This is a genomic window from Sphingomonas sp. BK235 (genome assembly GCF_004345855.1).
In the GTDB taxonomy this organism is placed as follows: domain Bacteria; phylum Pseudomonadota; class Alphaproteobacteria; order Sphingomonadales; family Sphingomonadaceae; genus Sphingomonas.
In genome coordinates this window covers 171,846-227,258 of record NZ_SLXN01000004.1, presented here as the reverse complement: position 1 = coordinate 227,258, position 55,413 = coordinate 171,846, and the positions used below count along the sequence as shown (strand labels likewise).

Below are 55,413 nucleotides of genomic sequence, written 5' to 3'. Positions count from 1 at the left end.
TACCGCCGCGCCTACTGGCAGCGGCCCGGGCTCGACCGGGTCGCGACGCGCGCGCCCGATCTCGCCGCCGAGCTGTTCGACACCGGCGTCAACATGGGGCCGGCGACCGCGGTGACCTTCCTCCAGCGCGCGCTCAACGCGCTCAACCGCGGCGCCAGCGACTATCCCGACGTGCCGCTCGACGGGCGCGTCGGCCCGGCGACGCTCGCCGCGCTCGATCGCTTCCTCGCCACCCGCGGCGCGGCGGCGCAGGCGGTGCTGGTCAAGGCGATCGACTCGCTCCAGGGCGAGCGCTACCTGTCGCTCGCCGAGAAGCGCCCCGCCGACGAGGCGTTCCTGTACGGCTGGCTCGCCCAGCGCGTCGGCTGAGGGAGGGCGACATGGCACTTCTCGACGGACTGATCGCGCCGGTCGCCGGCCTGCTCGACAAGCTGATCCCCGATCCGCGCGCGCGCGAGGCGGCCAAGCTGGAGCTGCTGCGGCTCCAGGGCTCGCAGGAGCTGGAGCAGGTCAAGGCGCAGCTCGCCGCGGTGGTGACCGAGGCGCAGTCGGCCGATCCCTGGACCAGCCGGGCGCGGCCGAGCTTCCTCTACGTGATGTACGCATTGCTGCTGTGGAGCATCCCGATGGGGCTGATCGCGGCGACCCGGCCCGAGATGGCGAGCGCGATCGCGCGCGGCATGAACGCCTATCTCGCCGGGCTGCCCGAGCCGCTCTACACGCTCTTCGCCACGGGCTATCTCGGCTACACCGTGGCGCGCGAATGGGGCAAGGCCAAGGGGCGGTAGATCCGCCCCTGCGACGATCCCGCGCCGAACGTCTTCCGTCATCCCGGCCCGGAGCCGGGATGACGGTCGTTGCCGGTGACCGCGATATCCTCCCAGAGACCCCCCCGGGCCGGCATCAGCGGCGGCCGCTGATCTCCGCCCCCGCGCTCGGGTCGAACCGGCGGTTGACGAACAGCGCCCCCAGCGAGATCGCGGTGACGCTCCAGAAGGCGACCGAGAAGTCCGGGAAATCGGGCCGCGTCCGCCCCGCCAGCGCCATCGAGACGTGGAGCGCGGTCGCCCCCGCGCAGATCCCCAGCGACAGCATCAATTGCTGGAAGGTGGAATAGAAACTGGTCGCCGCGCTCATCCGCTCCTTGGCGATCTCGTCATAGGCGATCGTGTTATAGGCGGTGAACTGGAAGGACATCAGGAAGCCCGACACCAGCATCACCGCGAACACCGCGGGCAGCGGCCAGTCCGGGCGGAACAGCCCGCACGCCGCATAGCCCGCGCTCGACGCCAGCCCGAGCCAGATCAGGCTGGTGCGGAAGCCGAAGCGGCGCAGCAGCCGCGGCGCCACCCCCTTCATCCCGAACGAGCCGATCGCGGTGGCCAGCGTCATCGCGCCGCTCTCCGCCGCGCTGAGCCCGAAGGCGAGCTGCATCATCAGTGGCAGCAGGAACGGCTGCGCCCCCTGCGTCACGCGCGTGAGCGATCCGCCCAGCACCGAGAGGCGGAAGGTTGGCACGCGCATCAGCGACAGGTCGAGGATCGGGTGCGCGCTGCGCCGCGCATGGCGCCAGTAGAGCAGCGCCGCGCCCGCGCCGACGACGATCAGCGTCGCCGCGACCGCCCCCTGTCCCGCGCGACTCGCCAGCTCGAAGCCGAACAACAGGCAGCCCAGCGCCACCGCGGAGAGGAGGAAGCCCGGCGCGTCGAAGCGGTGGACCGCGGGCTCGCGCACGTCGGCGATGAAGCGGCCCACCAGCAGGATGCCGATCACGCCGATCGGCAGGTTGAGCCAGAAGATCCAGCGCCAGTCGAGATAGGTGACGATGAAGCCGCCCACCGGCGGTCCGACGATCGGGCCGATCAGCGCGGGCATGATGAGCCAGGACATCGCCGACACCATGTCGCGCTTCGCCACCGAGCGCAGCAGCACCAGCCGCCCGACCGGCATCATCATCGCGCCGCCGATCCCCTGGACGAAGCGCGCCAGCGCCATGGTCGTCAGCGTCGGCGCCAGCCCGCACGCGAGCGAGCCGAGCACGAACACGCCGATCGCCGCGCGGAACACGTTCTTGGCGCCGTACCGGTCCGCCACCACGCCCGAGGCGGGGATGAACATCGCCAGCGCGACGAGGTAGGAGGTGAGCGCGACGCTCATCTCGGGCGCGCGCACCGCGAAGTCGCGCGCCATCGTCGGCAGCGCGGTGGCGAGCACGGTGGCGTCGAGATTCTCCATGAACATCGCGCAGGCGATGATCAGCGCGACGGTGCGATAGCGCGGGTTGTGCGGCTCGCCGCCATCGTGATCGGCGGTGGTCGCCACCGAGTCGCCCGCGGGGACGATGCCGTCGCGCACCTCCGAATTGACCGAGGCGATGCCGCGGCGGCGGGGGCGAAGCAGTGGGGGCAGCAGATTCATCGCGCCCGCTAGTGCGCCCGCGGCGCGGCGCGATCAACCGGATGGGCATGCGCATCAGGGGCACGACCGCGCTGGACGCGGCGGGCGCAACTCGGGCATGACCCGCGCGCAGGAGAGATCAGCGACAGGAGCGTGCCATCACCCGACGGCTCGAACATTTCCCGAATCTGGTGACGATGTTCTTCACCCGCGCGGCGGAGAAGGGCGAGGCGCCGTTCCTGTGGAGCAAGCGCGGCGGCGCGTGGCAGGCGATCAGCTGGCGCGAGGCGGCCGAGACGGTGGCGCGACTCGCCGCCGGGCTGCGCGCGGTCGGGCTGGCGCGCGGCGACCGCGTGATGCTGGTCAGCGAGAACCGCCCCGAATGGTGCCTCTCCGATCTCGCGATCATGGCGGCGGGCTGCGTCACCGTCCCCACCTACACCACCAATACCGAGCGCGATCACGCGCACATCATCGAGAATTCCGGCGCCAAGGCGGTGATCGTCTCCACCGACAAGCTGGCGCGCACGCTGATGCCCGCGATCCTGCGCTCGATCCGGCCGCAGATGCTGATCGGCATCGATCCGATGCGGCTGGGCCAGACCCCGGTCGAGGTGCATGACTGGCACGACCTGGTCGCGCGTCACCCCGCCGACGTCGCCGCCGCGGCCGACCGCGCCGCCGCCGAGATGGGGCGCGACGATCTCGCCTGCGTCATCTACACCTCGGGCACCGGCGGTGCGCCGCGTGGGGTGATGCAGCATCACGGCGCGATCCTGCACAACGTCAACGGCTGCATCGTCATCATCGCCGAGGATTTCGGCTGGGACGACGAGGTGTTCCTGTCCTTCCTCCCGCTCAGCCACGCCTATGAGCATACCGGGGGACAGCACCTGCCGATCGGGCTCGGCGGCCAGATCTATTATGCCGAGGGGCTGGAGAAGCTCGCCGCCAATATCGAGGAGGTGCGCCCCACGATCATGGTGGTGGTGCCGCGGCTGTTCGAGGTGCTGCGCACGCGCATCACCAAGGCGATCGAGAAGCAGGGCGGCACGCCGCGGCGGCTGCTGCGGCTCGCGCTCGACGTCGGCACCAAACGCTATGAGAACCGGCTCGGGCTGGTCGACCGCCCCGCCGCGCTGGTCGTCGACGCGCTGTTCAAGCGCAAGATCGCGAACAAGTTCGGCGGGCGGATCAAGGCGATGGTCTCGGGCGGCGCGCCGCTGACGCCCGAGGTGGGGGTGTTCTTCCAGTCGCTCGGCATCTGCTTCCTCCAGGGCTATGGCCAGACCGAGGCGGCGCCGGTGATCGCGTGCAACCGCCCCAAGGCGGGGCTGCGGATGGACTCGGTCGGTCCGCCGCTGGCCGAGACCGAGGTGCGGATCGCCGAGGACGGCGAGATCCTGGTGCGCGGCGAGCTGGTGATGCGCGGCTATTGGCGCAACGAGGCCGAGACCGCGCGCGTGCTCAAGCATGGCTGGCTCCACACCGGCGACATCGGCGAGCTGGACGAGCGCGGCCGCATCCGCATCACCGATCGCAAGAAGGATCTCATCATCAACGACAAGGGCGACAATGTCGCGCCCCAGAAGGTGGAGGGGATGCTGACCCTCCAGCCCGAGATCGGCCAGGCGATGATCTATGGCGATCGCCGCCCGCACATGGTGGCGGTGCTGGTGCCCGACCCCGAATGGGCGTTCGACTGGGCGCGCGCCGAGGGGCGTCGCGACCCGGTGCTGTCGGACGATCCCGCCTTCCGCGCCGCGATCCAGGCCGCGGTGGACCGCACCAACAAGGATCTGTCGGTGATCGAGCGTGTGCGCCGCTGGATCGTCGCCGACGCGCCTTTCACGATCGAGAACGAGCAGCTCACCCCCAGCCTGAAGATCCGCCGCCACGTGCTCCGCCAGGTCTATGCCGCGCGGCTCGACGCGCTCTATGGCGGCTGAGGCGGCGGCGCGGGCGCGGCGCAGCGATGCTGCGCGTCGCGAAACAAAGCCTTTCGCGGTCGCGCGCTTGATCCCCCCGCGGCGAGGCGCCACATGGCGGCCATGCTGATCGAGACCGAAGCCACGCCCAACCCCGCGACCGTGAAGTTCCTTCCCGGCCGTATCGTCATGGACGCGGGCACGCGCGACTTCGCGACGCCCGAGGAGGCGGAGGCCAGCCCGCTCGCGGTCGCGCTGTTCGACCTGGGCGACGTCACCGGCGTGTTCTTCGGGCGCGACTTCGTCTCGGTCACCGCCGCGCCAGGGGTGAGCTGGAGCGAGCTCAAGCCCGACGTGCTCGCGATCCTGATGGATCATTTCACCGCGCAGATGCCGCTGTTCCGCACCGGCGGCGCCGATTTCAGCGTACCCGCCGAGGACGAGAGCTTCACCGACGATCCCGCCGACGCCGACATCGTCGCGCAGATCCGCGAGCTGATCGACACGCGCGTCCGCCCCGCGGTGGCCAATGACGGCGGTGACATCGTCTATCGCGGCTTCGACAAGGGCAAGGTGTTCCTTCGCATGCAGGGTGCCTGCTCGGGCTGTCCGTCGTCGACCGCGACGCTCAAGAACGGCATCGAGCAGCTGCTGCGCCATTATGTCCCCGAAGTGACCGAGGTGCGCGCGGTCTGACGCGCGCGCCCGGTCGCTCTCCCTCACCAACCGACAGGATCGCCATGCCCGCGCTCGACCGCCCCCTCGACGATGCCGCGCTCGACCAGCTGTTCCGCACCGCGCGGACCTTCAACCATTATCGCGACGAGCCCGTGTCCGAGGCGACGCTGCGCGCGATCTGGGACCTGATGAAGATGGCGCCGACCTCGGCCAACCAGCTGCCCGCGCGGCTGGTGTGGTGCGTGTCGGACGAGGCCAAGGCGCGGCTCGCCGCCGCCTGCTCGGCGACCAACAAGGACAAGGTGCTCGCCGCGCCGGTCAGCGTGGTGATCGGCATGGACACCGAGTTCCACGAGCATCTCCCTACGCTCTTTCCGCACGTCGACGCCAAGAGCTGGTTCGACGGCAACCGCGAGCTGCGCGAGGCCTCGGCGTTCCGCAACTCGTCGCTGCAGGGCGGCTATCTGATCCTCGCGGCGCGCGCGCTGGGGCTCGGCGTCGGCCCGATGTCGGGCTTCGACGCCGGCGCGGTGGACAAGGCGTTCTTCGCCGACACGCCCAACGTCCGCACCAACTTCATCGCCACGCTCGGCTATGGCGACACCGCGACGCTGCACGAGCGGCTGCCGCGCCCCGCGTTCGAGACGTTCAACCGTATCGCCTGACGTGCGCGACCGGCTGCTCGTCATCGACACCGCCACCGCGGCCTGCTCGGTCGCGCTGTTCGAGCGCGAGCGGCTGATCGCGCGCGCGCACGAGGAGGTGGGGCGCGGCCATGCCGAGCGGCTGGTGCCGATGATCGCCGGCCTGCCCGACGGCGGCCGCGCCGCGCGCATCCTGGTCGATGTCGGTCCGGGCAGCTTCACCGGCATCCGCGTCGGCATCGCCGCGGCGCGCGCGCTCGCGCTCGGCTGGGGCGCGGCGGTGGCGGGGTATCAGGCGCTCGCGCTGGTCGCCGCCGCGGCGCTGGCGGAGCAGGACGCGGAGGGGGAGAGCGGGGCGGCTCTTGCGGTGATCGCCGAAGGCGGGCACGGTGAGGTCTTCATGCAGCGTTTCGCTCGCCCGTTCCGGCCGCTCGACGCACCGCGCTCGCTCACCCCCGCGGCGGCGCTGGCGGCGCTCGCCGGCGGCCCGGCGATCGGCACGGGAACACGCTGGCTCGCCGCGCTCGATCCCGCGATCCCCGACCGACCCGCGCTGCCCGACGCGGCGCACGCTTTGCTGCTGCCCGCCGCCGAGCGCGCGTTGCCGGCCGTGCCCTTCTACGGCCGCGCGCCCGACGCCAAGCTGCCCGCGGCGCGCGCCACGGCGACGTGAGCCGCGGCGTGCGGCTGATCGAGCTGGTCGCCGGGGGAGGCGCCGATGCCGAGGCGATCGACCGCGTCATGGCCGCCGCCTTCGACCCGCGCTACGGCGAGGCGTGGACGCGCGGCCAGGTGGTCGGCATCCTCGCGATGCCGGGGGTGTGGATGACGCTGGCGCGCGTCGATGAGCGTGTCGTCGGCTTCGCGCTGAGCCGCGCGATCATGGACGAGGCCGAGCTGCTGCTGATCGCGGTCGATCCCGCGGTGGCGCGCACCGGCGTGGGGGCGACGCTGTTGCGCAGCGTGATCGGCGAGTGCCGCGCGCGCGGCGTGCGCCGGCTCCACCTCGAGGTGCGCGCCAACAATCCGGCGGTGGCGCTCTATGCCGCGCACGGTTTCCGCCGCGAGGGCGTGCGCCGCCATTATTACCGCAGCCGCGCGGGCGAGACCTTCGACGCGCATACCTATGCGGTGGCGCTCGACTGAGCCGGGAACGCGCGGGCGGCGCGGCACGTAGCGTCCGTCATGGCGGGACGGGTCCGACGCAAGCAGGGACTGGCCGAGGCGGAGCGGCACGCGCGGTCGCGCGCCGAGGCGCCGCGCGACTGCGCGCTGTGCGGGCGCGCGCTCGGGCGGCGGGTCGAGTGGCACCATGTCGTGCCGCGCAGCGAGGGCGGGCGCGTGACGGTGCCGCTCCATCCGATCTGCCATCGCGCCATCCATGCCGCGGCGGACAATCAAGCGCTGGCGCGCGCCGGGACGATCGCGGCGATCCGTGACTGGCCCGCGATCGCGCGGTTCCTCTCCTGGGTCGCGGACAAGCCGCCCGACTTCCACGCGCCGACCCGGCGTGGCCGGGCGGGCTGAACCTTCGGCGCGGGCCAACGTTGCCGCCTGATCCATCGACCAGCAGAGAGGGCAGGCGAGATGAGCATCTTCGGCGCGATCAAGAAGGCGATCTTCGGCGACAAGGGGCCGCTCGGGGGTCAGTTCGGCGGGCACAAGGACGCGCCGGCGGCTTCGCCTTCGCCCGCCCCCGCGCCGGCACCGGGCGCACCGCCGCCCGCGCCCGCGGCGCCCGCCGCCCCGGCCGCGCCCGCCGCGCCGGTCGACGTCGAGCAGGTGCTCAGCGGCATCGCGCAGCAGAAGGGCAACCCCCAGCTCAACTGGCGCACCTCGATCGTCGATCTGATGAAGCTGCTCGACATCGACTCGAGCCTCGCCAACCGCAAGGAACTCGCCACCGAGCTGGGCTATACCGGCGCCACCGACGGCTCGGCCGAGATGAACATCTGGCTCCACAAGGCGGTGATGCGCGAGCTGGAGAAGAATGGCGGCACGGTGCCCGCCGCGCTCAAGGATTGAGCCGCGACGGCGCCGGCCAGCGCGGCGGGGTAAGCGAGTGCGTGGACACGGATCCACCTCGGTGGAACCGTGCTCCTGCGTTCGCAGGAGCACCCCGCCGGTTCACGCCAAAGGGAACACGCTACTCCGCGTCGAGCTCGGGATAATGGCGGAAGATGCCTTCCTCGCTGAACGGCAGCCGCCGCTCGCTGGCGAGATAGGCGCTGACGCCGGGCAGCGCCGCGACGGCGTCGTGCAGCGCCGCCAGCCCGGGATAGCGCGGTGCCAGCGCCGCCATCCGCCGCGGGAAGGCGTAGCGCAGCCCCGCCACCAGCTGGAACAGCGACGTATCAATGTAGCTCCACTGCGCCCCCGCGATCCAGTCGCCGCGGTGCACGCGGGTCGCCGCCTCGAAATGGTCGAGGAACTTGGGCATCCGCTCGGCGCGGAACGGCGCCGCGGCGCGCGCCGCCTCGGGCTTCTGGTCCTCGTAATAGTCCATCATCGCGACGGGATGGTGGACGTCATGCGCCTCGGTGACGATGTCGGCGACGGTGAGCTGGAGCTGATGCACCCAATAGCGCTCGGTGATGCTGGACGGCGCCAGCCCGTGGCGGTCGCCGAGATAGAGCAGGATGTCCGCCACCTGCGCCACCGCATGGCCGTCCACCGCGAGATAGGGCGGGGCGAAGGGCGCGCGCGGCGCACGCGACTCCATGTCGCGCATCATCGCCTCGACGCCCTCGTGCCGCGCACAATCCTCATAGGCGATGCCGCCCGCCTCCAGCGCGAGCCGGACGAACTCGCCGCGCCCCTGGATCGTCGGCCAGTACCAGAGCCGATAGCCGCTCATGCCGGCTCCCCCGGCGCGGTGGCGCGGATCGCGAGCGCGTGGACGTGATCGGCGAGCAGCTCGGCGAGCGCGTGGTTGACCAGCCGCTGGCGCGCGACGCGCGACTGGCCCGCGAAGGCGGGGCTCTCCACCACGACGCGGAAATGGCTCTCGCCGCTGCCGTCGTCGCCGGCGTGGCCGCGGTGGAGCGCGCTCTCGTTGATCACCTCGAGCCGCGACGGCTGGAGCGCCGCGGTGAGACGAGCGGTGATCTCGGCCGCGATCGGCCCGGTGGAAGCGTCGGTCATCCACCCCATATACAGCGCTTTGTCCGGGAAGCGACGGCAGTCCAGTGAAGCTCAACAAGGATAGACCGCACACGCGGTTCCACGGCCGCGTCGAGGGGGCGGCGCAGGAATGCGCGCATCCGGGCTGCGCCGAGCCGGGCGAGTTCCGCGCGCCCCCGCTGGAGGGGCCGGGCGGGGGGGAGGGGCCGCCGCGCTTCCGCTGGTTCTGCCTCGACCATATCCGCGCCTTCAACGCGGGCTATAATTATTTCGAGGGGATGACGGCGGAGGAGATCCACCACGCGCAGCGCCCGCTCGCCGGCTGGGAACGCGAGACGCGCGCCTTCGCGCGCGCGGGGAGCGGCGACCAGGGGCCGCGCTGGGCCGATTTCACCGACCCGCTCGATGCGATCGGCGCGCGCTTCCGCCGCACCGTCGCGCCCGAGCGCAGCGACGGCAAACCGCTGTCGGGCGAGGACCGGCGCCATCTCGAGACGCTCGGGCTCGCGCCCGACGCCGACCGCGCGGCGCTACGCCGCCGCTATTCGGAGCTGGTGCGCCGCTACCATCCCGACCGCAACGGCGGCGACCGCAGCCACGAGGCGATTCTCGCCAAGGTGATCAGCGCGTATCAGCAGCTCCGCAAGGCGCCCGCTTTCGCCTGATCGCGGGGCGGGCCGGTGGACGGTGCGTCCGAGGCGCTGATCCCTCCGCGCGTGACCGTGCTCCCGCGCACGCGGGAGCCCAGAGCCGCAAGCCGCCACCTCAGCGGCCCCCGCCTCCGGCGTTCGCCGGAGCCCTGCGGGTTCTGCCGCGGTGGATCGCGCGCTAGATCACGTCGAGCACCAGCCCCAGGTCGCGCGCCTCGCTGGCCTCGATGTACCAATTGTCGGGCGCGCGGCGCTTGAGGTCGTCGAGCGTCACCTGGCTGCCGCGCACCAGGTCGGCGAAGCCTTCCTCCTGGATCCGGATCGAATCCGCGATCTCGTTGAGCTTGGCGCGCAGTACCGGGGAAATGGTGTGAAGCGGGCCGGAGAGCTGGAGCGTCGCGGTCATGCTGCGCTCGTGGATCATCAGCCGCGAGTTCCGCGTGAGGAAGCGGTTCTCCACCGGGAACGCCGACATGAAGGTCGCCCCGGCCGAATAGACCGCCACCTTGCCGAGGAACAGCGCGTCGCGCCCGCTATACTCGCGCAGCAGCCGGATCGAATCGCCCATCGCGCGCGCCATCTCGGGATCGCCCCCCAACGTGGTGAGCGATACCACCAGCGGCCCGTCGGGCGGCGCGGCGGCGAGCTGCTCCTTGAAGCGCGCGTACATCGCGTCGTCGACGATGCCGTGGAGCTGGATGTGCGGGAGGGCGAGGAGCGGGTAGCGCGCGGCGTTGCTGTCGGTCATGCCGGGCGCTACGCCGCGCGGCGCCGCGGGTTCCCGCGCGCGCTCACTCCAGCAGCGACAGCAGCAGCGTCAGCACCAGCGCGACCACCGAGATCAGCGTCTCGCACACCGTCCAGCTGCGGATCGTATCGGCGACGCTGAGGCCGAAATATTCCTTCACCAGCCAGAAGCCGCCGTCGTTGACGTGGCTCAGCACCACCGATCCCGCGCCGGTGGCGAGCACCAGCAGTTCGGGGCGCACCCCCGGGTTGGCGGCGGCGAGCGGCGCGACGATCCCCGCCGCGGTCGCCATCGCCACCGTCGCCGAGCCGGTCGCGACGCGCATCAGCGCCGCGATCAGCCAGGCGAGCAGCACCACGGGGACGTGGAGCTGCGCCGCCAGTGCGACGATCGCGTCGGACACGCCGCTGTCGGTCAGGACGCGCCCGAAGCCCGCGCCGACGCCGACCACCAGCGTGATCATCGCGGTCGGCGCGAGGCAGTCGTTGGTGTAGCGCTGGATCGTCGCCAGCGTCAGTCCGCGCGCGAGACCGAGCGTCCAATAGCTCACCAGCACCGCGGCGAGCAGCGCCACCACGGGCGTGCCGAGGAAGCGCAGCGACTGGTCGAGCGGGGTCCCCGCGCGCGCCACCGCGGGGGCGAGGCTGCCCAGCAGCATCAGCGCGACCGGCAGCAGCAGGGTCGCCACGGTGATGCCGAAGCCCGGCAGCGCGCGGTCGGGCACCTCCTCCGCCACCGGCGGTGGCGCGGCGACGGGGGCGAGCCGCGGCACCACGACGCGCGCGAACAGCGGCCCCGCGACCGCGGCGGTGGGCACGCCGACGATCAGCGCGAACAGCACCGTCAGGCCGACGTCGGCGCCATAGGCCTGGGTGGCGAGCATCGCGGCGGGATGCGGCGGGACCATCGCATGGACCACCGACAGCCCCGCCGCCATCGGCAGCCCGAGGCGCAGCGGGTGCTGGCGCAGCCGCCCCGCCACCGCGAAGACGATCGGCACCAGCAGCACGAAGCCGACCTCGAAGAACACCGGCAGGCCGACGATCAGCGCGACAGTCATCGCCGCCCAGTCGGCGCGGCGCGCGCCGAAGAAGCCGATCACGCTGCGCGCGACCCGGTCGGCCCCGCCCGATTCGACCATCATCTTGCCGAGGATCGTGCCGAGACCGACCACCAGCGCGATATGGCCGAGCGCGCCGCCGACCCCCGCCTCGAAGCCTTTGACGATAGTGGCCGCGGGGATTCCCGCGACCAGCGCGAGCCCGAGCGACACCAAAGTCAGCGCGATGAACGGGCTGAGCCGCACGCGCACGATCAGCAGGATCAGGACCGCGACGGCGGCCGCCGCCTCGACCAGCAGCAGCGCGCCGCCCGTCACTTAGGGCTGCTTCCAGGCGATGCAGTCGACCTCGACCTTGCAGTCCACCACCATCTGCGACACGACACAGGCGCGCGCGGGCGGGTGGGCGCCGAAATATTCCTTGAAGATGCGGTTGAACGACATGAAGTCGCGCGCGTCGTCGAGCCACACGCCGCAGCGCACGACATGCTCCGGGCCGTAGCCGGCTTCCTCGAGGATCTTGAGCACGTTGCGGATCGCCTGATGGGTCTGGGGGATGATGCCGCCGTCGATCACCTCGCCGTCGACCATCGGTACCTGGCCCGAGACGTAGAGCCAGCCGTCGGCCTGCACCGCGCGCGCGAACGGCAGATGCTGCCCGCCGGTGCCGCTGCCGCCCTCGACGCCGTAGCGCTTGATGCCGTCACTCATCGATGATGTCCTTCGTTCGGTTGGTATGGAGGAGCCTTGCCGCGCGGGGAGGGGTCTGTGCTGACCGCCGCCACTACGCCCCCGCGCCCGGGCGCCGCAGCAGCCGCCCGCCGCGCGCGCCGGTGACGCCGCCGCGATCGAGCGTGGCGACGCCGTTGACCCACAGGCCCAGCACGCCCTCGGCGGCGCGCACCGGATCGTCGTAGCCGGCGCGATCGATCACGCGCGCGGGGTCGAACAGCACGAGGTCGGCGGCGAGCCCGGCGCGGACATAGCCGCGGTCGCGCAGCCCGAGCCGGTCGGCGGTCAGCCCGGTCATCTTGCGGATCGCCTCGGGCAGCGCCAGCAGCCCGCGCTCGCGCACGTAATGCGCCAGCACGCGCGGGAAGCTGCCCCACAGCCGCGGGTGCGGGCGCGGGTCGCACGGCAGCCCGTCCGAGCCGATCATGGTGAGCGGATGCGCCAGGATGCGGTCGACGTCGCTCTCCGCCATGCAGTGATAGACCGCGCCGGCGGGCTGGAGCCGCCGCGCCGCCTCGCGGAGTTCGCAGTTCCAGTCGGCGGCGATGTCGGCGAGCATCCGCCCGGCCTGGTCGGGCGCCGCGTCGGACCAGGTGATCAGGATCGGCGTCTCGGGCACCACCTGCGCCAGGTCGAGCGTCGAGGAACTGGCGGTATAGGGATAACAGTCGCAGCCGGTCGGGTGCGTCGCCGCGGCCGCCTCGAGCCGCGCCAGGATCTCGCGGCTGCGGCCATATTGGCTCGCCCCGGCGCATTTGAGGTGCGAGACGACCAGCGGCGCGGCGGCGTCGCGCGCGATCGCCACCGCCTCGTCGATCGCCGGGACGATCGCGGCGCCCTCGCTGCGCAGATGCGTGGCGTACAGCCCGCCGGTGCCGCGCAGCGCCGCGGCCACCGCCATCACCTCCTCGGTCGAGGCTGCGGCGGCATTGGCATAGGCCAGCCCGGTCGACAGCCCGAACGCGCCGGCGTCGAGCGCGGCGGCGAGCTCGTCGCGCATCGCGGCGCGCTCGTCCTCGGCGGCGTCGCGGTCGAGCCGGTCGAGGTGGCGCGCGCGCAACGCGGTATGGCCGACCAGCGCGACCACGTTGGTGGCGGGCAGCGCGGCGTCGACCGCGGCGGCATAAGCGGCGAAATCGTCGTAGGCGAAGGCGCTGGCGGGGCCGAGCAGCACCATCGGGTCGGGCAGCGCCGCCTCGCCCGCGCGCCCGGCACCCGCGCTGATCCCGCAATTGCCGACCACCACGGTGGTGACCCCCTGGGTGATCTTGGGCAGCATCGCGGGCGCGGTGACGGCGACGAGATCGTCGTGCGTGTGTGCGTCGATGAAGCCGGGCGCGAGCGCCAGCCCGCCGGCGTCGATCACCGTCGCGGTGTCGGATCCGCGCGGCGCGCCCGCCGGCGCGACCGCGAGGATGCGATCGTCGCGCAGCGTCACGTCGGCGCGATAGGGCGCCGCGCCGCTGCCGTCGTACAGCGTCGCGCCGGCGATGATCGTGTCTGCCATGGCTCCCTTCCCGCGGCCGAGCGCTGTTGTCACCCGCGCGTCCATTAATGTAAACATTTTTATAATAAGGAGAGTCGCAGTGGATCAGCCCGGGGTGGAACTCAACAAGGGGGTGGCGGTCGATCGCGCCGGCGTGGGCGCGGACCTGCTCGCGGGGGCGGTGCCGCTGCCCGCGGCGGTGCTGAGCGAGTCGCGGATGGCGCACAATCTCGCCTGGATGCGCGGCTTCATCGACGCTTATGGGTTGGCGCTGGCGCCGCACGGCAAGACGACGATGGCCCCGGCGCTGTTCCGCCGCCAGCTCGACGCGGGCGCCTGGGGGATCACGGTCGCGACCAGCCAGCAGGCGCGTGTCGCCGCGGCGCACGGCGTCGCGCGGATCCTGATCGCCAACCAGGTGGTGGGGGCGGCCAATCTCGCCGAGGTGGCCGACATGGCGGCGCGCCCCGACCTCGACCTGCTGTGCCTCGTCGACAGCGCGGCGGGGGTGGACCAGCTCGGCGCGGCGTGTCGCGCGCGCGGCGCGACGCTCGACGTGCTGGTCGAGCTCGCCCCCGAGCGCGACCAGCCCGGGCTACGCTGCGGCGTGCGCGACGAGGCCGGGCTGGCCGCGGTGCTCGACGCGCTGGCGCGCTGGCCCGACGCGCTGCGGCTGGCGGGGGTCGAATTCTACGAGGGCGTGCTGCCCGACGCGGCGGAGGTGCGGCGCTTCGTCCGCCGCGCGGTGGCGACGGTGGCGCGGCTGGTCGCGGCGGGGCAGGTGGGGCGCACGCCCGCGATCCTGACCGGTGCGGGCTCCGCCTGGTATGACGTGGTGGCGGAGGAGAGCGAAGCGCTGGCGCGCGACGGCAGGGTGCAGGTGGTGCTGCGCCCGGGCTGCTACATCAGCCACGACGACGGCCTGTACCGGGTGGCGCAGGACGCGATCCTGCGCCGCAACCCGGTGGCCCCGGGCCTGGGCGCGCCGTTGCAGCCCGCGCTGCGGATCTGGGCGGCGGTGCAGTCGATCCCGGACCCCGCGCGCGCGGTGGTGGCGATGGGCAAGCGCGACGTCGCGTTCGACGCGGGGCTGCCGCGCCCCGCGACGCTGTTCCGCGCCGGGCGCGACGCGGCGCCGGGGGTGGCGCCGTCGCACTGGGAGGTGACCGGGCTGATGGACCAGCACGCCTATCTGGCGATCACGCCGGGCGACGATGTGGCGGTGGGCGACGTGATCGCCTTCGACATCTCGCACCCGTGCCTCACCTTCGACAAATGGCGGCGGCTGCTGGTGACCGACGACGCGTATCGCGTAATGGAGGTGATCGAGACGTTCTTCTGAGCGCGGCGGAGGTCGCGGGGATGGCTGGTCGACGAGGGGCCACGCCCGCGCCGGGCTCATGCGGAGGCGAGACCTCCGCGAGACTGCCAAAACGCCGTCATCCCGGGTCGAGCCCGGGATGACGGAAGAGTTTCGTCAGTACACGCGCTTCTTGGGCTTGATATAGTCGACGTCGTCGGTGAGCGTGTAGTCGTGCACCGGGCGATAGTCGATCGCGGTGGCGCCGCCCTTGCCGCCCCAGCCCTCGAACGTCGTGATCGTGTGCTTCATCCAATTGGCGTCGTCGCGCTCGGGGAAGTCCTCGTGCATGTGCGCGCCGCGGCTCTCCTTGCGGTTGGCCGCGCTCTTCATCGTCACCACCGCCTGGCCGATCAGATTGTCGAGCTCGAGCGTCTCGACCAGATCGGTGTTCCAGATCAGCGAGCGGTCGGTCACGCCGACGTCCTGCACGCCCTGGTAGACCTTCTCGATCTTCTCGACGCCCTCGGCCAGCAGCGCCGAGTCGCGGAACACCGCGCAGTGACGCTGCATCGTCCGCTGCATCTCGCCGCGCAGCTGCGCGGTCGGGGTGCTGCCCGCGGCGTGGCGGAAATGGTCGAGCCGGCTCAGCGCCATCTCCTCCGAGCCCTTGGGCAAGGGGTTGTGCGGCGTGTTGGGCTTGAGCGTCTCCTTCAGCCGCAGCCCGGTGGCGCGGCCGAACACGACGAGGTCGATCAGCGAGTTGGAGCCGAGCCGGTTGGCACCATGGACCGAGACGCACGCCGCCTCGCCCACCGCGAACAGGCCGGGGACGACCGAATCGGGGTCGCCGTCGCGCAGCCGCACGACCTCGCCGTGATAGTTACACGGCACGCCGCCCATGTTGTAATGGACCGTCGGCGTCACCGGCAGCGGCTGGCGCGTCAGGTCGACGCCGGCGAAGATCTTGCCGGTCTCGGTGATGCCGGGCAGCCGCTCGTGCAGCACCTTGGGATCGATATGGTCGAGGTGGAGGAAGATATGATCCTTCTCCTTGCCGACGCCGCGGCCCTCGCGCATCTCCATCGCCATCGAGCGCGCCACCACGTCGCGGCTGGCGAGGTCCTTGGCGCTGGGGGCGTAGCGCTCCATGAAGCGCTCGCCCTCGGAGTTGGTGAGATAGCCGCCCTCGCCGCGCGCGCCCTCGGTGATCAGCACGCCCGCGCCGTAGATGCCGGTCGGGTGGAACTGGACGAACTCCATGTCCTGCAGCGGCAGGCCGGCGCGCAGCGCCATGCCGTTGCCGTCGCCGGTGCAGGTGTGCGCCGAGGTGGCCGACTGATAGACGCGGCCGCCGCCGCCGGTGGCGAGCACCACCGCGTGCGCGCGGAAGCGGTGGATCGAGCCGTCCTCCATGCACAGCGCGATCACGCCGCGGCAGGCGCCGTTCTCCATGATGAGGTCGAGCGCGAAATATTCGACGTAGAAGTCGGCGTCATACTTCAGGCTCTGCTGGTACAGCGCGTGGAGCATGGCGTGGCCGGTGCGGTCCGCCGCGGCGCAGGTGCGCTGCACCGGCGGGCCTTCGCCCATGTTCTGCATGTGGCCGCCGAACGGGCGCTGGTAGATCGTGCCATTGTCGTTGCGGCTGAACGGTACCCCGGCATGCTCCAGCTCGTAGACCGCGGCGGGCGCCTCGCGCACCATATATTCGATCGCGTCCTGGTCGCCGAGCCAGTCGGAGCCCTTGACGGTGTCGAACATGTGCCACGACCAATGGTCGGGCGAGTTGTTGCCGAGCGAGGCGGCGATGCCGCCCTGCGCCGCGACGGTGTGGCTGCGGGTGGGGAACACCTTGGTGATGCAGGCGGTCTTCAGCCCGCTCTCGGCGATCCCCATGGTCGCGCGCAGCCCCGAGCCGCCCGCGCCGACGACCACCGCGTCATAGGTGTGGTCGATGATCTTATACGCGTCGGACATCAGGCGGCGGCTCCGAAGGCGACCTTGAGGATCGAGAAGATGGCGACACCGGCGGTCGCGGCGGTGAACAGGTTGAGCAGGATCGTCAGCACGAAGCGGTTCTCTTTGTGCGAATAATCCTCGATCACCACCTGCAGCCCGAGGCGGAAATGGTAGAAGACCGAGGCGATCAGCAGCGCCATCGGCACCGCCGCCCAGGCCGAGGAGAGCCACAGCCGCACGGTGGTGTGGTCATAGGACGGCAGCATGGCGATCGACGCCGGGAACCACACCAGCAGCAGGAAATTGGTGCCGGCGGTGATCTTCTGGTGCCACCAGTGGTGCGCGCCGGCGTGCGCGCTGCCCAGCCCGCGGACGCGGCCGATCTCGGTCGTCATTTACTTGATCCCCACGAGGAGAAACCAGAAGCCCGCGGTGAGCAGCACCGACAGCACGAAGGTGAGCACCGCCAGCGTGCGGTTGATCTTCAGCTCGAACGCCGCGCCGGTGTCGAGGATGAGGTGGCGGATGCCGCTCATCATATGCTGGAACAGCGACCAGGTCAGCCCGACACCGACGATCCAGCCGAGCGGGTTGAGCGCGCCGCTCGACGTGGTGAACACGTCGAGGAACACCGCATAGGCCTGCGGCCCGGCGGCGATCGCGGCGAGCCACCACACCAGCAGCAGCGTCCCCACCGTCGCCATCCCGTCGCCGGTGATACGGTGGAAGATCGAGGCGGTCATCGCCGGCGACCAGCGATAGTGCAGGCGCAGCGGGCCGCTGAACACATGCGGGCTGCGCGGGCGGGCGGGTTTGGAGGCCAAGCGCTGGGTTCCTCGGGTGACGAAAACGACGGACAGATTTGGCGCTGCCTATGCGTCTAGGCGTCGCGTGATGCAAGCTTGGTGCCGGCGCGCACCGGGGGATTCCGCGGCCGTTGCCTAACTGACTGTTAACCCGCGCGCTGTAGCACCGGCGGCGACACCCTCTTCATCGGGAGCCGCTCCTTTGTCCAACGACCTGCCGCCGATCGGATCGGTCGCCGCCGCCTTCGACCTCAACGCCCGCTTCCGCGTGTTCGACGTCGACGGCCGGCTGACCCAGGCGTCGCGCGACGTCTGGGCGGCGCTCGAGCCCCGCATCCGCGACATCTCCCAGGCCTATTGGGAGCAGTGGCAGCGCTGCTTCGGCGACCGCCGCTCGTGGGCGGCGCACGAGAGCGAGCGGATGGTCGAGCTGGGCTGCACCTTCCTGCGCGACCGCTTCCTCCACACCCGCGAGCGCGCCTGGCTCGAATCGATCGAGCGCTCGGTCGCCAGCGCCTATGCCGCCGACGTGACGCCGATGGCGCTGCTGTCGATGATCAGCGCGAGCGACCGCGCCGCGCTCGACGTGCTGCTCAACTCGGTCGCGCGCGACGACGCGCGGCTGCCCGAGATGCTCGACACGCTGATGCGCCTCTCCGCGCTGGAGGGCGAGATCACGGTGGAGATGTACGCCTCCTATCGCGCGCATCGCGCCCAGGTGGCGCGCGACCGGCTCGCCGCCGAGTTCCGCGACGGCATCGCGGTGCGCGTCGAGGATACGACGCGCGAGGGCGACAGCCTGCGCTCGCAGGCCTCGCACGCCTCGTCGGCGGCGCGCGGGATGCTGGGCAAGACCAGCGAGGTCGCCGCCGCCGCGGAACAGTCGGCGGTGGCGATGCGCGACGCCGCCTCCACCGCCGCCGGGCTGATCCGCGCGATCGAGGACGCGCGCGCCGAGGTCGAGGTCGCCGCCGACATCGCGACTCGCGCCGCCGGCCAGGCGGGCGACGCGGTCACCGTCTCGGGCGCGCTGAGCGACCATGCCAAGTCGATCGAGTCGATCCTCGGCCTGATCCGCGACATCGCGGGGCAGACCAACCTGCTCGCGCTCAACGCCACGATCGAGGCGGCGCGCGCGGGCGATGCCGGGCGCGGCTTCGCGGTGGTGGCGCAGGAGGTGAAGAGCCTCGCCAGCCAGACCGCGCGCGCCACCGACGACATCGCCGCCAAGATCGCCGCGATCCAGGCCGCCACGCGCGTCACCGTCGACACCTCGGCCTCGATCCGCACCACCGTCGCCGAGGTGCAGGATTCGGCGACGCGGATCCGCCACGCGATGGAGTCGCAGGCGCAGACCGTCACCGCGATCACCGCCGCGGTGGACGAGACCGCGCTGGCGGCCGATTCGATGTCGCACACGATCGCCGCGATCCGCGAGGATACCGAGACGGTGGCGACCGAGATCGACCGGCTCGGCGTCGGCTTCGACTCGCTCGCCGGCCGGCTCGGTGCGCTCGACGGCCATGCCGGCGAGTTCGCCAGCAAGGTCGCGGCCTGATCTCCTCTCCCCGATCCGAGTGAGCGTCGATGCGGATGGTCCACCACGATGAGCGCGGCCTGGTCGAACGCGTCGGCGATTTCGACTGGGACCGCAGCATCCTGCCGGCGTGCCGCGAGATCGCCGCGCTGATCGACGCGGCCGACGGCTGGCGCGCGGTGGCGACCACCTTCTGGGACCATCTGCTCGCGCTGCCGACGCTGCCCGCGGCGATGCGCGCGCTGCCCGCGCCGCGGCTCGCCGACCAGATCGGGCGCGCGACGCATTACATGCGGCTGCGCTACAACGAACCGTTCAGCGAGCGCTGGCACGCCATGGTGACCGGGCAGGTCGACGTGTCGCAGGCCAATGGCATCCCGCTGACGCTGCTGCTCGCCTCGCTGACGCGCGCGCACGGGCACACGCTGGAGCTGCTCGGCGCGGGGTGCGCGGGGGATGCGGCGCGGCTCGAGCGGCTGAGCAACGTGGTGCTGCGGCTGGCGATGATGGAATCGGACCTGATGGCGTCGCGGCTCGGCGAGCTGACCGTGGAGGCGACCCGCGCCGACCGCGTCGAGCGCTCGGCGGCGTTCCGCTCGAGCATCAGCGACGGCATCGGCGCGATCGCGGCGCGCGGCCATGTCGTGCGCGAGAAGGCGCGCGCCGCGGCGGGATCGACCCGCGGCATGCTCGACAAGACCAGCGAGGTCGCCACCGCGGCGGAACAGTCGGCGCTGGCGATGCGTGACGCCGCCGCCACCGCCGCCGGGCTGATCCGCGCGATCGACGCGGTGCAGAGCGACATGCGCGCCTGCACCACCACGCTGGAGGCGGCGACCAGCCAGGCCGAGGACGCGGTGAGCGCCAGCGCGGCGCTGAGCGACCATGCCCAGTCGATCGAGTCGATCCTCGGCCTGATCCGCGACATCGCGGGGCAGACCAACCTGCTCGCGCTCAACGCCACGATCGAGGCGGCGCGCGCGGGCGATGCCGGACGCGGCTTCGCGGTGGTGGCGCAGGAGGTGAAGAGCCTCGCCAGCCAGACCGCGCGCGCCACCGACGATATCGCCGCCAAGATCGCCGCGATCCAGGCCGCCACGCGCGTCACGGTCGACACCTCGGCCTCGATCAAGCACACGGTGGCGCAGGTGCAGCGCTCGGCGGTGCAGGTCACCGCGGCGATGCAGTTGCAGGCGCAGACCGTCACCGCGATCACCGCCGCGGTGGACGAAACCGCGCTGGCCGCCGACTCGATGTCGCACACGATCGCGGCGATCCGCGAGGACACCAACGAGGTCACCGGCGAGATCGAGTCGCTCGGCCACGCCTTCGAGCAGATCGGCGACCGCTTCGACACGCTGCGCGTCTCGGCCGAGAGCTTCTCCGCCAGCGTCGCCTGAGCGCTGCGCCGCATGGCTTCCGTCGCGGCGCGCGACGCGGTATCATGCGGGCTCGCTCACGGAGACCTGCGATGCCCCAGCCGCCCGACCTTCGCCGCCGCCGCGCCGTGATCGGCGGGCTCGCGCTGCTGCTGCTCGCGATGGCGCAGCGTGAGACCCCCATGTTCGGCACGCTGACGATCAGCGCCGACGGTATGCATGTGCCGCAGGTCAGTGCGGTCGCGGCGCCCGCGCTGCGCCCCGTCGTCGCCGCGGTGACCGCGCTGGGCGGGCTTCTGCTACGCTGACCGCTTGTCGCTCGCGCCGCGGTTGCTTACAGCGGTGTCAATGACGGACGAGCACGACTGGCGCGACGCCTATCGCCACCCGGTGCCCTGGGACACCGACTTCGACCCGCGCTCGATGATCGCGGTCTTCGATGAATCGGTACGGCGCCACGGCGCGCGCCGCGCGATCGATTTCCTCGGCCGGCACTATAGCTATGACGAGCTGGCCGACGGGGCGCGCCGCGTCGCCACCGGGCTGGCGGCGCTGGGCTGTGGCAAGGGCGACCGGATCGGCTTGTTCCTGCCCAACACGCCGCATTATCTCGCCGCCTATCACGGGGCGCTGCGGCTCGGCGCCACCGTGGTCAATTTCTCGCCGCTCTACACCGTCGACGAACTCTGCCACCAGGTCGAGGATTCGGGCACGCGGCTGCTGTTCACGCTCTCCGCCACCGCGCTGCTGCCCACCGCGCTCGCGGTGCTCGACAAGAGCGGGCTCGAGCGGCTGGTGGTGGGATCGGTCGCGGGGGTGCTGCCGCCGGCCAAGTCGGTCGCCTATCGCCTGCTCAAGCGGCGCGAGGTGGCGGCGCGCCCCGACGATCCGCGCGTGCTCGCCTTCTCGCAGCTGATCGCCAACGACGGCGCGTTGCCCCCCGCCGCGATCGACCCGGCGCGCGACGTCGCGCTGATCCAATATACCGGCGGCACCACCGGCGTGCCCAAGGGCGCGATGCTCACCCACGCCAATGTCGCCGCCAACGCGCGGCAGGTGGCGTGCCTCGACCCGCACCCCGACCAGACCGACCGGATCCTCGGCGTGCTGCCGCTGTTCCACGTGTTCGCCAATACCTGCGTGATGAACCGCACGATCGTGACCGGGGGCGAGATGGTGCTGCTGCCGCGCTTCGACGCGGCGCAGGCGCTGGCCGCGATCGCGCGAACGCGGCCGTCGTCGCTGCCGGGCGTGCCGACCATGTACCAGGCGCTGCTCGACCATCCCGCGCTGGCCAAGACCGACCTGTCGAGCCTGCGCGTCTGCATCTCGGGCGGGGCACCGCTCAACGCCGAGCTCAAGGCGCGGTGGGAAGCGGTGACGGGCTCGCTGCTGATCGAGGGCTATGGCCTGTCGGAGAGCAGCGGCGTGCTCACCACCAACCCCTATGACCCGCCGCAGAAGACCGGCACGATCGGTCAGCCGCTGCCCGCGACGCGGATCCGGCTGGTCGACAAGGAGGACGCCACGCGCGACGCGCCGCCGGGCGAGCCGGGCGAGATCGTCGCGCTGGGGCCGCAGGTGATGGCGGGCTATTGGAACCGGCCCGACGCCGACGCCACCACCTTCGCGGTCGATGCCGCGGGGCAGCGCTGGCTGCGCACCGGCGACGTCGGGACGATCGACGCCGACGGTTTCATCGCCATCGTCGACCGGCTCAAGGACATGATCGCGGTCGGCGGGTTCAAGGTCTTCCCGAGCCAGATCGAGGCGATCCTGTACCACCACCCGGCGGTACGCGAGGCGTTGGTGATCGGCATGGCGGACACCTATCGCGGCGAGGTGCCGCGCGCTTATGTGACGCTGACCGAGGAGGCGGGCGCGATCGACGCCGCGGCGCTGCGCGAGTGGCTCAACCCGCAACTGGGCAAGCACGAGCGCGTCGACCAGGTGGTGGTGCGCGCCGCGCTGCCCAAGACGATGATCGGCAAGCTGAGCCGCAAGGATCTGATCGCCGAGATCAAGGCCGAGATGGCCGCACCGCCGATCACGCCGTGACGGGCGAGGGGAGGAGCCAGCGGCGCTGAAGCGGGCAGGCCCCGCGAGGAGAGCGCTGGCGGCACCGGGCTCCCGCTCGCGCCGCGCGCGTCAGGCGGCGGGTGCGGCCTCGCCCTCGCCCTCGTCGGGCAGGCGATAGTCGCGCAGCCGCTCGCGCAGCAGCTTCTTGTCGATCTTGCCCGTGGCGCCGAGCGGGATCGACTCGACCACCAGCACGTCGTCGGGCATCCACCAGCGCGCGATCTTGCCGTCGAGGAAGGCGAGCAGCTCCTCCCTGGCGCAGCTCGCGCCCGGCGCGGGCTGGACCAGCAGCAGCGGTCGCTCGCCCCACACCGGATGCGCCACGCCGATCACCGCCGCGATCGCCACCGAGGGGTGCGCCGTGGCGAGATTCTCGATCTCGATCGAGCTGATCCACTCGCCGCCCGACTTGACGATGTCCTTGGCGCGATCGGTGATGCGCATATAGCCGGCCTGGTCGATCACCGCGACGTCGCCGGTATCGAACCAGCCCTCGGGGTCGACCGCCTCCCCCGCCTCGCCGTAATAAGCGCGCGCGATCGTCGGGCCGCGGATCAGCAGCCGCCCCGCGGTGGCGCCGTCGTGCGGCAGCACCGCGCCGGCGTCGTCGACCAGCCGCAGCTCCAGCCCGCACACCGGGCGCCCCTGCATCGCCTTGCGCCGCACCTGCTCGTCATAGGGCTGCGCCAGCACCTCCGCAGTGGGGGAGGAGAGCGTCGCCAGCGGCGAGGTCTCGGTCATGCCCCAGCCCTGCACCACCTCGACGCCGTAATCGTCCTGGAAAGCGCGGATCAGCGCCTCGGGCGGGGCGGCGCCGCCGATGATCACGCGCTCCAGCGCGGTGAAGCCGCGCCCGGTGCCGCGCAGGTGCTGGAGCAGCCCCTGCCACACCGTCGGCACCGCGGCGGAGAAGGTGACCTGCTCCTGCTCGATCAGCTCGTAGAGCGAGGTACCGTCCATCCGCTGCCCCGGCAGCACCAGCTTGGCGCCGACCGCGGGGGCCGAATAGACCACGCCCCAGCTGTTGGCATGGTACATCGGCACCACCAGCAGCAGCGTGTCGCGCGCGGAGAGCCCCATCGCGTCGTGCTGGAGCGCCATCATCGTGTGCAGCCAGTTGGAGCGGTGCGAGTAGAGCACGCCCTTGGGCAGGCCGGTGGTGCCCGAGGTGTAGCACAGCCCGCAGGCGGCGCGCTCGTCGAACCCGCCCCAGGGGTGATCGACCGGCTGCGCGGCGACCAGCTCGTCGAAGGCGAGCGCGCCCGGCTCGGGCAGCGCGTCCGCGCCGCACAGATAGACGATCCGCTCGAGCGAGGGCACCTCGCGCAGCAGCCGCTGCGCCAGCGCGGCGCATTCGGGATCGGCGAAGAGCAGCCGGTCGCCGGCATGGTCGGCGATGTAGCGGATCTGGTCGGGGAACAGCCGCGGGTTGAGCGTGTGGAGCACCGCGCCCATGTTGGTGGCGCCGTACCAGGCGGCGAGGTGGCGGAAGCCGTTCCACCCCAGGGTCGCGACGCGGTCGCCGGGCGCGATGCCGAGCGAGGCGAGCGCGGCCGACACCTGCTTGGCGGTGCGGTACAGCCCGGCGTAGTCGGTGCGGCTCACCTCGCCGGCGGCGTCGCGCGAGACGATCTCGCGGCGCGGGTGCCATGTCGCCGCATGGTCGAGGAAGCGGTCGACCGTCAGCGGCATGTCCTGCATCAGCCCGAGCAGCGGCGGCATCGTCTCTCCCGTGCGCGCGCCGCGTGAGCCGCGGTCGCGTCGTGCGGGCATGATGGCTCAGCCGCGCGCGTCTGTCGCGTGTCGATTGATGTCGGTCAGGATCGGGTCGAGCGCGTCGCGCTGGCGCTGTCGAACCCCGCCGCCTGCGGCTCGGCCAGCTCGGCCTCACCCGCCATGGCGTGCGCGTCGTCGTGGTCGCGCAGCGTGTCGAGGTGCATCAGGCGGCGCACCAGCGGGCTCACCAGCAGCACCAGCACGGCGATACCCATCGCCCACCAGCCGATCGTCTCGTACACCGCCAGCGTGCCGTCGCGCGTCATCGTGCCGCCCTCGCCGCCGCCGGTCGCCTCGCCGATCTTGCCCGCGACGAAATTGCCCACCGCGGTCATGTAGAACCATGCGCCCATGATCAGGCTGGCGAGGTGGCGCGGCGCCAGCCGGTTCATCGCCGACAGGCCGACCGGCGACAGGCACAATTCGCCTGAGGTCTGGAAGAAGTAGATCATGAAGACGAGGTACACCGGGGTCAGCGCCGCGCCGTAAAGCCGCGCCCCCCAGACGAAGAGCAGGAAGCTCAGCGCCACCTGCACCAGCGCCAGCCCGAACTTGGCCGGGGCCGAGGGTTCCCAGCCGCGCCGCCCGAGGAACACCCAGAGCGCGGCGAAGATCGGGCCGAGCAGCACGATGTAGATCGGGTTGACCGACTGGAACAGCGAGGCGGGCACGCCGCCGCGGTCGACGAAGCGGTCGGTGTACAGGTTGAGGCTGCCGCCGGCCTGTTCGTACAGCCCCCAGAACAGCGGGTTGAGCGCGATCAGGAAGAGCACCGCGAACATCCGGTCGCGCGCGTGCGGCTCCAGCTTGAGCGAGGCGAACAGCACATAGCCGAGCAGCGCGACGCCCGAGACCATCAGCAGCGTCTGGATCACGTCCTGATATTGGATCAGCAGCCAGATCACCCCCACAGCGGCGATGCCGATCGCGTAGAGCGTCCATTCGAGCGACCGCGCCAGCGCGCGCGGCGCCTCGCCCTGGCCCTTGAGCAGCGGCTTGCCGAGCATGAACACGACCAGCCCGAGCAGCATGCCGATCCCCGCCGCGCCGAAACCGTAGGACCAGCCATAGGTCTCGCCCAGCCAGCCGGCCAGGATCGTGCCGAGCGCGGCACCCGTGTTGATGCCGATGTAGAAGATCGTATAGGCGCCGTCGCGCCGGATGTCGGTGAGCGGGTAGAGCTGGCCGACGATCACCGAGATATTGGCCTTGAGGAAGCCCGAGCCGACGATGATGAAGGCGAGCGCGAGCCAGAAGACGTTGATCGCCGCGGAGGCCTGACCGCCGTTGCCCTCCACCGCCATCAGCAGATGACCCAGAGTGAGCAGCGCGGCGCCGTAGAGCACCGCGCGCCGCTGGCCGAGGTAGCGATCGGCGAGATACCCGCCCAATACCGGGGTGATATACACCAGCGAGGTATAAGCGCCGTAGATCAGATTGGCCTTGCCGTCGTCGAACAGCCAATGCTTGGTCAGGTAGAAGATCAGCAGCGCGCGCATGCCGTAATAGGAGAAGCGCTCCCACATCTCGGCGAAGAAAAGGACGTACAGGCCCTTGGGATGGCCCGCGAATTCCTCGCCGGGCTTGACCGCGGCGGCGATCCCGCCCCCCAGCAACAGGACGAGAAAGCCGAGCGCGATCGAGGGAATGATGGGCAAGGAGAGCGGCTCCGGTGAGGGGCGCGGCGCGCGCGCGGGCGGCGCCGATGGTTGCGGCGGAGACTAGCGTCTCGCGCGCCGCTGTAAATATCTCCCGGGCGCGCTATCTGTCCCGGCGATGTTCAACGACCTCTCCTCGCCGCTCGCGCTGCTCGCCACGCGCCGCTCGGGCAAGCCGCGCGACCTCGTCGCGCCCGGGCCGACGCACGACCAGCTCGTCGCGATGATCCTGCTCGCCGGGCGCACCCCCGACCACGGCAAGCTGGCGCCGTGGCGCTTCGTGATCGTCCCCGACGCGCGGCGTGACGCGCTGGCGGCGCGGCTGGTCGAGGCCTATCGCGCCGAGCGGCCCGCCGCGGCGCGGCTCGAGTGCGAGGCGATCGACCAGTTCGCGCGTCAGGCGCCCGCTCTGGTGGTGGCGCTGTCGTCGCCGCGGCTGGAGAGCCATATTCCCTTGTGGGAGCAGGAGCTGTCCGCGGGGGCGGCGTGCATGAACCTGCTCCATGCGGCGCATGCGCACGGGTTCGCGGGGGGGTGGCTGACGGGCTGGCCCGCCTTCTCCGACGCGGTGCGCGACCTCTTCGGTGCCGCACCCGAGCGGATCGCGGGCTTCCTGTTCATCGGCACCCCCGGCCGCCCGCTCGAGGAACGACCCCGCCCCGATCCCGCGACGCTGTGGAGCGACTGGGCGGGGTAAGCGCGCGGGCAAGGGCGTGGTGCGAACCGGCGGGGCGCTGCCGCCTCGTCCGGGTGCGCGCCCGGCACCATGAGGGGCGGCCTGCCGCAGCGCAGCGGTCGCCCCGGAGGGTGACCACCGCCGGCGAGGCGGACGCGCTCGGCCGCGATCGCCTCGCTTGTCACGGATCAGCTCGCGTGCGATGATACAACATCACCTCCCTTGTGCGAGCCGATCGACGTGTTTAGCCCTAGCCGCTCTCCCACGCCGGCGCGTGACGCGCCGCGTGCATGGCTCGATCGCGCCGCGGTCGCCGCCTCGGCGCTGTGCCTCGTCCATTGTCTGCTGTTGCCGCTGCTGCTCGCCGCGCTGCCCGCGCTCGCCGCTGTCGTGACATTGCCCGAGCAACTCCACGTCATCGCCTTCGCCGTGGCGGTGCCGACCAGCACGGCGGCGATGGGGCTCGGCTGGCGACGCCACGCGCGCACCGCGCCCGCGCTGGTGGCGGCGGTCGCGCTGGCGCTGCTCGGCACTGGTGCGCTCGCGGTCGACTCACTCGGCGGCGACGCCTCGCTCGAGCGGTGGTTGACGAGCCTGGGGGGTGTGCTGCTCGCGGGCGCGCATCTCGCCAACGCACGGTTAGTGGCGAGATGCGGCTGCCCCGCCGCGCCGTGCTGCCGCAATGACGCGAGTCTTCGTCCGCGCGCGTAGCAAGCGGACTCGACAGCGCGGCCCCCTAGTGTATTATATCAGCATGGCAGCGCTGAGCAGCGACGACTCGCCGGTCTATCTCCGGCTACGCGGCACGATCGCCGCGGCGATCCTGCGCGGCGACTATGCCGCGGGCGACCAGCTCCCCTCGGTGCGCGCGCTCGCCGCCGAGCATGGCGCCAACCCGCTCACCGTCGCCAAGGCCTATCAGAGCTTCCAGGACGACGGCTATGTCGAGGTGCGCCGCGGCGTCGGCATGTTCGTGCTGGCGGGGGCGGCGGAGCGGCTGCGCCGCGCCGAGCGCGAGGATTTCGTCGCGCACCAATGGCCGCGTATCCGCGAGCGGATCGACCTGCTCGGGCTCGACGCGACCGACCTGCTCGAACGAGTCGACGGCTGAGGCGTTGTCGGGCGTGATGCGACGCCTGATCTCCCTCGCGGCCTTTGCCGCGCTCGCCGCCTGCCAGCAGCAGCCCGACCAGCCCGGCAACGCCGCGCCCGCCGCGACGCCCAGCGCGTCGCCCAGCGCCGCCGCCACGCCGGTCGCGGCGCTGGCGCGCTACGTCGGCCATTATCCGACCGACGCGGTCGCGGGGGGCGGCAGCTTCCTGGCCGACCCGGCGGTGCGCGCGGCGGTGGCGGCGGCGGTGCCCGACGAAGCGGTGCGCGCGCGCGTGCTCGGCCGCGACGTCACCGCCACGCCGATCGCCGAGGTCGAGGGGCGGGTGCTCTCCTACGGCTGCGAGCCGCACAATTGCGGGCCGCACAATTGGGCGATCGCGCTGGCGCCCGACGGCGGCTCGGGCGCGGTCTGCTACTATGACGAGGACCGCAAGGTGGCGCGCTGGTACCCCGAGGGCGCGGGGCCGAACCCGGCGAGCGGGTGCCCGTCGGGGGAGTGAGCGGGCCGCCTGTCGCTAAGTTGCTCCGCGTGAACGACGTTCGAAGCCGCACGACGGCGACCCGCGTGCCCCGGCGCAGGCCGGGGCCCAGGTGGGAAGACCGGGGTGAGTCTCACCGGCGCCTACCCAACTGGGCCCCGGCCTTCGCCGGGGAACGCGGTTGAGGTCGGCGCGTGAGCTCTCCCCATACCGCCCCGACGGGCGCCCGCGTGCAGCTGGTAAACGGGGGTGAGTCTCACCGGCGTCCCCCACTGGGCCCCGGCCTGCGCCGGGGCACTCGGACGAGGTCGGCGCGTGCGTTTCTCCCATACCGCCCCGGCGGACGCCGGGGCCCAGGTGGGGGACGGTCGTGGCTCCCACGTCGGCTTTCCCAACTGGACCCCGGCGTGCGCCGGGGTGGCGCTAGGAGGAGGCGGAGCACTCCTCCCCACCACACGCCCTCGGCCTCCTCTAGAATGCCCCCGCCGGTAGCGCGTACAGCACCTCCGCGCTCGCGCTCGCCGCGGCCTCCAGCCCCAGCGCCTCGGGCACGATCTGGTCGAGGTAGAAGGCGCAGGCCGCGCGCTTCACCGCGTCGGCCGCGGGCACCGCCGCCTGACGCTCCATCAGCCAGCCGCACGCCGCCACCGACAGCATCGTCAGGAAGGGATAGCTCGCCGCCTGGCGGTCGTCCGCGCTCGCCCCCTGCAACCGCCGCCCGACCGTCTCGCAGGCGTCGACCAGCCGCACCAGCGCGGGGTGGCGCGCGTCGCGGCGGAGGTCCGCGATCAGGTCGGCGAAGGCGCCGCCGTTGGCGAGCGACAGCTTGCGCCCGACCAGATCCGCCGCCTGGATCCCGTTGGTCCCCTCGTAGATCGGGGTGATCCGCGCGTCGCGGAAGAATTGCGCCGCGCCGGTCTCCTCGACATAGCCCATCCCGCCGTGCACCTGCACGCCGAGGCTGGCCACCTCGTTGCCGAGATCGGTGGCATGCGCCTTGGCGAGCGGGGTCATCATCTCGAGCCGCTCGCGCGCCTTGGCGTCGCCCAGCGTGGCGCGGTCGACCTGGCCGCAGGCGTAATAGACCAGAGCGCGCGCCGCCATCGTCTGCGCCTTCATCCGCAGCAGCATGCGGCGCACGTCGGCGTGCTCGACGATCGCCGCGGGGGCGCCGTCGCGCGCGCCCTGGACGCGCTCGCGCGCATAGGCCGCCGCCTTCTGCGTCGCGCCCTCGGCGACCTGCACGCCCTGAACGCCGACGTTGAGGCGCGCGTTGTTCATCATCGTGAACATCGCGCGCATGCCGCCGAACTCGGGGCCGATCAGCTCGCCGACGCAGTCGCCGTTGTCGCCGAACGACAGCACGCAGGTGGGCGAGGCGTGGAGCCCCAGCTTGTGCTCGATCGACACCGCGCGCACGTCGTTGGGCGTGCCGTCGAGCCGCACCTTGGGCACGAGGAACAGCGAGATGCCGCGCGTACCCGCCGGCGCGTCCGGCGTGCGCGCGAGCACGAGATGGACGATATTGTCGGCGAGGTCGTGGTCGCCGAAGCTGATGAAGATCTTGGTGCCGCTGATCAGGTACGTGCCATCCTCACGCGGTGTCGCGGTGGTGCGCAGCGCGCCGACGTCGCTGCCCGCCTGCGGCTCGGTGAGGTTCATCGTGCCGGTCCATTCGCCACTGGCGAGCCGGGGCAGGTAGGTCGCCTGCTGCTCGGGCGTGCCGTGGTGCGCCAGCGCCTCGATCGCGCCGACGGTGAGGATCGGCGCGAGCGCGAACCCCATGTTGGCGGTGCCGAGCGTCTCCAGCACCGCGGCCTGGACGACGAAGGGCAGGCCCTGCCCGCCCCAGCGCTCGTCGACGCCGATCGTGCCCCAGCCGCCCGCGACATAGGCCTGGTAGGCGGCGCGGAAGCCCTCGGGCATGACCACGCCCTCCGGGGTCCAGCGCGCGCCGATGCGGTCGCCCGCGGTGGCGAGCGGCGCCCATTCGCCCTCCGCGAAGGCGCCGATCCCCTCCAGCACCGCCTCGACCGTGTCCGCGCTGGCGGCGGCGAAGCGCTCGTGCCCCGCGATCTCGTCCAGTCCGACGACGTGATCGAGGACGAAGCGCTGGTCGGCGATGGCGGGCACGAAGGTCATTTCTCTCTCCTGTGCGCCCTCGCTATACCCGCCGCGATGAGCGCTCAACTCCCCGAGATCCGACGCTACGGCACGGCCGCGGTCGCGGCGGCGGCGGCGGCGATCCGCGCCGGCGGGATCGTCGCGGTGCCGACCGAGACGGTCTACGGCCTCGCCGCCGACGCGCGTGATTCGGCCGCCGTGGCGCGGATCTACGCCGCGAAAGGGCGGCCCAGCTTCAACCCTTTGATCGTCCACGTGCTCGACCTCGCCGCGGCGGAGGCGCTGGCGCTGTTCGACGACGACGCGCGGGAGCTGGCGGCGCGCTTCTGGCCGGGTCCGCTGACCTTGGTGCTGCCTTTGCAGGAGGGGGCGGGGGTGGCGTCGCTCGTCACCGCGGGGCTCGACACGATCGCGTTGCGCGTGCCGGCGCACCGCGCCATGCGCGCGCTGCTGGCGGCGAGCGGCGCGCCGCTGGCGGCCCCTTCGGCCAACGCGAGCAACGCGATCAGCCCGACCCGCGCCGAGCATGTCGCGGCGAGTCTCGGCGCTTCGGTGCCGCTGATCCTCGACGACGGCGCGACCGCGGCGGGGGTGGAGTCGACGATCGTAGCGGGGCGGACGATCCTGCGCCCCGGCCCGGTCACCGCGGAGATGCTGCGCGCGGTGTTGCCGGTCGTGCCGGGGGCGACCGCGCATGTCAGCGCGCCGGGGCAGCTCGCGAGCCACTATGCGCCGCGCAAGCCGCTGCGGCTGGAGGCGGTGGCCGCAGAGGCGGACGAGTGGCTGATCGGCTATGGCGCGGTGGCGGGCGACGACACCTTGTCGGCGGCGGGCGACCCGGTCGAGGCGGCGGCGCGGCTGTTCGATGCGCTCCACCGCGCCGACGCGAGCGCGCGCGCACGGATCGCGGTGGCGCCGGTGCCGGAGGCGGGCGTGGGCGTGGCGATCAACGACCGGCTGCGCCGCGCGGCGCAGCGGTAGGCGGCGGCGCCGCGTTTCTGCGCCCGCAGGGCCCCAGGGCTGCGAGCGGATCGCGTGTCACCTTGGGCTCCTGCGTGCGCAGGAGCACGGGGCGCGCGAGCGGAGATGTCGCGCCACGCCCGTCGCCTCCGTCATCCCGGACTTGTTCCGGGATCCAGCGTGCCGCGTACTCAGGAGGCGTTGCTCACGCGGACGAGTGGATCCCGGAACAAGTCCGGGATGACGGGGAGGGGTATGATGGAGTGCCCAGACCGGCTCCAGGCGCGAGGCTAGGATGACGTGATGCGCGTGACGAAGCCCCCCACACCCGCTCCGTCATCCCGGACTTGTTCCGGAATCCAGCGTGCCGCGTACTCAGGAGGCGTTGCTCACGCGGACGAGTGGATCCCGGACCAAGTCCGGGATGACGGGGCAGGATGGAGTGCCCAGACCGGCTCCAGGCGCGAGGCTAGGATGACGTGATGCGCGTGACGAAGCCCCCCACACCCGCTCCGTCATCCCGGACCTGTTCCGGGATCCAGCGTGCCGCGTACTCAGGAGGCGTTGCTCACGCGGAACAGTGGATCCCGGAACAAGTCCGGGATGACGGATGAAACGGGGGAAGGGCGCGGCCATCAGATCGGCGACCGGCGCATCCGACGGCCTCCTCAACCCGGGGCCAGCGCCCCCTCGCTCACGCCGCCGGCGCGCTCGCCCTGCTGCGCGCGGCGAAGCTCTTGCGCAGCTTCTGCAGCTTGGGCGGGATCACCGCCATGCAATAGGGGTTCGACCGGCCCGAGGTCTCCCAATAATCCTGGTGATAGCCCTCCGCCGGATACCAGTCGCCGAACGCCTCGATCGTTGTCACGATCTTGCCCGGCACCTCCTCCTGCGCGCGCGCGATCGCCTGATTTGCCTGTTCCTCCTGCATCACCGTCTCGGGGAAGATCGCCGAGCGGTACTGCGTGCCGACGTCATTGCCCTGCCGGTTGAGCTGGGTCGGGTCGTGCGTCGCGAAGAAGATGTCGAGCAGGTCGGCGTAGCTCACCTGCGCGGGATCGAAGCCGACGCGGATCGCCTCGGCGTGCCCGGTGTCGCCGCCGCACACCTGCTTGTAGGTCGGGTTGGGGACATGGCCGCCGATATAGCCGCTCTCGACGCTCTCGACTCCGATCACGTCCTTGAACACCGCCTCGGTGCACCAGAAGCAGCCACCCGCCAGCGTCGCATATTCCGTCATCAGAAGCGTCTCCTTTTGCGTGTCATGTAGGAAGCCGCTAGGCGGCGGCAACGGCAACGGAGACAGGCATGACGCAGGACGCGACGCTCGACGGCAAGGTGATGGTGACCGGCGGCGCCGGCTATATCGGCAGCCACGCCGTGCTCGCGCTGCTCGACGCGGGCTATGACGTCGTCGTCATCGACAATCTCGTCACCGGCTTCGACTGGGCGGTCGACCCGCGCGCCGCCTTCGTCAACGTCGCGGTCGAGGACGCGCGCGTCCGCGACGTGATCCGCGAGCACAAGGTCCGCGCGATCATGCATTTCGCCGGCTCGGTCGTGGTGCCCGAGTCGGTCAGCGACCCGCTCAAATATTACCGCAACAACACCGCGGCGACGCGCAGCCTGATCGAGAGCGCGGTGGCCGAGGGCGTGCCGCACTTCATCTTCTCGTCGACCGCGGCAACCTATGGCACGCCCGAGCGCGTCCCCGTCGCCGAGGACGACCCCAAGGTGCCGATCAACCCCTACGGCATGTCCAAGCTGATGACCGAGCATATGCTCAAGGACGTCTCGGCGGCGCACCCGATGAACCACTGCTGCCTGCGCTATTTCAACGTCGCCGGCGCGGACCCGCAGGGGCGTAGCGGCCAGTCGACCGTCGGCGCGACCCACCTGATCAAGATCGCGGTCGAGGCGGCGACGGGCAAGCGCGCCGCGGTGTCGGTCTATGGCACCGACTTTCCGACCAGCGACGGCACCGGGGTGCGCGACTATATCCACGTCAGCGACCTCGCCGAGGCGCATGTCGCCGCGCTCGCGCTGCTGGTCGACCGGCCGGGCGAGAGCCACACGCTCAACTGCGGCTATGGCCGCGGCTTCTCGGTGCTGGAGGTGCTCGACGCGGTGGACCGCGTCACCAACCATCCGATCGAGCGCCGCCTCGAAGGCCGCCGCGCGGGCGATCCGGCCGAGCTGGTCGCGGACAATGCCGCGATCCTGCGCACGATCGACTGGGCGCCGCGGCGCGACGACCTGGAAGGGATCGTCCGCGACGCGCTGGCGTGGGAGCGGCAGCTGGCCGAACGCGCGCGGTGACGTGGCGCTCGCTCCTGTTCGTGCCGGGCGACCGCCCGGATCGGATGGAGAAAGCGCTCGGGCTCGGCGCCGACGCGCTGATCCTCGACCTGGAGGATGCGGTCGCGCCCGCCGCCAAGCCGGCCGCGCGCGACGCGGTGCGCGCGCTGGTGGAGCGGGCGCCGGTTGGACCGGCGCTGCTGGTGCGGGTCAACCCGGTCGGGACCGAGGCGTTCGCCGCGGACGTCGCCGCGCTGGCGGGCGCGCCGCTGACCGGCGTGGTGCTGCCCAAGGCGGAGGGTCGCGCCACCGTGGCCGCGCTGCGCGCGGCGCTGCCGGGCGACTATGCGGTGCTGCCGATCGCGACCGAGACGCCGCGCGCGGTCTTCACGCTGGGCGACTATGACGGCGCGGGGCTGGCGGGGCTGACCTGGGGCGCCGAGGACCTGCCCGCGGCGATCGGCGCGCTGTCGTCGCGCGAGGCGGACGGCGGCTACACCGACCCGTACAAGGTGGTGCGCTCGCTTGCATTGTTCGCCGCGCACGCCGCCGGGGTCGCCGCGATCGAGACGGTCTATCCCGACTTCCGCGACCTCGACGGGCTCGCTGCTTATGCCGCGCGCGGCAGGCGCGACGGCTTCACCGGCATGATGGCGATCCATCCCGCGCAGGTGGCGGTGATCAACGCCGCGTTCACCCCGGGGGAGGCGGAGCTCGCGGCGGCGCGGCGCGTGGTCGCGCTGTTCGAGGCGAACCCGGGCGCGGGCGCGCTCCAGCTCGACGGCCGCATGGTCGACGCGCCGCACCTCGCCGCGGCACGACGGCTGCTCGCGACGGCACGCGCGGACTGATACGTCGCTGGCCCTCATCTGAGCCGTTATGCTCCCGTGCAGGCGAGACCTTTGCGAAAGTGACGCATCTTTCCATCTTCCGTCATCCCGGACCCTTCGACAAGCTCAGGAGAGCCTTGTTCCGGGATCCACGGGTCCAGACCCAAAAAGGTTCATTGTCGCGGAAGCGGCTTGCCCCGTCATCCCGGGCTTGACCCGGGATCCATGGCGCCGCGAGAGCCGTCCGCGTTGCTCTCGCGGCGCCATGGATCCCGGCGCGAGGCCGGGATGACGGTGATGAAAGACTAAGCCGCCTTTTGGGTCCGGACCAACCGTCCCGCGAACTCATGGCGAGTTGCGTTCGCGGTGGAGTGGATCCCGGAACAAGGCTCTCCTGAGCTTGTCGAAGGGTCCGGGATGACGAGGGGGTTCGCAAAGGTCTCGCGCATGCAGGAGCCCAAGGCCATGTCCGTCACGCTTGCGGCCCTGGGCCCCGGCCTTCGCCGGAGCACGAGAACACGTCGGTAGATCAACGGCTACCCCGCCAGCGAGCGCCGCAGCGTCGCGCCCAGCCACCACCACAAGGCCGCCCATCCGGTGCCCGCGCACCAGCCCGCCAGCACGTCCGACGGCCAGTGCACGCCGAGGTACACGCGGCTCACTCCGATCGCCCCGGTCAGCAGGATCGCGACCACGAAGATGTAGCTGCGCACCGCACGCCCGTGCGCCACCTGCGCCACCAGCCCGGCCAGCGTGAGATACACCAACGCGCTGTTGGTGGCGTGCCCGCTCGGGAAGCTCAGCCCGGTGACCTGGACGAGATGGTCGACCAGCTCGGGCCGCGGCCGGCCGACCCAGTGTTTCGCCTGCGCCGCGATGATCGAGCCGCTGATCGTCGCCGCCGCGACCAGGGTTGCGGTGAGCCACAGCCGCCGCACCAGCAGCAGCCCGATCGTCCCCGCCACCACCAGCGTCAGCACCGTGCCGCTGCCCAGCGCGGTGATGTCGACCAGCGCGGCGTGGAGCCAGCGAGGGCCGATCGGCTGCGCCAGGTCGCCCGGCACGCGCAGCGCGAGCATGATCGCGCGGTCCCAGCCCAGCGGCGCGCCCCCGCCGACCAGCAGCGCGAGCAGCGCCACCCCGATCAGCCCGGCGAGGCCGAGCGCGATCCACAGCACGGGCGGGGCGGGCGGGGAGTCGCGCGGTTCCTCGGCGGGCACGGCGCGGTCGAGCATGGTCTGCATCGGGGCATAACCCGCGCGGGCGCGTCCGGCTCCCAGCCACCAACGCCGCGCCGCCTGATCGCCTCGTCTCGCTGCGCCCGGCGCCGAACGTCCCCTTGCGGCCACACCGGGCAGGTCGCAGGATCGCGCGCATGACAGAGGCTTTCCTGTGCGACGCGGTGCGTACCCCGATCGGCCGCTACGGCGGCGCGCTGGCGGCGGTGCGTGCCGACGATCTCGGCGCGGTGCCGCTGCGCGCGCTTCTGGCGCGCCAGCCCGGGCTCGATCCCGCCGCGATCGAGGACGTGTTCTACGGCTGCGCCAACCAGGCCGGCGAGGACAATCGCAACGTCGCGCGGATGAGCCTGTTGCTCGCGGGGCTTCCCGCCCGCGTCCCCGGGGTGACGCTCAACCGGCTGTGCGCCTCGGGGCTGGAGGCGGTGGGCGCCGCCGCGCGCGCGATCCGTGCCGGCGAGATGGCGCTCGCGATCGCGGGCGGGGTGGAGAGCATGACGCGCGCGCCCTTCGTGCTGGGCAAGGCGGAGCGCGGTTATGATCGCGCGCCGCGGCTGGAAGACACGACGATGGGCTGGCGCTTCGTCAACCCCGCGCTCGAGGCGGTCTATGGCAGCGAGACGATGCCGCGCACCGGCGAGAATGTCGCCGCCGCGCATGGCGTGTCGCGCGCCGATCAGGATGCCTTCGCGCTGCGCAGCCAGCAGCGCGCCGCGGCGGCGCAACGTGCCGGCTATCACGCCGCCGAGATCGTGGCGGTGACGGTGCCCGGCGCGGCGCGCGGCGAGACGGCGGCGGTGTCCGTGGACGAGCATCCGCGCGCCACCTCGCTCGACCAGCTCGCGCGGCTGCGCCCGCTGTTCGGGGCGGAGGGGACGGTGACCGCGGGCAACGCCTCGGGGATCAACGACGGCGCCGCGGCGATGCTGGTGGCGAGCGAGGCGGCGGCGCGCGCGCACGGCCTTACCCCGCGCGCGCGCATCCTCGGCATGGCGAGTGCGGGGGTGGAGCCGCGCGTGATGGGCATCGGCCCCGTGCCCGCGACGCGCGCGCTGCTCGCGCGGCTGGGGCTGTCGATCGACCGGTTCGACGCGATCGAGCTCAACGAGGCGTTCGCGAGCCAGAGCCTCGCGGTGCTGCGCGCGCTGGGGCTGCGCGACGACGCGCCGCACGTCAACGCCAATGGCGGCGCGATCGCGCTGGGACACCCGCTCGGCATGTCGGGTGCGCGGCTGGCGATGACGCTGGTCCACCAGCTCGAGCGCAGCGGCGGGCGGCTCGGCCTGGCGACGCTGTGCGTCGGCGTCGGCATGGGGGTGGCGCTCGCGGTGGAGCGCGTCTGAGCGACCGCGCGCGCCGGGCGGGTGGCTGGTGCGGCGTCGCATGCGCCGCGCGACCGCGGCGATCAGCCGGGCGGCGCCGCTTTGCCCGGGCGCGCGGCGCCTCCGCCCGGCACGGGGGCGGTCGCGGCAAGCTGGCGCGGCACGAGGTCGTCGCAGCGCCCGGCCTGCGCCACGATCAGATCGTGGTGCCGGCACAGGCCGTCATCGCCGCGGACCGAGGCGTCGGCCGAGGACAGGGTCGCCCAGCCGGCGATCGCGGCCTCGAGGCGGCGGCTTCGCCCCTCGAAATGGCCGCAGCCGCCGCAGCGCGCGGTCATGACCCCAGCCGCGCCCAATGGTCGCGCAGCAGCCAGATCGACAGCGCCGCGCCGAGCGCGAGGTTGACCGCGACGCCGATGGTGAAGGCACCGAACGGCCGCGGCCCCGCGCGCGCCAGGTCGCGCAGCCGCGTCGTCAGCCCGATGCTGAGGAAGCACAGGATGAAAGCCCAGGTCCGCAGGTCGCGGATCGGGCCGACCAGGTCGGGCGCGACGACCCGGTTGTACTCGGCGAGCGAATAGCCCGCGGTGAAGAAGGAGATGATCGCCGAGGCGATGAGGAAGCCGAAGACGAACTTGGGGAAGCGGATCCAGATCTCGCGCGGGTCGGGCCGCGCGCTGCCCGGCCGCGCCTCCCAGCGCGTGGTGGCGACGATCGCGAGCGCCACCGCCCAGATGCCGATCCACATGTCGCGGCCCACCACCTTGACGAGCGTGAAGGCCTGGAGCGCCTGCTCGGTCGTGCCCGCGACCGCGCCGGTGCGCTCGGCCAGCCCGCCATAGGCCTGCGCCGCCGCGATCCCGGCGGCGTCGGCGAACTCGGACGTGCCGATCCATGCGCCCGCCACCCCGGTCGGCAGGCCCAGCGCCCAGGCGACCGCGGGCAGCGCGAAGATCATCGCGATCGCCCACAGGATCACGAGCGTGATCGTGATCGCGACATGCTCGCGCTTCGCGTTGACCGCCCCCGCCACCGCGATCGCGGCAGAGACGCCGCAGACCGCGCCGCCGACCCCCAAGGTCGCCGCGAACCGCCGGTCCAGCCCGAGCCGCACCGCCGCCACGTAGATCGCGCCGAAGGTGGCGAGCGACACGATCGAGGCCTGCGCCAGCGCGACCGGTCCCGCTAGTGCGATCAGCGACAGCGGCAGGGTCGCGCCGAGCAGGACGATGCCGGTCTTGACGTAGAGCTCGCCGCGCAGCCCCGCGGCGAGCCAGTCGGGCAGGGTCACCGTGTTGGCGACGACCAGCCCGAGCAGCAGCGCCAGCAGCGGCGGCTCCAGGTTGAAGGCGGTTGACCCCTGCCACTGGCCCGCGACGAAGATCAGCGTCGCGGCGGCGAAGACGATCGCGAAGCCCGGCACGAAGGCGGCGACGCGCTGCCCGACCGACCGCAGCGCCAGCGCGAACACCGCCAGCCAGAAGCCGAGCAGCGCGAGATAGCGCGGCCAGTCGGCGGCGAGGCGCGCGAGCAGCGCGTCCGGCGCGGTCCAGCGCGGCGGCACCACCGCCAGCCAGCGCAGGCTCGATCCGTTGGCGAAGGCGAGGCACGCCGCGGCGACGATCGACAGGCCGATCCAGACCGCCCACCAATCCTCCTTGCGCCATAGCTCGCGCCATCCGCGCGTCTGTTCCGTCGACATGCCTGTCTCCCCGACTCTCGGGTCAGCATAGGGTCGGCCGCGCCGTCAGCGCCAGCGTCTCCGCGCGGCAGGGCGCCGCGGACGCCTCGCTCGCCCCGGCGGAGCGCGCGCGTCGGCGGCGATGGCGGCTTGGGCCGCAGCGCGGGCGGTGCGGGGACCAGCGTGGTGGGTCCGCCGGGGCTCGAACCCGGGACCTCTCGATTAAAAGTCGCTTGCTCTACCGACTGAGCTACGGACCCTCACGCGATGCGCGCCGGCCTAGGCACCGCGCGCGGCTTGGTCAACCGGGCATGGAGCTGGCGCAGCGTATGCCCCGTGCGCGGGTCGCGCCAGCGCGGCGCCAGCGCGACCAGCGGCGCCAGCACGAAGGCGCGCGAGCGATAGGCGCGGTGCGGGATCGACAGCCGCGGCGATTCCCACCGCCCGCCCGACCACAGGATCACGTCGAGATCGATCACGCGCGCGCCCCAGCGTCGCCCGCGCCGCCGGCCGAAGTGGCGCTCGATCGCCTTGAGGCGCGCCAGCAGCGCCTCGGGCGGCGCGTCGGTCTCGATCAGCGCGGCGGCATTGGCGAAGGTGCGCGTCGAGGGGCCGAGCGGCGCGCTCGCCACGATCGGCGCGGCGCGCCCGCCCAGCTCGGCCAGCGCCGCCGCCACCTCGGCGCGCGGGCCGCCGTGGCGTCCGCGGCGATTGCCGCCGACGCCGATGAGATAAAGGTGTCGTCCGTGACTTGAGCCTAGCATCGTCGCACGCCTATCGCACCCCGATGGACTTCGCACCCTCACCGCTCCCGGCGACCGAGCCGCCGCGCGACTGCCCGCGCTGTCCGCGGCTGGTGGCGTTGCGCGAGCGGTTGCGCGCCGAACAGCCCGGCTGGTGGAACGCGCCCGTGCCCGCGCTCGGCGACGCCGCGGCCTGGCTCGGGGTGGTCGGGCTCGCGCCCGGCAAGCACGGCGCCAATCGCACCGGCCGCGCCTTCACCGGCGACGGCGCGGGTACGCTGCTGTTCGAGACGATGGCCCGGCACGGGCTCGCCACCCTGAACGAGACCTCGGCAACGACAGAAGGAGAGGCCGCGGGCGGGACGACGGGCGAGGCGCGTGGCGGGGCGGGGGCGACACCGGTGGGCGCGATCATCCTCAACGCGGTGCGCTGCGTCCCGCCCGAGAACAAGCCCACGCCCGAGGAGGTGCGCCACTGCCGCGGCTTCCTGTCGGCGCAGGTGGCGGCGCTGCCGCACGCGCGCGTCTTCGTCGCGCTGGGGCAGGTGGCGCATCAGTCGATCGTCAAGGCGCTGGGCGGCAAGCTGCCCAAGGCGCGCTTCGCGCATCTGGCCGAGCATCGCATGCCCGACGGCCGGATCGTGATCGATAGCTATCATTGCTCCCGCTACAACCAGAACACCGGGCGGCTCACCCCCGCGATGCTCGACGCGGTGTTCGCGCGCGCGGTCGCGCTGCGCGATCGCGGCTGAGCGGGACGCTCGTCGCGCCGGAGCGCGCGCGCCGGAGCGCGCGCGCTGTCCTGTCACTGGCAGGCGAGGCACTCGTCATAGTCGGTGCTCTCGGCGAGCGAGAATTGCGGCTTGTCGAGCGTGTTGTCCGCCTCGACCCCGCCCTGGCCCTCCGCGCCCGCGAAACCGGCGCGCTGCACCGACTTGGAGCGGAGGTAATAGAGCGACTTGATCCCCAGCTCCCACGCCCGGAAGTGAAGCATCAAGAGGTCCCACTTCTCCACGTCCGCCGGGATGAACAGGTTGAGCGACTGCGCCTGGTCGATATAGGGCGTGCGGTCGCCGGCGAGCTCGAGCAGCCAGCGCTGGTCGATCTCGAACGACGTCTTGTAGCAGTCCTTCTCCTCCTGGCTGAGGAAGTCGAGGTGCTGCACCGAGCCGCCATGCTCGAGGATCGAGTTCCACACCGCGTCCGAGTTCTTGCTCTTCTCGGTGAGCAGCTTCTCGAGATACGGGTTCTTCACCGCGAAGCTGCCCGACAGCGTCTTGTGCGTGTAGATGTTGGCCGGGATCGGCTCGATGCAGGCGCTGGTGCCGCCGCAGATGATCGAGATCGACGCGGTCGGCGCGATCGCCATCTTGCACGAGAAACGCTCCATCACCCCCATGTCGGCGGCGTCGGGGCACGGCCCGCGCTCGTGCGCGAGCACCATCGAGGCCTCGTTCACCTGCGCGTTGATCTGGCGGAACATCTTGAGGTTCCAGCTCTTCGCCATCGCCCCCTCGAACGGCAGCCCGCGCTGCTGGAGGAAGGAGTGGAAGCCCATCACGCCCAGCCCGACCGAGCGCTCGCGCCCGGCCGAATAGGCCGCGCGCTCCATCCCCGGTTCGTGCCGGTCGATGTAATCCTGCAGCACGTTGTCGAGGAAGCGCATCACGTCCTCGACGAAGCCCTTCTCGTCCTTCCACTCGTCCCACGTCTCGAGGTTGAGCGAGGAGAGGCAGCACACCGCGGTGCGGTCGTTGCCGAGATGGTCGCGGCCGGTCGGCAGCGTGATCTCGCTGCACAGGTTCGAGGTCGAGACCTTGAGCCCGAGGTCGCGGTGATGCTTGGGCATGGTCGAGTTCACATGGTCGGCGAAGACGATGTACGGCTCGCCCGTGGCCAGCCGGGTCTCCACCAGCTTCTGGAACAGCGCGCGCGCGTCCACCGTGCCGCGCACCGAGCCGTCCTTGGGGCTCTTGAGCTGCCACTCGGCGCCGTCGCGCACCGCCGCCATGAAGGCATCGGGGATCAGCACGCCGTGGTGCAGGTTGAGCGCCTTGCGGTTGAAGTCGCCCGAGGGTTTGCGGATCTCGAGGAACTCCTCAATCTCGGGGTGCGAGATGTCGAGGTAGCAGGCGGCCGAGCCGCGCCGCAGCGAGCCCTGGCTGATCGCCAGCGTCAGCGAGTCCATCACGCGCACGAAGGGGATGATGCCGCTGGTCTTGCCGTTGAGCCCGACCGGCTCGCCGATGCCGCGGACATTGCCCCAATAGGTGCCGATCCCGCCGCCGCGCGAGGCGAGCCAGACGTTCTCGTTCCAGGTCTGCACGATGCCGTCGAGGCTGTCGGGCACCGAGTTGAGGTAGCAGCTGATCGGCAGCCCGCGCCCGGTGCCGCCGTTGGACAGGACCGGCGTGGCGGGCATGAACCACAGCTTGGAGATATAATCGTACAGCCGCTGCGCGTGCGCGGCGTCGTCGGCATAGGCCGAGGCGACGCGGACGAACAGGTCCTGGAAGCTCTCGCCGGGCAGCAGGTAGCGGTCCTTGAGCGTCTCCTTGCCGAAGTCGGTCAGCAGCGCGTCGCGCCCGTGATCGACCTCGACCGGATAGGGCCGCGCGCGCGCGCCGTGCTTGGCGATGGTGTCGCTGCCGGGCGTGTCGCTGCCGGGCTGCGCCTCGCGGGTCGCCTGCGCCTCGCTGGTCGCGGTCGCCGTGTCGATCGTCTCGGTGGTCATCGCCGCACCGTCCGTTCCTCTGAAATCCATCGCCATGCCGCTCCCGCTCCTGGCCCTCGTCCCCGAATCGAGGCAGCGCCCGATCCTAACCGACCCCGAACCCGTTGAGAACAAAAAGAGACCATCGACCTCGCGGCGATCGTCGCGCGGCGCCTACCCGATATGGGGATCGCCGCGTTCTTCTACTACCATTGGGGTCCGTGTGTCGTCCGTACCTCTACAGATTGTGGCAGATCGCGCTGGTCGGCAAGACGGTAAAAGCGACCGGGGGCGGACCTAAGCAGCGAGCGGGGCCTGCCGCGCCGCGGCGACGCGCGGACTTGCGCGGCCTTCCGCGATTGCAAGAGAACGGGCGGCGAACGAAAATTTTTTGATCGGACGGCCGTTCCTGCCCCGATCGGACGGGGGGCGCACCAGCCTGTCCCACTTCGGGATCGAGCGCGTGAAGGGGCGCGGCACCACGGTGCGGTCTGCAAGTTTATCCAATTCATTCTGCCGATATTTCGGCAGCTTACGCTGGTTCGACGCCGCGCGAGAGACGGTGGCGGGGGCGTGTGGAGGCCGAAGGGGATGCCTGCTGACGGATCGCCGCTGGACGCGTTTCCCGCGTCGGCGCGCGCGCCCGACGCCGCGCTTCACCAGCATGAGATGCTCGCCGCCTTCGCCGAGCTCGCGATCCTGTCCGAGGACATCGACCGGCTGTTGCAGGAAGCCTGCGATTACGTCCGCCGCGCGGTCGGCGCCGACATCGTGCTGCTGTACCGCCAGACCCCCGACGGCCGCTCGGTCGAGGTGCGCGCGGGCGCGGGGATCGCGCCGACGCTGATCGGCGCGCGGCTGACGCGGCGCAACGACCAGTCGCTCGAGAGCCGGCTGCTGCGCGACGGTGAGCCCGTGATCGTCCCCGACGCGCGCGACGAGCCGCGGCTCGAGACGCGCGGGCTGCTCCGCAGCTTCGAGCAGCGCGGGCTGGCGCTGATCCCGCTGCGCGACGGGCCGGGGACGCCGATGCTCGGCCTGCTCCACATCAGCACGCGAGAGTCGCGCGACTTCTCCGCCGAGTTCGCCTTCCTGCGGATCTACGCCAGCCTGGTCGCCGCGAGCATGTTGCGGATCGAGGCGCTGCGCCGCCGCCAGGACGAGCGCGCCGCGCGCGAGCGCAGCGAATGGCAGCTGCGGCTGGTGCTGGAGGGTATTCCCCAGCTCGTCTGGTGCGCCGAACCGGGCGCGCAATGGCGCTGGATGGGGCCGCAATGGACCGAGGTGACCGGGCGCGATCCCGACTCGAGCCTCGGTCGCGGCTGGCTCGAAGCGGTCCACCCCGACGACGCCGCGGCGGTGGAGCAGGCGTGGGGATCGGCCGAGGCGCGCGGCATCTTCGAGGTGGAATGCCGCATCTGGCACCAGCACGACGGCCGCTATCGCTGGTATCAGGGCCGCGCCTTGCCCACCGCCTCGACGCTGGGTGACCAGACCTGGGTCGGCACCTTCACCGACGTGGAGGACCTGCGCGCGCTCGAGGCGCGCCAGGCGGTGCTGGTCGCCGAGCTGCAGCATCGCACGCGCAACCTGCTCGCGGTGGTGGAGGGGATCGCGGTGCAGACGATGGCGGCGACCGAGTCGCTCGACGCCTTCGCCGCCAGCTTCCACGATCGCCTCCAGGCGCTGGCGCGCGCGCAGCAGCTGCTCGCGGGGGCGAGCGGCGAGGCGATCACGATCCGCCAGTTGCTCGAGACCGAGCGCGACGCGCTGGGCATGGCGCGCGGCGACGCGTTGATCGCGCTGAATGGGCCCGACGTGCTGCTGCCCAGCACGATGGTGCAGACGCTCGCGCTGGTGATCCACGAACTGGGGACCAACTCGCGCAAATATGGCGTGATCGCGCGCGGGGAGGGGCGGATCGCGATCGACTGGCGCGTCAGCGGCAGCGGCGCGGGGCGCGCGCTCGACCTCGACTGGGTCGAGACGGGCGACTTCGCCGCGCCCGCGGCGGGGCAGCGTCGCGGCTTCGGTCGCGAGTTGATCGAGCGCGCGCTGCCGTTCCAGCTCGGCGCGTCGAGCGATTATTCGATCACCGCGGGGGCGGTGCGGTGCCGGCTCCACGTCCCGCTGGACGCGGCGACGTGACCGCGCCGCTCGCCGGCCGCCGCTTCCTCGTCGCCGAGGACGAATTCTACGTCGCGGTGCGGCTGGAGCGCGCGCTGTGCGACGCCGGCGCGGCGGTGGTGCTGTTCGCCAGCCTCGCCCCCGCGCTGGCGCATGCGGCGGACGGCGCGCCGCTCGACGCCGCGCTGCTCGACATCAACCTGCGCGGCGAGCTGAGCTTCCCGCTCGCCGATGCGCTGGCGGCGCGGGGGGTGCCGGTGGTGTTCCTGAGCGGCTATGACGCCGAGACGATCCCGCCGCCCTATCGCGAGGTCGCGCGCTTGCAGAAGCCGGTGACGCTGACGCGGCTGATCGCCGAGCTGGAGCGGCTGCTGGGCTAGAGCCCGGTCCGCCTCGCTCGAACCGTGCTGCGGCAACCGCCCGGGCACGCGGCTGGTTCGTATCAGACGGATCACACCTCGGCGCGAAGCGGCGGTCCCGTGCGCCGCATTCGCCGCGTGCGCGGCGGGAAAAGCTGAGCTACGGCAATTCTTTCCTATTGCCAAAGGCCGCCGATGTCCGTTCGTCTCGCCGTTCCGTTCCTGCTCGCGCTCGCCGCCACCGCGCCCCTCACCGCCCCCCTCTCCGCCACCGCCCAGACTCCGCCGCCCGCCGCACCCGCCAAGGCTGTTGCCGCCGCCGCGCCCACCGACGCCGCGCGGATGGCGCGGCTCACCGCGCCGCTGCCCGCCGACCAGGCCGCGATGAAGGCGCATGTGATGTTCCTCGCCTCCGACGCGATGCGCGGGCGCGACGCGGGCAGCGGCGAATATGACATCGCCGCGCAATATGTCGCCGCGCAATTCTATGCCGCCGGGCTGCGACCGATGGGCGACGCCGGCGGCTATCTGCAGAAGGTGCCGCTCACCGCCTATAAGATCGCGGGCGAGGGCACGTTCCGCTGGACCGGCGCGAACGCCGCGGCGCGCGCGCTCGTCTTCGGCAGCGACTATGTCCCCGCCGCCAATCCCGCCGCCAAGGCCACGAACGTGTCCGCGCCGATCGTGTATCTCGGCTACGGCCTCTCCGCCCCGGCCTATGGCATCGACGATTATGCCGGCGTCGACGTGCGCGGGAAGATCGTCGCTTATGTCGGCGGCGTCCCCGCCGGCCTGCCCAGCGAGATCGCGGCGACGCTCGGCGGCGCCCCCGCGCGGCTCGCCGCGGCGGCGGCGCACGGGGCGGTCGGCGCGGTCGCGATCGCCGACCTGCGCCGCGCCGGCCGCGGCGCGCCCGGCTTCGACACGGTCAAGAAGGGCTATGACAGCGAGCGCGTCACCTGGGCGCTCCCCGACGGCACCGGCAGCACCGCCACGCCCGCGGTGCCGCTGCTCGGCACCTTGTCCCCGGCGGGTGCGGCCAAGCTGTTCGGCCGCGACTGGGCGGCGATGGCGCGCGCCGCGCGCCGCAAGGTGCTGCGCGCGCGCCCCGTCACCGCCGCGGGCACGCTGACGGTGGAGAGCGCGACCAGCTTCCGCGCGTTGCCGAGCAGCAACGTGCTCGGGATGATCCCGGGCAGCGATCCCGCGGTCGGGCGCGAGACGGTGGCGCTGTCGGCGCATCTCGACCATGTCGGCGTCGGCAAGGCGGTGGACGGCGACACGATCTACAACGGCGCGCTGGACGACGCGATCGGCATCGCCAGCCTGATCGAGGCCGCCAAGCGCTTCAAACAGGCCGCCGCCCCCAAGCGCAGCGTGCTCTTCCTCGCCGTCACCGCGGAAGAGAAGGGGCTGGTGGGCAGCGACTATTTCGTCAACCATCCGACCGTGCCGATCGCCGACATCGTCGCCGACGTGAACCTCGACATGCCGATCCTGACCTATCGGTTCGAGGACATGGTGGCGTTCGGCGGCGACCGCTCGACGCTGGGGCCGATCATCGCGCGCGCGGTGGCGGGGATCGGCGTCGGCCTGTCGCCCGATCCGATGCCGGAGGAGGCGATCTTCGTCCGCTCGGATCACTTCCGCTTCGTCCAGAAGGGTGTGCCCTCGGTCTTCCTGTGGCCGGGGCAGAAGGGCCCGGGCAAGGCCGCGGTCGCCGCCTTCATGGACCGCTGCTACCACAAGCCGTGCGACGACCTGTCGCAGCCGATCCTGTGGGACCAGGGCGTCCGCTTCGTCGACGCCAACTACCGGATCGCGCGCGAGATCGCCGACGCGCCCGATCGCCCGCGCTGGAACAAGGGCGATTATTTCGGCCTGTTGTTCAAGGGGCCGATGGCGGCGCAGTGACCGCCGCGCATCGTTTCGGCGCCGGTGCGTTATAGCTGCCGGACCCGGCACGGAGCGCGACGCGGATGAGCAAGAAGGACGACGACCGGCACGCCAGCCTCGAGGAGCTGCAACTCGCGCTGGTCCACACCCAGCAGGCCGCGGCGCGCTCGGGCGAGCGCGTCGTGCTGGTGCTCGAGGGGCGCGACGGCGCGGGCAAGGACGGGGCGATCAAGCGGATCACCGAGCACAGTTCGGTCCGCGCGACCCGCGTCGTCGCGCTGCCCAAACCGTCCGACCGCGAGCGGACGCAATGGTATTTCCAGCGCTACGTGACGCATCTGCCCGCCGCGGGCGAGTTCGTGATCTTCAACCGCTCCTGGTACAATCGCGCGGGGGTCGAGGTGGTGATGGGCTTCTCCACCGCCGCCGAACAGGCCGAGTTCCTGCGCGACGCGCCCGATTTCGAGCGGATGCTGGTGGAGAGCGGGATCACGTTGGTGAAGCTGTGGCTCGACATCTCCAAGGACGAGCAGCGCGACCGGCTCCAGGCGCGGCGCGACGATCCGCTCAAGGCGCTCAAAGTGTCCGACATGGACGCGGTCGCGCAGGACAAATGGGCGGACTATACCGCGGCGCGCGACGCGATGCTGACGCGGACGCACACGCCGCTGGCGCCGTGGCATTGCGTCCAGGCCGACGACAAGAAGGCGGCGCGGCGCGCGATCATCGCGCACCTGCTCCACCAGACCGCGCCGGCGGAGATCGCGCGCACCGTGCCGCTGCCCGACCCCGACGTGCTGTTCGCGTTCGAGGCCGCGGCGCTCCACGACGGGCGCCTCTCGCGCTGAGCGCGCGGTCAGGCGGTCACGCCAGATCCTCGATCCGCGGGATCACCATCCGCTCCACCGCGTCATAATAGCGTTCGATCGTGTCCTCGCCCGCGTCGCCCAGCCGCGCGCGCACCTTGTCGACGGGCGTGATGATCAGACGGTCGAGATCGAGCACGGGGTTGAAGTCGTCGCGTCCGCCCAGGCGCCACCAGCCGCCGCGGCGGGTCGCCGGGGCGGCGCGGTCGCGCCAGCGTCCGCCGACGTGGCGGCGGATCACCTCGCCGACGTAGCAGCCCGCGCCGGCGACCCAGTCCGCCGCGCGCGCGCCGCGCCGCGCGCGCGCGGTGTCGAGCCACGCGTCGATCGCGGCGAGGCTGTCGATCGAGAAATCGAGGCGTTCGCCCGCTGGCCCCTCTGCGGCGAACCGCTCCGCTCTCCGCTCGATATCCCCCAGGTCCATCCCGCTCTGTTCCAAAGTGGCGCTCACGACCCTCATTATAGAAGGCGTCGTGCCCGCCCCTCAGAACTCGGCGGACAGGCCGACGAAGAAGCTCCGCCCCGCGACGTCGTACACGCCCGGATAGGTGTTGCCGTTGCCGAAGGCCGCGAGCAGCCCCTGCACGATCGCGGGCGGATCGCGGTCGAGCAGGTTGTTGACGCCGAGCCGCAACCCGACGCCCTCGCGCAGCGCCGCGGTGACCGCGAGATCGACATATTGATAGGTGCCGATCCGCGAGTTGAGCGTGTAGCGGTCCCCCGCCAGGAACGGATTGTCGGTGTTGCTGCTCAGCCTTGTGGCGCCGATGTAGCGCCAGTTGAGCGACACCGATGCCTTGTCCCCCGGCGCCGCCCAGGTCAGCCGCGCCTGGTGGCGCCATGCCGGGCTGGGCTGGCCGCAGGTCGGGCCGAACAGCCCCTTGCAGTCATAGGAGCCGAGCCCCGGCAGCGGCTCGTTGACGAGATCGTTGAGCCAGGTGCCGACCAGTGACAGGTCGACCCGGCCGAGCGCCTCCACCGGCACCGCGGCATTGAGCCCGACGTCGATCCCCGAGGTCCTGAGCGAGCCGGTGTTCTGCGTCGTCGACACGACATAGCCGTTCTCGCCGAACAGCACGCCGTTGCGCGGGTCGCGCCGGAACAGCCCGCAGAAGAACGGGTCGCCGGTGGCGACGCACTGGCTGATCGTCAGCGAGGCGGGGATCGGGGCGATATAGTCGCGCACCTTGATGCGGAAATAATCGACCGACAGCGACACGCCGCGCAGCGCTGCGGGCGAGAGCACCACGCCCGCGGTATAGGTGTCGGCCTCCTCGGGGCGCAGCGCGAGATTGCCGCCGCTCTGCGCCGAGCAGACGTCGGTCGGGCAGGCGATGATGCGGCCATATTGCGCCGCGCTCACCCCGGTCAGCGCGCAGCGCTCGGCGCTGGCGATCGGGGTCGCGCCCGAGCAGGGATCCTGCGCCGAGACGTTGCCGACCTGCTGCGCCGCGAACAGCTCGCTGATGTTGGGCGCGCGGATCGCGCGATTGTAGCTGGCGCGCAGCCGCAGGTCGCGCACCGGCGCCCAGGACAATTCGCCCTTGTAGGTCGACACGCCCTTGGCGAGGTTGCTGTAGTCCGAATAGCGATAGCCGCCGGTGATCGACAGTTCCTCCGCGAATGCCTTGCCCTCGACGATCGGCAGCCGCACCTCGGTGAACAGGTCGGTGACGTGGAAGCGGCCGAAGGCTTCCTTGATCCCCTTCTGCTGCGACAGCGCGTCGGCGGTGAAGCGCAGCTTCTCGCGGCGGTGCTCGACCCCGACCACCAGACCCAGGCCGTGGTCCGCCCAGGGCAGCGTCACGCCGTAGGACGTCAGGTCGGCGTTGATCGACCCGGTGTAGACATATTCCTCGTCGAGCCCGCGCGTCGAGGCGGGGCGATAGATATAGCCGAACGCCGAGTCCGCGATCCCGTTGTAGCGGAACACGTCGAGCGGGACGCAATCGGGATCGCTGCCGTCGACCACCGCGGTGCAGGTCGGCGTGCCGTTGACCGAGACGACCTGGAGCCCGCGGTTGGCGCGCACCGGGTCGATGTCGTTCATATAGGTCTCGCGCAGCAGCGCACGCGAGTAGAGGCCGCCGACGTCATAGCCGATCCCCTCCGCGATCTCGCCGCGCAGCCCGGCGGTGGCGCGATAGTCGATCCGGCGCAGATCGTCGCGACGCGGCTGCGCGTTGCCCGCCACGGGGCGATAGCCGATGAACAGGTCCTGCCGCGCCCCGCTGCCATAAGCGTTGCCGCAGAGCAGCTGCCCCTGCTGCGCGCCGAGCAGCGGGTTGTCGCAGTTGATCGTATAGGTCGTCCCCTGGAACAGCGCGGACGGCGCGACCTGCGAGAAGCTCCGGTCGTGCATGAACATGAAGCTGCCATACAGCTCCGCCGCGGGGTGGAACTCATATTTGGCGAACGCTCCCGCGGTATAGCGCACGTCGGCGCGCTGGAAGTAATTGAGCGGGGCGGTATTGTAGCGGAAGCTGGCGTCATAGGGCACCCAGCTCTTCTGCCCGTCGCGCGTGTTGTTGTACGCGGTGCCGGCGTTGGGGCCGGTGAGCGGCTGGAACAGCCCGTACATGTTGTTGCTCGATCCGCCGCAGGTGTAGGCGCTGTTGCCCGCGCTCGGGTCCAGCGCGCAGGCGGAGACGTCGCGATTGGCCTGGATGATCGGCTTGACGTCGCGATAGCCGAAATAGGCGGTGATGTTGCCGCGGTCGCCCAGGTTCTTGCCGACCGCGATATTGGCGTCGAGCCGCTGGCCGTCGACCGGGCTGTTGAGCGCGGTGGCATAGCCGTTGCGGCGGACGAGGTCGCGCAGCCCCTTGTTGTCGTTGTGGTGCGCCGCGAAGCCATATTGGACGTCGCCGCGGACGCCGTCGAGATCGTCGCGCAGGATGAAATTGACCACGCCCGAGATCGCGTCCGAGCCATAGACCGCCGAGGCGCCGCCGGTGACGACGTCGACCCGCTGCACCATGAAGCCGGGAATGAAATTGACGTCGTTGGCCTGTACCGGGAGCAGGCGCTGGCCGTTGACGAGGATCAGGTTCCGCACGTCGCCGAGGTTGCGCAGGTTGATCCGCGCGGTGCCGTCCGAGCCGTTGGAGACATTCTCGTTCGCCGCCGCGGTGACCTGGGGCAGGCGGTTGATGACATTCTCGATGTTGGTCGCGCCCTGCAGCCGGATCTCGGCCGCGCTCACGTCGGTGATCGGGCTGTTGCTCTGCAGCCCGGGCTGACGCAGCCGCGTGCCCGTGACCACGACCTCGCCGCCGCCGGGCGAGGCGGTCGCGGTGTCGGCGGGGGCGGGGGTGGTGGTGACCGAGGGTTCGGGCGCGGCAGGCTCGGTCTGCGGCGCCTGCGCCTGGGCGGCAGTGGCCGCGGCAGCGAGCGCGGCGACCGCGGTGGAGCGCAGCAAGCGACAGATAAGCATCGGCAGTTCCCCTTCTTCCCCTGCCGGCAGCGTATGGTATACTTTCTATAAATGCAAATATGTTATACGAAGCGGGTGTCTAGGTAGGGAACTGGACGGTGCGGGCAGCCGCGGACGAACGATCCTTGCGTCAGTCGATCCAGGCATTCTCGATGTGGCGCGGGCGCACGCCGGGGGCGAGCAGGATGACGTCGACGCGGATGTCGTCGCCCGGCGCGGCGTAGCGCGGCATCAGCACCTCGGCCGCGGCGGCGACGCGGGCGAGCCGGCGCGCGTCGATCGCCGTGTCGAGCGCGGCGGCGCTACGCCGCGTCTTGACCTCGACGAAGGCGACCAGCGTGCCGCGCCGCGCCACCAGATCCACCTCGCCCGCGCGCGAGCGGACGCGCCGATCGAGGATCTCCCATCCCTGTAGCCGCAGCCACCACGCCGCGATCCGTTCGCCGCGGCGCCCGACGGCGTCGGCGGCGCGCCGCTCGGCCATGGTGCGACCGGGGGGAGGCGTGACACGGCGCCGCATCGCGCGACGCTGATCGTGCCGGCGCGGCGACACAAGCGGAGGCTGACCCAGGAACAGGGCCGCCAAGCCGATCCTCGCCGGTGCGGGGCGCCCGCGCCGGATCCGCCGCGCCGCCGTTCAGCGCGACCCCGCCGCGCGGAGATAGGCGATCAGGTCCGCGCGATCGATCGGGTCGCGCACGCCGGCGAAGCGCATCGTCGTCCCCGGCGCCACGCGCGCGGGGTCGCGCAGCCACGCGTCCATCGCCGCCGCGTCCCAGCGCCCGCCGTGCGCGCGCAGCGCCGCGCTATAGCCATAACGCGCGCTCCCGCCCGCCACCGCGCGACCGATCACGCCATGGAGGTTCGGGCCGTTGCGGTCGCCCGCCCCGGCGCCGATCGTGTGGCACGCCGCGCAGGCGCCGAACAAGCGCGCGCCGCGGCTCGCGTCAGCGCTCGCCAGCCGCGCTGCCAGGGTCGCGTTGGCGCCGAGCCGCGCGCGCCGCGCCGCCACCCCGTCGTCGCCGCAGCCCGCCAGCAGCAGCAACACCGCCGCCCCCGCGACTCTCACGGCGCGGCGTCGTCGCCGTGGAGGTCGGCCCAGAGCGCGCCGGTCCCCGCCTCCTGCGCGCGGTTGACATATTGCGACGCCACCAGCCAGCCCTTGATCGGGCGCAGCGGCAGCAGCGTCCCCAGCGCCATCACCGGCACCGACACGAGCAGATGCACCCAGGCCGGCGGATCGAATGCGACCTGGAGCCACACCACGAAGGCGGTCAGCGGCAGCGCGATGATGCACAAGGAGAAGAACGCCGGCCCGTCGTCGGGCGCGGCGAAGCGATAGTCGAGCCCGCAGGCGTCGCAGCGCGGCACGATCTTGAGCCAGGAGCGGAACATCTTCCCGCGTCCGCAGCGCGGGCACAGGCCGTGCCAGCCGCTGCGGATGATCCAGCGGAATTTGTCGCTACCGCCGAGCGTGGCGGGATCGGGCGCGCGAGTCGGGTCCATGGCGGCGATGTAGGCGCGCCCGGCGGCCCCTGCGATGGGACAGATGGTCCCACCCCCCGGCTAACGGAACTCCTTGGAAGTGCGAGGGATTGTGCCGGCAATGACGTCTCCCCCGCGCACCGTCGGTATCCTGACCTTCCACCGCTGCATCAATTATGGGTCCTATTGGCAGGCGCGCTGCCTCGCCGAGGGGTTGCGCGGCCTGGGGCATGACGCGCGGCTGCTCGATCATCACAGCGACGCGGTGGCGCGCGCCGAGTGGCGCTGCTCGTTCCAGCCGACCCTCCCCGAGCGCACCCGCCGCAGCGACCTGCCCGCGTACAAGAGCAAGGGGCGCAAGTTCGTCGCCGCCTTCGACCGGCTGCCGCAATCGCCGCGCTTCCCGCTCCACCGGCCCGACACGCGCGGTTATGACGCGATCGTGGTCGGCAGCGACGAGGTGTGGAACTTCCGTCACCCCTGGTACGGCGGCGCGCCGATCTTCTTCGGTGAGGGGCTCAGCGCGCCGCGGCTGGTCTCTTATGCCGCCAGCTTCGGCAACCACGACGCCGCCGACGGGATCTCGGACGATTGGGCGGCGCGGCTGCGGCGCTTCACCGCGGTATCGGTGCGCGACGCCAACTCGCGCGCGCTGGTCGCCGCCGCGCTGGGCGAGACCCCGCCGCTGGTGCTCGACCCGGTGCTCCAGTTCGGCGAACGCGTCCATGCCGCCGCGCCGCCGCGCCCGCGCGAGGGGGAGGGGGGCTATGCGCTGGTCTATGGCCATGGCTTCCCCGACTGGCTCCAGCAGCAGATGCGCGACTGGAGCGGGCGCAGCGGGGTACGGCTGGTCAGCATCGGCTATCGCAACGACTGGGCGCACGAGCAGGACATCGGCGCCGGCCCGGAGGAATTCGCCGCCCGCGCCGCCGGCGCGCGCGCGCTGGTGACCAATTTCTTCCACGGCTGCGTCTTCGCGCTCAACAACCGGACCCCGTTCGTCACCGCGCCCTCGCCCTATCGCTTCAACAAGGTGCGCGACCTCGCCGCGGCGCTGGGGGCGGAGCGGCACATCGTCGCGCCGGGGCTGGGCGCGGGGGACTATGACGCGCTGCTCACCGCACCGCCCGCGCCGGCGGTCTATGCGCGGATCGACCGGCTGCGCGCCGAGTCGCTCCTGTACCTGCGCCACGCGCTTGGCTGAGCCACTCGCCCCGCGCGACGTGGTGGGCTCGGGGCTGTGCATCGGCTGCGGCGGCTGCGCGGCGGCGGCGGCGGACGGCGCGATGGCGTGGGATCGCTACGGCACCTGGAAGCCCGCGGGCGCCTTCGCCGCGGAACGCTCGGCCGCGTTCGCGCTGCGCTGCCCCTTCTCCCCGGCGGCGCGCGACGAGGATGCGATCGCGGCCGAGCGCTTCCCCGCCGCCCCGCGCGCGACCGCGCTGCTCGGCCGTCACGAATCGACCTGGGTCGGGCATGTCGCCGAGGGCGCGTGGCGCGGGACGGGCAGTTCGGGCGGGATGGTGAGCTGGGTCGCGGCCGAGCTGCTCCGCACCGGCGCGGTCGACGCGGTGGCGCATGTCGTCGCGTCGGACTCGCCGCGCGACGAGGGGCGTTTTTTCGCCTATCGCTTGTCGCGCGACGCGGCGGCGCTGCGATCGGGCGCGAAGTCGCGTTATTATCCGGTCGAGCTGTCCGCGATCCTGCGCGAGATCCGCGCCACGCCCGGCCGCTATGCGATCGTGGCGGTGCCGTGCTTCGCCAAGATGATCCAGCTCGAGCGCGCGCGCGACCCGGTGCTGCGCGCGCGCGTGCCGCACGTGCTCGGGCTGTTCTGCGGGCATCAGAAGAGCGCGCGGCTGGTCGACAGCTTCGCCTGGCAGCTCGACACGCCGCGCGATCGGGTGCGCGCGGTCGATTATCGCATCAAGGACGCGGGACGTCCCGCCAATTGGTATCGCGCGCACCTGACGCTCGACGACGGCAGCGCGCGCGCCGAGGATTGGTGGCATCTCGCCGACGGCGACTGGGGCGCTGGTTTCTTCCAGAACAGCGCGTGCGACATGTGCGACGACGTCGTCGCCGAGACCGCCGACGTCGCGTTCGGCGACGCCTGGGTCGAGCCTTATGCGTCGGACGGGCGCGGCACCAACGTGGTGATCGCGCGCACGCCGCTGATCGACGGGTTGATCCGCGCCGCGGTGGCGGAGGGGCGGCTCGCGCTGGAGGAGGTGGACGCCGGCTTCGTCGAGGCGACGCAGGCGGCGGGGTTCCGTCACCGCCGCGAGGGGCTGGCCTATCGGCTGACGTGGCGGCGCTGGCGCGGCGGGGTGGCGAAGCGCAAGCGCGTCGCGCCCGCGGCCCGCGCGCTGCCGCTGCGGCGGCGGCTGGTGTATCGCGGGCGCGCCGCGATCGCGCGCTGGAGCCACCGGCTGGCGTGGCTCGCCGCGCGGACCGGGCGGCCGGGGCTGTACCTGCGCTGGGCGCGCCCCGCGCTGGCGCTGTATCGCGCGCTCGCCTGGTCGCACGGCCGGCTGGGTGGCTGGGTCGACCGACTGCTGCCCGACGCGCCGCGGCGCTAGGCCCGCCCGATCAGAAGAAGCGCAGCCAGCGGCTGGCGTGGCGGCGCTTCACGCCCGCGAACCAGCGCGTCGCCCACCACAGCGGCGGCGCCATCGCCGCGGCGAGCAGCCAGACATGGCCGATCGTCGGCAGCTCGCGCCCGCCCGCCGCCAGCGCGACGAGGTGGAGCGCATAGAGGTGGAGCAGGTAGAAGAACATCGGCGCGCCGCCCAGCACCGCGAGCCAGCGCTGCGCCCGCGCCTCGAACAGCGCGAGCAGCAGCGCGCCGATCCCCAGGGTAAGCAGCAGGAAGTCGAGCGACGGCGGATATTTGGTGACGTTGAGGAAGGACAGGAGGGTGCGCAACGCGGTCGCTTCCATGTGCCACGGCACCGGCTCGCCATAGCCGTCGCCCGCGCGCAGCAGCGCGAAGCCGAGCAGCAGCAGGGCGCCCGCGGCGGCGAGAAGGCGCTGGCGCTGCGCCGGCGCGCGCGTGAACCACGGGCCGATCGCATAGCCGAGCGCGATCACCCCGATCCACGGCAGCACCGGATAGGAGGTG

55 protein-coding genes and 1 tRNA gene (2 of these 56 running past the window's edge) are annotated in these 55,413 nt (G+C 72.0%); 30 read left to right on the top strand and 26 right to left on the bottom strand.

From position 1 onward, the window contains the following. Together EV292_RS12915 and EV292_RS12910 are read left to right on the top strand one after the other, a co-directional pair. Positions 1 to 369: the 3' portion of a glycosyl hydrolase 108 family protein gene (locus EV292_RS12915; RefSeq protein ID WP_132909625.1), read on the top strand. The gene continues 168 nt to the left of window position 1, outside the view; only the last 369 of its 537 coding nucleotides appear in the window; its start codon lies beyond the left edge, outside the window; its stop codon occupies positions 367 to 369. Between the two features lie 11 nt (positions 370 to 380). Then, positions 381 to 788: a holin family protein gene (locus tag EV292_RS12910; protein WP_132909624.1), complete on the top strand. Its 408-nt coding sequence runs from the start codon at positions 381 to 383 to the stop codon at positions 786 to 788. Between the two features lie 115 nt (positions 789 to 903). Here EV292_RS12910 and EV292_RS12905 read toward each other — a convergent pair whose 3' ends face one another. Next, the gene (locus EV292_RS12905) at positions 904 to 2,418 is read right to left on the bottom strand and encodes an MFS transporter (RefSeq protein WP_132909623.1); all 1,515 of its coding nucleotides are present in this window, start codon (positions 2,416 to 2,418) and stop codon (positions 904 to 906) included. A 176-nt stretch (positions 2,419 to 2,594) separates the two neighbouring features. Between EV292_RS12905 and EV292_RS12900 the strand changes: the two genes are divergently transcribed. The 7 genes from EV292_RS12900 to EV292_RS12870 all read left to right on the top strand — a co-directional run bounded on the left by EV292_RS12900 (position 2,595) and on the right by EV292_RS12870 (position 7,672). After that, the gene (locus tag EV292_RS12900; protein ID WP_132909622.1) at positions 2,595 to 4,346 is read left to right on the top strand and encodes a long-chain fatty acid--CoA ligase; all 1,752 of its coding nucleotides are present in this window, start codon (positions 2,595 to 2,597) and stop codon (positions 4,344 to 4,346) included. A 102-nt stretch (positions 4,347 to 4,448) separates the two neighbouring features. Continuing rightward, the gene (locus tag EV292_RS12895; protein ID WP_132909792.1) at positions 4,449 to 5,021 is read left to right on the top strand and encodes a NifU family protein; all 573 of its coding nucleotides are present in this window, start codon (positions 4,449 to 4,451) and stop codon (positions 5,019 to 5,021) included. A gap of 44 nt (positions 5,022 to 5,065) precedes the next feature. Continuing rightward, the gene (locus EV292_RS12890) at positions 5,066 to 5,668 is read left to right on the top strand and encodes a malonic semialdehyde reductase (protein ID WP_132909621.1); all 603 of its coding nucleotides are present in this window, start codon (positions 5,066 to 5,068) and stop codon (positions 5,666 to 5,668) included. Position 5,669: 1 nt separating this feature from the next. Continuing rightward, positions 5,670 to 6,320 (top strand): tRNA (adenosine(37)-N6)-threonylcarbamoyltransferase complex dimerization subunit type 1 TsaB, encoded by a 651-nt coding sequence (gene tsaB, locus EV292_RS23125; RefSeq protein WP_243693760.1) that lies wholly within the window; start codon positions 5,670 to 5,672, stop codon positions 6,318 to 6,320. Positions 6,321 to 6,328: 8 nt separating this feature from the next. Continuing rightward, a complete protein-coding gene (rimI, locus tag EV292_RS12880) occupies positions 6,329 to 6,793 on the top strand; it encodes a ribosomal protein S18-alanine N-acetyltransferase (RefSeq protein ID WP_243693759.1) in 465 nt (154 codons plus the stop codon). 39 nt (positions 6,794 to 6,832) lie between these two features. Beyond that, positions 6,833 to 7,174 (top strand): HNH endonuclease, encoded by a 342-nt coding sequence (locus EV292_RS12875; protein WP_243693758.1) that lies wholly within the window; start codon positions 6,833 to 6,835, stop codon positions 7,172 to 7,174. Between the two features lie 60 nt (positions 7,175 to 7,234). Then, positions 7,235 to 7,672, top strand: a complete 438-nt coding sequence (locus EV292_RS12870) for a DUF3597 domain-containing protein (protein WP_132909618.1) — start codon at positions 7,235 to 7,237, stop codon at positions 7,670 to 7,672. Between the two features lie 121 nt (positions 7,673 to 7,793). On the opposite strand, the gene EV292_RS12865 is transcribed toward EV292_RS12870, so the two are convergent. Both EV292_RS12865 and EV292_RS12860 read right to left on the bottom strand, forming a co-directional pair. Next, the gene (locus EV292_RS12865) at positions 7,794 to 8,504 is read right to left on the bottom strand and encodes a glutathione S-transferase (RefSeq protein WP_132909617.1); all 711 of its coding nucleotides are present in this window, start codon (positions 8,502 to 8,504) and stop codon (positions 7,794 to 7,796) included. After that, a complete protein-coding gene (locus EV292_RS12860) occupies positions 8,501 to 8,791 on the bottom strand; it encodes a BolA family protein (RefSeq protein ID WP_132909616.1) in 291 nt (96 codons plus the stop codon). The genes EV292_RS12865 and EV292_RS12860 overlap by 4 nt, the downstream gene beginning before the upstream one ends. A 44-nt stretch (positions 8,792 to 8,835) precedes the next feature. Between EV292_RS12860 and EV292_RS12855 the strand changes: the two genes are divergently transcribed. Then, positions 8,836 to 9,435, top strand: coding sequence for a J domain-containing protein (locus tag EV292_RS12855; protein ID WP_132909615.1), 600 nt, complete (start codon positions 8,836 to 8,838; stop codon positions 9,433 to 9,435). A gap of 163 nt (positions 9,436 to 9,598) precedes the next feature. Here the strand turns inward: EV292_RS12855 and EV292_RS12850 are convergent, their stop codons facing one another. From EV292_RS12850 to EV292_RS12835, 4 genes are all read right to left on the bottom strand, one after another. Then, a complete protein-coding gene (locus EV292_RS12850) occupies positions 9,599 to 10,168 on the bottom strand; it encodes an ATP-dependent Clp protease proteolytic subunit (protein ID WP_132909614.1) in 570 nt (189 codons plus the stop codon). Positions 10,169 to 10,211: 43 nt separating this feature from the next. Next, on the bottom strand, positions 10,212 to 11,546 hold the full coding sequence (locus tag EV292_RS12845) for a gluconate:H+ symporter (RefSeq protein ID WP_207913424.1): 1,335 nt from the start codon (positions 11,544 to 11,546) through the stop codon (positions 10,212 to 10,214). Further along, entirely contained in the window at positions 11,547 to 11,939 is a 393-nt protein-coding gene (locus EV292_RS12840) for a RidA family protein (protein WP_132909613.1), read from the bottom strand. It lies immediately after the preceding gene. A gap of 73 nt (positions 11,940 to 12,012) precedes the next feature. Continuing rightward, a complete protein-coding gene (locus EV292_RS12835) occupies positions 12,013 to 13,467 on the bottom strand; it encodes a D-aminoacylase (protein WP_132909612.1) in 1,455 nt (484 codons plus the stop codon). 79 nt (positions 13,468 to 13,546) lie between these two features. Here EV292_RS12835 and EV292_RS12830 point away from each other — a divergent pair, with 79 nt between their 5' ends. After that, on the top strand, positions 13,547 to 14,788 hold the full coding sequence (locus EV292_RS12830; protein WP_207913423.1) for an amino acid deaminase: 1,242 nt from the start codon (positions 13,547 to 13,549) through the stop codon (positions 14,786 to 14,788). 135 nt (positions 14,789 to 14,923) lie between these two features. Here the strand turns inward: EV292_RS12830 and sdhA are convergent, their stop codons facing one another. The 3 genes from sdhA to sdhC are packed head-to-tail and all read right to left on the bottom strand — an operon-like array spanning position 14,924 to position 17,532. Continuing rightward, positions 14,924 to 16,726, bottom strand: coding sequence for a succinate dehydrogenase flavoprotein subunit (gene sdhA, locus EV292_RS12825; RefSeq protein WP_132909610.1), 1,803 nt, complete (start codon positions 16,724 to 16,726; stop codon positions 14,924 to 14,926). After that, a complete protein-coding gene (gene sdhD / locus EV292_RS12820) occupies positions 16,726 to 17,103 on the bottom strand; it encodes a succinate dehydrogenase, hydrophobic membrane anchor protein (protein WP_132909609.1) in 378 nt (125 codons plus the stop codon). The genes sdhA and sdhD overlap by 1 nt, the downstream gene beginning before the upstream one ends. Continuing rightward, complete coding sequence (sdhC, locus tag EV292_RS12815; protein WP_132909608.1) at positions 17,104 to 17,532, bottom strand: succinate dehydrogenase, cytochrome b556 subunit; 429 nt, start codon at positions 17,530 to 17,532, stop codon at positions 17,104 to 17,106. A 184-nt stretch (positions 17,533 to 17,716) separates the two neighbouring features. On the opposite strand from sdhC, the gene EV292_RS12810 reads away from it, so the two are divergent. The 4 genes from EV292_RS12810 (at position 17,717) to EV292_RS12795 (ending at position 22,488) form a co-directional block, all read left to right on the top strand. Next, positions 17,717 to 19,072, top strand: coding sequence for a methyl-accepting chemotaxis protein (locus EV292_RS12810; RefSeq protein ID WP_243693757.1), 1,356 nt, complete (start codon positions 17,717 to 17,719; stop codon positions 19,070 to 19,072). Between the two features lie 29 nt (positions 19,073 to 19,101). After that, entirely contained in the window at positions 19,102 to 20,451 is a 1,350-nt protein-coding gene (locus EV292_RS12805) for a methyl-accepting chemotaxis protein (RefSeq protein ID WP_207913422.1), read from the top strand. 71 nt (positions 20,452 to 20,522) lie between these two features. Further along, positions 20,523 to 20,738, top strand: coding sequence for a hypothetical protein (locus EV292_RS12800; protein ID WP_132909606.1), 216 nt, complete (start codon positions 20,523 to 20,525; stop codon positions 20,736 to 20,738). Between the two features lie 40 nt (positions 20,739 to 20,778). Next, entirely contained in the window at positions 20,779 to 22,488 is a 1,710-nt protein-coding gene (locus tag EV292_RS12795; RefSeq protein ID WP_132909605.1) for a long-chain fatty acid--CoA ligase, read from the top strand. A 90-nt stretch (positions 22,489 to 22,578) separates the two neighbouring features. Here the strand turns inward: EV292_RS12795 and EV292_RS12790 are convergent, their stop codons facing one another. Both EV292_RS12790 and EV292_RS12785 read right to left on the bottom strand, forming a co-directional pair. Further along, positions 22,579 to 24,282 carry a long-chain-fatty-acid--CoA ligase gene (locus EV292_RS12790; RefSeq protein ID WP_243693756.1) on the bottom strand — a complete coding sequence of 568 codons (1,704 nt, stop codon included), beginning with the start codon at positions 24,280 to 24,282 and terminating at the stop codon, positions 22,579 to 22,581. Positions 24,283 to 24,326: 44 nt separating this feature from the next. Then, positions 24,327 to 25,898, bottom strand: a complete 1,572-nt coding sequence (locus EV292_RS12785; RefSeq protein WP_243693771.1) for a peptide MFS transporter — start codon at positions 25,896 to 25,898, stop codon at positions 24,327 to 24,329. Between the two features lie 163 nt (positions 25,899 to 26,061). Between EV292_RS12785 and EV292_RS12780 the strand changes: the two genes are divergently transcribed. The 4 genes from EV292_RS12780 to EV292_RS12765 all read left to right on the top strand — a co-directional run bounded on the left by EV292_RS12780 (position 26,062) and on the right by EV292_RS12765 (position 28,232). Further along, positions 26,062 to 26,640 (top strand): nitroreductase, encoded by a 579-nt coding sequence (locus EV292_RS12780; RefSeq protein ID WP_132909603.1) that lies wholly within the window; start codon positions 26,062 to 26,064, stop codon positions 26,638 to 26,640. Positions 26,641 to 26,859: 219 nt separating this feature from the next. After that, positions 26,860 to 27,330 carry a MerC family mercury resistance protein gene (locus EV292_RS12775; RefSeq protein WP_132909602.1) on the top strand — a complete coding sequence of 157 codons (471 nt, stop codon included), beginning with the start codon at positions 26,860 to 26,862 and terminating at the stop codon, positions 27,328 to 27,330. A 43-nt stretch (positions 27,331 to 27,373) separates the two neighbouring features. Beyond that, positions 27,374 to 27,730 (top strand): GntR family transcriptional regulator, encoded by a 357-nt coding sequence (locus tag EV292_RS12770; RefSeq protein WP_132909601.1) that lies wholly within the window; start codon positions 27,374 to 27,376, stop codon positions 27,728 to 27,730. A gap of 16 nt (positions 27,731 to 27,746) precedes the next feature. Continuing rightward, on the top strand, positions 27,747 to 28,232 hold the full coding sequence (locus EV292_RS12765) for a hypothetical protein (protein WP_132909600.1): 486 nt from the start codon (positions 27,747 to 27,749) through the stop codon (positions 28,230 to 28,232). Between the two features lie 450 nt (positions 28,233 to 28,682). On the opposite strand, the gene EV292_RS12760 is transcribed toward EV292_RS12765, so the two are convergent. Further along, positions 28,683 to 30,353: an acyl-CoA dehydrogenase gene (locus EV292_RS12760; protein WP_132909599.1), complete on the bottom strand. Its 1,671-nt coding sequence runs from the start codon at positions 30,351 to 30,353 to the stop codon at positions 28,683 to 28,685. Positions 30,354 to 30,389: 36 nt separating this feature from the next. On the opposite strand from EV292_RS12760, the gene EV292_RS12755 reads away from it, so the two are divergent. Further along, positions 30,390 to 31,316 carry an L-threonylcarbamoyladenylate synthase gene (locus EV292_RS12755; protein ID WP_132909598.1) on the top strand — a complete coding sequence of 309 codons (927 nt, stop codon included), beginning with the start codon at positions 30,390 to 30,392 and terminating at the stop codon, positions 31,314 to 31,316. Between the two features lie 673 nt (positions 31,317 to 31,989). Here the strand turns inward: EV292_RS12755 and msrA are convergent. Next, a complete protein-coding gene (gene msrA / locus EV292_RS12750; RefSeq protein ID WP_132909597.1) occupies positions 31,990 to 32,535 on the bottom strand; it encodes a peptide-methionine (S)-S-oxide reductase MsrA in 546 nt (181 codons plus the stop codon). 68 nt (positions 32,536 to 32,603) lie between these two features. On the opposite strand from msrA, the gene galE reads away from it, so the two are divergent. Both galE and EV292_RS12740 read left to right on the top strand, forming a co-directional pair. Continuing rightward, positions 32,604 to 33,614: a UDP-glucose 4-epimerase GalE gene (gene galE / locus EV292_RS12745; RefSeq protein WP_132909596.1), complete on the top strand. Its 1,011-nt coding sequence runs from the start codon at positions 32,604 to 32,606 to the stop codon at positions 33,612 to 33,614. Next, complete coding sequence (locus EV292_RS12740; RefSeq protein ID WP_132909595.1) at positions 33,611 to 34,444, top strand: CoA ester lyase; 834 nt, start codon at positions 33,611 to 33,613, stop codon at positions 34,442 to 34,444. Before galE ends, EV292_RS12740 begins: the two co-directional genes overlap by 4 nt. A gap of 515 nt (positions 34,445 to 34,959) precedes the next feature. Here EV292_RS12740 and EV292_RS12735 read toward each other — a convergent pair. Next, complete coding sequence (locus EV292_RS12735) at positions 34,960 to 35,667, bottom strand: phosphatase PAP2 family protein (RefSeq protein ID WP_243693755.1); 708 nt, start codon at positions 35,665 to 35,667, stop codon at positions 34,960 to 34,962. 131 nt (positions 35,668 to 35,798) lie between these two features. On the opposite strand from EV292_RS12735, the gene pcaF reads away from it, so the two are divergent. Beyond that, positions 35,799 to 37,004, top strand: a complete 1,206-nt coding sequence (gene pcaF, locus EV292_RS12730; RefSeq protein WP_132909594.1) for a 3-oxoadipyl-CoA thiolase — start codon at positions 35,799 to 35,801, stop codon at positions 37,002 to 37,004. Between the two features lie 62 nt (positions 37,005 to 37,066). Here the strand turns inward: pcaF and EV292_RS12725 are convergent, their stop codons facing one another. From EV292_RS12725 to folK, 4 genes are all read right to left on the bottom strand, one after another. After that, positions 37,067 to 37,321 carry a hypothetical protein gene (locus tag EV292_RS12725; protein WP_132909593.1) on the bottom strand — a complete coding sequence of 85 codons (255 nt, stop codon included), beginning with the start codon at positions 37,319 to 37,321 and terminating at the stop codon, positions 37,067 to 37,069. Next, entirely contained in the window at positions 37,318 to 38,685 is a 1,368-nt protein-coding gene (locus EV292_RS12720) for a putative sulfate exporter family transporter (protein ID WP_132909592.1), read from the bottom strand. The genes EV292_RS12725 and EV292_RS12720 overlap by 4 nt, the downstream gene beginning before the upstream one ends. A gap of 163 nt (positions 38,686 to 38,848) precedes the next feature. Continuing rightward, positions 38,849 to 38,924: transfer RNA gene (locus EV292_RS12715), tRNA-Lys, on the bottom strand. Then, a complete protein-coding gene (gene folK / locus EV292_RS12710) occupies positions 38,925 to 39,428 on the bottom strand; it encodes a 2-amino-4-hydroxy-6-hydroxymethyldihydropteridine diphosphokinase (RefSeq protein ID WP_132909591.1) in 504 nt (167 codons plus the stop codon). It abuts the tRNA gene before it with no gap. A gap of 23 nt (positions 39,429 to 39,451) precedes the next feature. Between folK and EV292_RS12705 the strand changes: the two genes are divergently transcribed. Further along, complete coding sequence (locus EV292_RS12705; protein ID WP_132909590.1) at positions 39,452 to 40,159, top strand: uracil-DNA glycosylase; 708 nt, start codon at positions 39,452 to 39,454, stop codon at positions 40,157 to 40,159. Between the two features lie 53 nt (positions 40,160 to 40,212). Here the strand turns inward: EV292_RS12705 and EV292_RS12700 are convergent, their stop codons facing one another. Next, entirely contained in the window at positions 40,213 to 42,171 is a 1,959-nt protein-coding gene (locus EV292_RS12700) for a ribonucleoside-diphosphate reductase subunit alpha (RefSeq protein WP_132909786.1), read from the bottom strand. Positions 42,172 to 42,711: 540 nt separating this feature from the next. Here EV292_RS12700 and EV292_RS12695 point away from each other — a divergent pair. The 4 genes from EV292_RS12695 to ppk2 all read left to right on the top strand — a co-directional run bounded on the left by EV292_RS12695 (position 42,712) and on the right by ppk2 (position 47,350). After that, positions 42,712 to 44,268 carry an HWE histidine kinase domain-containing protein gene (locus EV292_RS12695; RefSeq protein WP_132909589.1) on the top strand — a complete coding sequence of 519 codons (1,557 nt, stop codon included), beginning with the start codon at positions 42,712 to 42,714 and terminating at the stop codon, positions 44,266 to 44,268. Then, positions 44,265 to 44,627, top strand: coding sequence for a response regulator (locus EV292_RS12690; protein ID WP_132909588.1), 363 nt, complete (start codon positions 44,265 to 44,267; stop codon positions 44,625 to 44,627). The genes EV292_RS12695 and EV292_RS12690 overlap by 4 nt, the downstream gene beginning before the upstream one ends. 174 nt (positions 44,628 to 44,801) lie before the next feature. Further along, a complete protein-coding gene (locus tag EV292_RS12685) occupies positions 44,802 to 46,520 on the top strand; it encodes a M28 family peptidase (protein WP_347812592.1) in 1,719 nt (572 codons plus the stop codon). Positions 46,521 to 46,585: 65 nt separating this feature from the next. Next, positions 46,586 to 47,350, top strand: coding sequence for a polyphosphate kinase 2 (ppk2, locus tag EV292_RS12680; protein WP_132909587.1), 765 nt, complete (start codon positions 46,586 to 46,588; stop codon positions 47,348 to 47,350). Between the two features lie 16 nt (positions 47,351 to 47,366). Here the strand turns inward: ppk2 and EV292_RS12675 are convergent, their stop codons facing one another. The 5 genes from EV292_RS12675 to EV292_RS12655 form a co-directional block, all read right to left on the bottom strand. After that, a complete protein-coding gene (locus EV292_RS12675; protein WP_132909586.1) occupies positions 47,367 to 47,819 on the bottom strand; it encodes a hypothetical protein in 453 nt (150 codons plus the stop codon). Positions 47,820 to 47,852: 33 nt separating this feature from the next. After that, entirely contained in the window at positions 47,853 to 50,804 is a 2,952-nt protein-coding gene (locus EV292_RS12670; protein ID WP_132909585.1) for a TonB-dependent receptor, read from the bottom strand. A 130-nt stretch (positions 50,805 to 50,934) separates the two neighbouring features. After that, positions 50,935 to 51,288, bottom strand: coding sequence for a YraN family protein (locus EV292_RS12665; protein ID WP_132909784.1), 354 nt, complete (start codon positions 51,286 to 51,288; stop codon positions 50,935 to 50,937). Positions 51,289 to 51,441: 153 nt separating this feature from the next. Continuing rightward, the gene (locus EV292_RS12660; protein ID WP_132909584.1) at positions 51,442 to 51,873 is read right to left on the bottom strand and encodes a c-type cytochrome; all 432 of its coding nucleotides are present in this window, start codon (positions 51,871 to 51,873) and stop codon (positions 51,442 to 51,444) included. After that, complete coding sequence (locus EV292_RS12655) at positions 51,870 to 52,310, bottom strand: DUF983 domain-containing protein (RefSeq protein WP_132909583.1); 441 nt, start codon at positions 52,308 to 52,310, stop codon at positions 51,870 to 51,872. The genes EV292_RS12660 and EV292_RS12655 overlap by 4 nt, the downstream gene beginning before the upstream one ends. Before the next feature lie 100 nt (positions 52,311 to 52,410). On the opposite strand from EV292_RS12655, the gene EV292_RS12650 reads away from it, so the two are divergent. Further along, positions 52,411 to 53,493: a polysaccharide pyruvyl transferase family protein gene (locus EV292_RS12650; RefSeq protein WP_132909582.1), complete on the top strand. Its 1,083-nt coding sequence runs from the start codon at positions 52,411 to 52,413 to the stop codon at positions 53,491 to 53,493. Further along, the gene (locus EV292_RS12645) at positions 53,486 to 54,871 is read left to right on the top strand and encodes a Coenzyme F420 hydrogenase/dehydrogenase, beta subunit C-terminal domain (RefSeq protein WP_243693754.1); all 1,386 of its coding nucleotides are present in this window, start codon (positions 53,486 to 53,488) and stop codon (positions 54,869 to 54,871) included. Before EV292_RS12650 ends, EV292_RS12645 begins: the two co-directional genes overlap by 8 nt. A gap of 10 nt (positions 54,872 to 54,881) precedes the next feature. Here EV292_RS12645 and EV292_RS12640 read toward each other — a convergent pair whose 3' ends face one another. Beyond that, positions 54,882 to 55,413, bottom strand: partial view of a heparan-alpha-glucosaminide N-acetyltransferase domain-containing protein gene (locus EV292_RS12640; protein ID WP_132909580.1) — the final stretch only. 599 nt of this gene lie beyond the right edge of the window; only the last 532 of its 1,131 coding nucleotides appear in the window; its start codon lies beyond the right edge, outside the window — the gene reads right to left on this strand; the stop codon is at positions 54,882 to 54,884.

Bases quoted from the DNA above. Each gene is read 5' to 3' on its own strand.
- EV292_RS12910 (WP_132909624.1), top strand. From the start codon at position 381: ATGGCACTTCTCGACGGACTGATCGCGCCGGTCGCCGGCCTGCTCGAC.
- EV292_RS12905 (WP_132909623.1), bottom strand. From the start codon at position 2,418: ATGAATCTGCTGCCCCCACTGCTTCGCCCCCGCCGCCGCGGCATCGCC.
- EV292_RS12900 (WP_132909622.1), top strand. From the start codon at position 2,595: ATGTTCTTCACCCGCGCGGCGGAGAAGGGCGAGGCGCCGTTCCTGTGG.
- EV292_RS12895 (WP_132909792.1), top strand. From the start codon at position 4,449: ATGCTGATCGAGACCGAAGCCACGCCCAACCCCGCGACCGTGAAGTTC.
- EV292_RS12890 (WP_132909621.1), top strand. From the start codon at position 5,066: ATGCCCGCGCTCGACCGCCCCCTCGACGATGCCGCGCTCGACCAGCTG.
- EV292_RS12875 (WP_243693758.1), top strand. From the start codon at position 6,833: ATGGCGGGACGGGTCCGACGCAAGCAGGGACTGGCCGAGGCGGAGCGG.
- EV292_RS12870 (WP_132909618.1), top strand. From the start codon at position 7,235: ATGAGCATCTTCGGCGCGATCAAGAAGGCGATCTTCGGCGACAAGGGG.
- EV292_RS12865 (WP_132909617.1), bottom strand. From the start codon at position 8,504: ATGAGCGGCTATCGGCTCTGGTACTGGCCGACGATCCAGGGGCGCGGC.
- EV292_RS12860 (WP_132909616.1), bottom strand. From the start codon at position 8,791: ATGACCGACGCTTCCACCGGGCCGATCGCGGCCGAGATCACCGCTCGT.
- EV292_RS12850 (WP_132909614.1), bottom strand. From the start codon at position 10,168: ATGACCGACAGCAACGCCGCGCGCTACCCGCTCCTCGCCCTCCCGCAC.
- EV292_RS12840 (WP_132909613.1), bottom strand. From the start codon at position 11,939: ATGAGTGACGGCATCAAGCGCTACGGCGTCGAGGGCGGCAGCGGCACC.
- EV292_RS12835 (WP_132909612.1), bottom strand. From the start codon at position 13,467: ATGGCAGACACGATCATCGCCGGCGCGACGCTGTACGACGGCAGCGGC.
- sdhA (WP_132909610.1), bottom strand. From the start codon at position 16,726: ATGTCCGACGCGTATAAGATCATCGACCACACCTATGACGCGGTGGTC.
- sdhD (WP_132909609.1), bottom strand. From the start codon at position 17,103: ATGACGACCGAGATCGGCCGCGTCCGCGGGCTGGGCAGCGCGCACGCC.
- EV292_RS12805 (WP_207913422.1), top strand. From the start codon at position 19,102: ATGCGGATGGTCCACCACGATGAGCGCGGCCTGGTCGAACGCGTCGGC.
- EV292_RS12800 (WP_132909606.1), top strand. From the start codon at position 20,523: ATGCCCCAGCCGCCCGACCTTCGCCGCCGCCGCGCCGTGATCGGCGGG.
- EV292_RS12795 (WP_132909605.1), top strand. From the start codon at position 20,779: ATGACGGACGAGCACGACTGGCGCGACGCCTATCGCCACCCGGTGCCC.
- EV292_RS12790 (WP_243693756.1), bottom strand. From the start codon at position 24,282: ATGCCCGCACGACGCGACCGCGGCTCACGCGGCGCGCGCACGGGAGAG.
- EV292_RS12780 (WP_132909603.1), top strand. From the start codon at position 26,062: ATGTTCAACGACCTCTCCTCGCCGCTCGCGCTGCTCGCCACGCGCCGC.
- EV292_RS12770 (WP_132909601.1), top strand. From the start codon at position 27,374: ATGGCAGCGCTGAGCAGCGACGACTCGCCGGTCTATCTCCGGCTACGC.
- EV292_RS12765 (WP_132909600.1), top strand. From the start codon at position 27,747: ATGCGACGCCTGATCTCCCTCGCGGCCTTTGCCGCGCTCGCCGCCTGC.
- EV292_RS12760 (WP_132909599.1), bottom strand. From the start codon at position 30,353: ATGACCTTCGTGCCCGCCATCGCCGACCAGCGCTTCGTCCTCGATCAC.
- EV292_RS12755 (WP_132909598.1), top strand. From the start codon at position 30,390: ATGAGCGCTCAACTCCCCGAGATCCGACGCTACGGCACGGCCGCGGTC.
- msrA (WP_132909597.1), bottom strand. From the start codon at position 32,535: ATGACGGAATATGCGACGCTGGCGGGTGGCTGCTTCTGGTGCACCGAG.
- galE (WP_132909596.1), top strand. From the start codon at position 32,604: ATGACGCAGGACGCGACGCTCGACGGCAAGGTGATGGTGACCGGCGGC.
- EV292_RS12735 (WP_243693755.1), bottom strand. From the start codon at position 35,667: ATGCAGACCATGCTCGACCGCGCCGTGCCCGCCGAGGAACCGCGCGAC.
- pcaF (WP_132909594.1), top strand. From the start codon at position 35,799: ATGACAGAGGCTTTCCTGTGCGACGCGGTGCGTACCCCGATCGGCCGC.
- EV292_RS12725 (WP_132909593.1), bottom strand. From the start codon at position 37,321: ATGACCGCGCGCTGCGGCGGCTGCGGCCATTTCGAGGGGCGAAGCCGC.
- EV292_RS12720 (WP_132909592.1), bottom strand. From the start codon at position 38,685: ATGTCGACGGAACAGACGCGCGGATGGCGCGAGCTATGGCGCAAGGAG.
- folK (WP_132909591.1), bottom strand. From the start codon at position 39,428: ATGCTAGGCTCAAGTCACGGACGACACCTTTATCTCATCGGCGTCGGC.
- EV292_RS12705 (WP_132909590.1), top strand. From the start codon at position 39,452: ATGGACTTCGCACCCTCACCGCTCCCGGCGACCGAGCCGCCGCGCGAC.
- EV292_RS12700 (WP_132909786.1), bottom strand. From the start codon at position 42,171: ATGGATTTCAGAGGAACGGACGGTGCGGCGATGACCACCGAGACGATC.
- EV292_RS12695 (WP_132909589.1), top strand. From the start codon at position 42,712: ATGCCTGCTGACGGATCGCCGCTGGACGCGTTTCCCGCGTCGGCGCGC.
- EV292_RS12685 (WP_347812592.1), top strand. From the start codon at position 44,802: ATGTCCGTTCGTCTCGCCGTTCCGTTCCTGCTCGCGCTCGCCGCCACC.
- ppk2 (WP_132909587.1), top strand. From the start codon at position 46,586: ATGAGCAAGAAGGACGACGACCGGCACGCCAGCCTCGAGGAGCTGCAA.
- EV292_RS12670 (WP_132909585.1), bottom strand. From the start codon at position 50,804: ATGCTTATCTGTCGCTTGCTGCGCTCCACCGCGGTCGCCGCGCTCGCT.
- EV292_RS12665 (WP_132909784.1), bottom strand. From the start codon at position 51,288: ATGGCCGAGCGGCGCGCCGCCGACGCCGTCGGGCGCCGCGGCGAACGG.
- EV292_RS12655 (WP_132909583.1), bottom strand. From the start codon at position 52,310: ATGGACCCGACTCGCGCGCCCGATCCCGCCACGCTCGGCGGTAGCGAC.
- EV292_RS12650 (WP_132909582.1), top strand. From the start codon at position 52,411: ATGACGTCTCCCCCGCGCACCGTCGGTATCCTGACCTTCCACCGCTGC.